Source organism: Microbispora catharanthi, from assembly GCF_006334915.2.
Lineage (GTDB): Bacteria > Actinomycetota > Actinomycetes > Streptosporangiales > Streptosporangiaceae > Microbispora > Microbispora catharanthi.
The window spans coordinates 285,623-342,224 of record NZ_VDMA02000001.1 but is presented as its reverse complement, the minus strand read 5'-3'; the positions used below and the strand labels follow the sequence as shown (position 1 = coordinate 342,224).

General features: G+C 73.3%; 52 protein-coding genes and 3 riboswitches (2 of these 55 cut by a window edge). Of the genes, 27 read left to right on the top strand and 25 right to left on the bottom strand.

The features are described from left to right. A protein-coding gene (gene ispH / locus FH610_RS01510) for a 4-hydroxy-3-methylbut-2-enyl diphosphate reductase (RefSeq protein WP_139572394.1) crosses the window boundary here: on the top strand, positions 1–1,503 show its 3' portion. It extends 24 nt beyond the left edge of the window; 1,503 of the gene's 1,527 nt are visible here — the last part of the coding sequence; its start codon lies off the left edge, out of view; its stop codon occupies positions 1,501–1,503. Then, complete coding sequence (gene hpnH / locus FH610_RS01505; protein ID WP_139572393.1) at positions 1,503–2,507, top strand: adenosyl-hopene transferase HpnH; 1,005 nt, start codon at positions 1,503–1,505, stop codon at positions 2,505–2,507. The genes ispH and hpnH overlap by 1 nt, the downstream gene beginning before the upstream one ends. A gap of 10 nt (positions 2,508–2,517) precedes the next feature. On the opposite strand, the gene FH610_RS45045 is transcribed toward hpnH, so the two are convergent. Then, positions 2,518–2,643, bottom strand: a complete 126-nt coding sequence (locus FH610_RS45045; RefSeq protein WP_276607612.1) for a hypothetical protein — start codon at positions 2,641–2,643, stop codon at positions 2,518–2,520. A gap of 45 nt (positions 2,644–2,688) precedes the next feature. Beyond that, entirely contained in the window at positions 2,689–3,423 is a 735-nt protein-coding gene (locus tag FH610_RS01500) for an SDR family NAD(P)-dependent oxidoreductase (RefSeq protein WP_139572392.1), read from the bottom strand. Positions 3,424–3,828: 405 nt separating this feature from the next. Here FH610_RS01500 and FH610_RS01495 point away from each other — a divergent pair, with 405 nt between their 5' ends. The 3 genes from FH610_RS01495 (at position 3,829) to FH610_RS01485 (ending at position 5,406) form a co-directional block, all read left to right on the top strand. Beyond that, positions 3,829–4,563: a hypothetical protein gene (locus tag FH610_RS01495; protein WP_139572391.1), complete on the top strand. Its 735-nt coding sequence runs from the start codon at positions 3,829–3,831 to the stop codon at positions 4,561–4,563. Positions 4,564–4,726: 163 nt separating this feature from the next. Continuing rightward, positions 4,727–4,960: a ribbon-helix-helix domain-containing protein gene (locus tag FH610_RS01490; RefSeq protein WP_139572390.1), complete on the top strand. Its 234-nt coding sequence runs from the start codon at positions 4,727–4,729 to the stop codon at positions 4,958–4,960. Next, entirely contained in the window at positions 4,957–5,406 is a 450-nt protein-coding gene (locus tag FH610_RS01485; protein WP_139572389.1) for a hypothetical protein, read from the top strand. Before FH610_RS01490 ends, FH610_RS01485 begins: the two co-directional genes overlap by 4 nt. 9 nt (positions 5,407–5,415) lie before the next feature. Here FH610_RS01485 and FH610_RS01480 read toward each other — a convergent pair whose 3' ends face one another. The 8 genes from FH610_RS01480 to FH610_RS01450 all read right to left on the bottom strand — a co-directional run bounded on the left by FH610_RS01480 (position 5,416) and on the right by FH610_RS01450 (position 12,315). Beyond that, a complete protein-coding gene (locus tag FH610_RS01480) occupies positions 5,416–6,012 on the bottom strand; it encodes a response regulator (protein WP_139572388.1) in 597 nt (198 codons plus the stop codon). Then, positions 6,012–7,109, bottom strand: a complete 1,098-nt coding sequence (locus FH610_RS01475; protein WP_139572385.1) for a sensor histidine kinase — start codon at positions 7,107–7,109, stop codon at positions 6,012–6,014. Before FH610_RS01475 ends, FH610_RS01480 begins: the two co-directional genes overlap by 1 nt. A gap of 5 nt (positions 7,110–7,114) precedes the next feature. Then, positions 7,115–7,804 (bottom strand): ABC transporter permease, encoded by a 690-nt coding sequence (locus FH610_RS01470; protein ID WP_139572380.1) that lies wholly within the window; start codon positions 7,802–7,804, stop codon positions 7,115–7,117. Then, a complete protein-coding gene (locus FH610_RS01465; protein ID WP_139572374.1) occupies positions 7,801–8,514 on the bottom strand; it encodes an ABC transporter ATP-binding protein in 714 nt (237 codons plus the stop codon). The genes FH610_RS01470 and FH610_RS01465 overlap by 4 nt, the downstream gene beginning before the upstream one ends. A gap of 143 nt (positions 8,515–8,657) precedes the next feature. Beyond that, positions 8,658–9,434: a CoA transferase gene (locus tag FH610_RS45040; protein WP_276607611.1), complete on the bottom strand. Its 777-nt coding sequence runs from the start codon at positions 9,432–9,434 to the stop codon at positions 8,658–8,660. Next, a complete protein-coding gene (locus FH610_RS45035; RefSeq protein ID WP_205825449.1) occupies positions 9,431–9,895 on the bottom strand; it encodes a CoA transferase in 465 nt (154 codons plus the stop codon). Before FH610_RS45035 ends, FH610_RS45040 begins: the two co-directional genes overlap by 4 nt. A 9-nt stretch (positions 9,896–9,904) precedes the next feature. Next, complete coding sequence (locus FH610_RS01455) at positions 9,905–11,131, bottom strand: acyl-CoA dehydrogenase family protein (RefSeq protein WP_139572369.1); 1,227 nt, start codon at positions 11,129–11,131, stop codon at positions 9,905–9,907. Beyond that, entirely contained in the window at positions 11,128–12,315 is a 1,188-nt protein-coding gene (locus FH610_RS01450) for an acetoacetate decarboxylase (RefSeq protein ID WP_139572364.1), read from the bottom strand. The genes FH610_RS01455 and FH610_RS01450 overlap by 4 nt, the downstream gene beginning before the upstream one ends. Positions 12,316–12,677: 362 nt before the next feature. Here FH610_RS01450 and ligD point away from each other — a divergent pair, with 362 nt between their 5' ends. The 3 genes from ligD to FH610_RS01435 all read left to right on the top strand — a co-directional run bounded on the left by ligD (position 12,678) and on the right by FH610_RS01435 (position 15,339). Further along, the gene (gene ligD, locus FH610_RS01445) at positions 12,678–13,706 is read left to right on the top strand and encodes a non-homologous end-joining DNA ligase (protein ID WP_240808685.1); all 1,029 of its coding nucleotides are present in this window, start codon (positions 12,678–12,680) and stop codon (positions 13,704–13,706) included. 95 nt (positions 13,707–13,801) lie between these two features. Beyond that, positions 13,802–14,542 (top strand): VOC family protein, encoded by a 741-nt coding sequence (locus FH610_RS01440; protein ID WP_139572360.1) that lies wholly within the window; start codon positions 13,802–13,804, stop codon positions 14,540–14,542. 257 nt (positions 14,543–14,799) lie between these two features. Beyond that, positions 14,800–15,339 (top strand): DUF1062 domain-containing protein, encoded by a 540-nt coding sequence (locus FH610_RS01435; RefSeq protein WP_240808684.1) that lies wholly within the window; start codon positions 14,800–14,802, stop codon positions 15,337–15,339. A gap of 50 nt (positions 15,340–15,389) precedes the next feature. Here FH610_RS01435 and FH610_RS01430 read toward each other — a convergent pair whose 3' ends face one another. Both FH610_RS01430 and FH610_RS01425 read right to left on the bottom strand, forming a co-directional pair. Further along, on the bottom strand, positions 15,390–16,436 hold the full coding sequence (locus FH610_RS01430; RefSeq protein WP_139572348.1) for a hypothetical protein: 1,047 nt from the start codon (positions 16,434–16,436) through the stop codon (positions 15,390–15,392). Then, on the bottom strand, positions 16,423–16,656 hold the full coding sequence (locus FH610_RS01425) for a hypothetical protein (RefSeq protein ID WP_139572341.1): 234 nt from the start codon (positions 16,654–16,656) through the stop codon (positions 16,423–16,425). Before FH610_RS01425 ends, FH610_RS01430 begins: the two co-directional genes overlap by 14 nt. A gap of 181 nt (positions 16,657–16,837) precedes the next feature. Here FH610_RS01425 and FH610_RS01420 point away from each other — a divergent pair, with 181 nt between their 5' ends. The 3 genes from FH610_RS01420 (at position 16,838) to FH610_RS01410 (ending at position 19,738) form a co-directional block, all read left to right on the top strand. Continuing rightward, positions 16,838–18,046, top strand: coding sequence for a sensor histidine kinase (locus FH610_RS01420; RefSeq protein WP_139572334.1), 1,209 nt, complete (start codon positions 16,838–16,840; stop codon positions 18,044–18,046). Next, positions 18,043–18,735 carry a response regulator gene (locus FH610_RS01415; protein ID WP_139572326.1) on the top strand — a complete coding sequence of 231 codons (693 nt, stop codon included), beginning with the start codon at positions 18,043–18,045 and terminating at the stop codon, positions 18,733–18,735. Before FH610_RS01420 ends, FH610_RS01415 begins: the two co-directional genes overlap by 4 nt. A gap of 286 nt (positions 18,736–19,021) precedes the next feature. After that, positions 19,022–19,738: a TNT domain-containing protein gene (locus FH610_RS01410; RefSeq protein ID WP_161627878.1), complete on the top strand. Its 717-nt coding sequence runs from the start codon at positions 19,022–19,024 to the stop codon at positions 19,736–19,738. A 169-nt stretch (positions 19,739–19,907) separates the two neighbouring features. Here FH610_RS01410 and FH610_RS01405 read toward each other — a convergent pair whose 3' ends face one another. After that, positions 19,908–20,996, bottom strand: a complete 1,089-nt coding sequence (locus FH610_RS01405) for an enolase C-terminal domain-like protein (RefSeq protein ID WP_240808683.1) — start codon at positions 20,994–20,996, stop codon at positions 19,908–19,910. A gap of 103 nt (positions 20,997–21,099) precedes the next feature. On the opposite strand from FH610_RS01405, the gene FH610_RS01400 reads away from it, so the two are divergent. From FH610_RS01400 to FH610_RS01390, 3 genes are read left to right on the top strand one after another with little or no spacing between them, the layout of a single operon-like run. Further along, positions 21,100–22,878, top strand: coding sequence for a thiamine pyrophosphate-dependent enzyme (locus FH610_RS01400; protein ID WP_139572312.1), 1,779 nt, complete (start codon positions 21,100–21,102; stop codon positions 22,876–22,878). Between the two features lie 4 nt (positions 22,879–22,882). Continuing rightward, a complete protein-coding gene (locus FH610_RS01395; RefSeq protein ID WP_139572310.1) occupies positions 22,883–25,885 on the top strand; it encodes an FAD-binding and (Fe-S)-binding domain-containing protein in 3,003 nt (1,000 codons plus the stop codon). Beyond that, positions 25,882–26,406, top strand: a complete 525-nt coding sequence (locus FH610_RS01390) for a MarR family winged helix-turn-helix transcriptional regulator (RefSeq protein ID WP_139572306.1) — start codon at positions 25,882–25,884, stop codon at positions 26,404–26,406. Before FH610_RS01395 ends, FH610_RS01390 begins: the two co-directional genes overlap by 4 nt. Here the strand turns inward: FH610_RS01390 and FH610_RS01385 are convergent. After that, positions 26,403–27,443, bottom strand: a complete 1,041-nt coding sequence (locus FH610_RS01385; protein ID WP_240808682.1) for a family 2 encapsulin nanocompartment cargo protein polyprenyl transferase — start codon at positions 27,441–27,443, stop codon at positions 26,403–26,405. The two genes, FH610_RS01390 and FH610_RS01385, sit on opposite strands and share 4 nt — an antisense overlap. 184 nt (positions 27,444–27,627) lie before the next feature. On the opposite strand from FH610_RS01385, the gene FH610_RS01380 reads away from it, so the two are divergent. Continuing rightward, positions 27,628–28,563 (top strand): aldo/keto reductase, encoded by a 936-nt coding sequence (locus FH610_RS01380; RefSeq protein ID WP_139572297.1) that lies wholly within the window; start codon positions 27,628–27,630, stop codon positions 28,561–28,563. On the opposite strand, the gene FH610_RS01375 is transcribed toward FH610_RS01380, so the two are convergent. Genes FH610_RS01375 through FH610_RS01360 form a run of 4 tightly spaced genes read right to left on the bottom strand, consistent with a single transcriptional unit; the run spans position 28,564 to position 35,350 of the window. Further along, entirely contained in the window at positions 28,564–29,232 is a 669-nt protein-coding gene (locus FH610_RS01375; RefSeq protein ID WP_139572296.1) for an ABC transporter ATP-binding protein, read from the bottom strand. It abuts the gene before it with no gap. After that, the gene (locus tag FH610_RS01370) at positions 29,225–30,178 is read right to left on the bottom strand and encodes an ABC transporter ATP-binding protein (protein ID WP_205825448.1); all 954 of its coding nucleotides are present in this window, start codon (positions 30,176–30,178) and stop codon (positions 29,225–29,227) included. Before FH610_RS01370 ends, FH610_RS01375 begins: the two co-directional genes overlap by 8 nt. After that, a complete protein-coding gene (locus FH610_RS01365) occupies positions 30,162–32,669 on the bottom strand; it encodes an FtsX-like permease family protein (RefSeq protein ID WP_139572294.1) in 2,508 nt (835 codons plus the stop codon). The genes FH610_RS01370 and FH610_RS01365 overlap by 17 nt, the downstream gene beginning before the upstream one ends. Further along, entirely contained in the window at positions 32,666–35,350 is a 2,685-nt protein-coding gene (locus FH610_RS01360; RefSeq protein ID WP_139572293.1) for an FtsX-like permease family protein, read from the bottom strand. The genes FH610_RS01365 and FH610_RS01360 overlap by 4 nt, the downstream gene beginning before the upstream one ends. 131 nt (positions 35,351–35,481) lie before the next feature. On the opposite strand from FH610_RS01360, the gene FH610_RS01355 reads away from it, so the two are divergent. From FH610_RS01355 to FH610_RS01330, 6 genes are all read left to right on the top strand, one after another. Continuing rightward, on the top strand, positions 35,482–36,948 hold the full coding sequence (locus FH610_RS01355; RefSeq protein ID WP_139572292.1) for a serine/threonine protein kinase: 1,467 nt from the start codon (positions 35,482–35,484) through the stop codon (positions 36,946–36,948). An 11-nt stretch (positions 36,949–36,959) separates the two neighbouring features. Continuing rightward, a riboswitch (cobalamin riboswitch) is annotated at positions 36,960–37,156 on the top strand. 30 nt (positions 37,157–37,186) lie between these two features. Then, positions 37,187–38,707, top strand: a complete 1,521-nt coding sequence (locus tag FH610_RS01350; RefSeq protein ID WP_139572291.1) for a cobyric acid synthase — start codon at positions 37,187–37,189, stop codon at positions 38,705–38,707. Continuing rightward, positions 38,701–39,258 carry a histidine phosphatase family protein gene (locus FH610_RS01345; protein WP_139572290.1) on the top strand — a complete coding sequence of 186 codons (558 nt, stop codon included), beginning with the start codon at positions 38,701–38,703 and terminating at the stop codon, positions 39,256–39,258. The genes FH610_RS01350 and FH610_RS01345 overlap by 7 nt, the downstream gene beginning before the upstream one ends. Then, a complete protein-coding gene (locus tag FH610_RS01340) occupies positions 39,255–41,276 on the top strand; it encodes a VWA domain-containing protein (protein WP_139572289.1) in 2,022 nt (673 codons plus the stop codon). The genes FH610_RS01345 and FH610_RS01340 overlap by 4 nt, the downstream gene beginning before the upstream one ends. Before the next feature lies 1 nt (position 41,277). Continuing rightward, positions 41,278–41,880 carry a cob(I)yrinic acid a,c-diamide adenosyltransferase gene (gene cobO / locus FH610_RS01335; RefSeq protein WP_139572288.1) on the top strand — a complete coding sequence of 201 codons (603 nt, stop codon included), beginning with the start codon at positions 41,278–41,280 and terminating at the stop codon, positions 41,878–41,880. After that, positions 41,877–43,223 carry a cobyrinic acid a,c-diamide synthase CobB gene (locus tag FH610_RS01330; RefSeq protein ID WP_205825504.1) on the top strand — a complete coding sequence of 449 codons (1,347 nt, stop codon included), beginning with the start codon at positions 41,877–41,879 and terminating at the stop codon, positions 43,221–43,223. The genes cobO and FH610_RS01330 overlap by 4 nt, the downstream gene beginning before the upstream one ends. Here the strand turns inward: FH610_RS01330 and cobN are convergent. Continuing rightward, positions 43,181–46,768 carry a cobaltochelatase subunit CobN gene (gene cobN, locus FH610_RS01325; protein WP_139572286.1) on the bottom strand — a complete coding sequence of 1,196 codons (3,588 nt, stop codon included), beginning with the start codon at positions 46,766–46,768 and terminating at the stop codon, positions 43,181–43,183. The two genes, FH610_RS01330 and cobN, sit on opposite strands and share 43 nt — an antisense overlap. A gap of 53 nt (positions 46,769–46,821) precedes the next feature. Next, a riboswitch (cobalamin riboswitch) is annotated at positions 46,822–46,944 on the bottom strand. A gap of 72 nt (positions 46,945–47,016) precedes the next feature. Between cobN and cobG the strand changes: the two genes are divergently transcribed. Genes cobG through FH610_RS01310 form a run of 3 tightly spaced genes read left to right on the top strand, consistent with a single transcriptional unit; the run spans position 47,017 to position 50,302 of the window. Continuing rightward, positions 47,017–48,156 (top strand): precorrin-3B synthase, encoded by a 1,140-nt coding sequence (cobG, locus tag FH610_RS01320; RefSeq protein ID WP_139572285.1) that lies wholly within the window; start codon positions 47,017–47,019, stop codon positions 48,154–48,156. 10 nt (positions 48,157–48,166) lie between these two features. Further along, entirely contained in the window at positions 48,167–48,799 is a 633-nt protein-coding gene (locus tag FH610_RS01315; RefSeq protein WP_139572284.1) for a precorrin-8X methylmutase, read from the top strand. 6 nt (positions 48,800–48,805) lie between these two features. Beyond that, positions 48,806–50,302: a precorrin-2 C(20)-methyltransferase gene (locus FH610_RS01310; protein ID WP_139572283.1), complete on the top strand. Its 1,497-nt coding sequence runs from the start codon at positions 48,806–48,808 to the stop codon at positions 50,300–50,302. Here the strand turns inward: FH610_RS01310 and FH610_RS01305 are convergent. Genes FH610_RS01305 through cobF form a run of 4 tightly spaced genes read right to left on the bottom strand, consistent with a single transcriptional unit; the run spans position 50,290 to position 53,742 of the window. Then, entirely contained in the window at positions 50,290–51,030 is a 741-nt protein-coding gene (locus FH610_RS01305; protein WP_139572282.1) for a cobalt-precorrin-6A reductase, read from the bottom strand. The two genes, FH610_RS01310 and FH610_RS01305, sit on opposite strands and share 13 nt — an antisense overlap. Continuing rightward, a complete protein-coding gene (gene cobM, locus FH610_RS01300; RefSeq protein ID WP_139572281.1) occupies positions 51,018–51,770 on the bottom strand; it encodes a precorrin-4 C(11)-methyltransferase in 753 nt (250 codons plus the stop codon). The genes FH610_RS01305 and cobM overlap by 13 nt, the downstream gene beginning before the upstream one ends. After that, positions 51,770–52,987: a precorrin-6y C5,15-methyltransferase (decarboxylating) subunit CbiE gene (cbiE, locus tag FH610_RS01295; protein WP_139572280.1), complete on the bottom strand. Its 1,218-nt coding sequence runs from the start codon at positions 52,985–52,987 to the stop codon at positions 51,770–51,772. Before cbiE ends, cobM begins: the two co-directional genes overlap by 1 nt. Then, a complete protein-coding gene (cobF, locus tag FH610_RS01290; RefSeq protein WP_139572279.1) occupies positions 52,984–53,742 on the bottom strand; it encodes a precorrin-6A synthase (deacetylating) in 759 nt (252 codons plus the stop codon). Before cobF ends, cbiE begins: the two co-directional genes overlap by 4 nt. A 64-nt stretch (positions 53,743–53,806) precedes the next feature. Beyond that, a riboswitch (cobalamin riboswitch) is annotated at positions 53,807–53,970 on the top strand. Positions 53,971–54,001: 31 nt separating this feature from the next. Between cobF and FH610_RS01285 the strand changes: the two genes are divergently transcribed. Together FH610_RS01285 and FH610_RS01280 are read left to right on the top strand one after the other, a co-directional pair. Further along, positions 54,002–54,214, top strand: a complete 213-nt coding sequence (locus tag FH610_RS01285) for a CbtB domain-containing protein (protein WP_139572278.1) — start codon at positions 54,002–54,004, stop codon at positions 54,212–54,214. Between the two features lie 10 nt (positions 54,215–54,224). Continuing rightward, positions 54,225–54,980 (top strand): CbtA family protein, encoded by a 756-nt coding sequence (locus FH610_RS01280; protein WP_240808681.1) that lies wholly within the window; start codon positions 54,225–54,227, stop codon positions 54,978–54,980. 7 nt (positions 54,981–54,987) lie between these two features. Here the strand turns inward: FH610_RS01280 and FH610_RS01275 are convergent, their stop codons facing one another. Beyond that, positions 54,988–55,791, bottom strand: a complete 804-nt coding sequence (locus FH610_RS01275; protein ID WP_139572744.1) for an NAD-dependent protein deacetylase — start codon at positions 55,789–55,791, stop codon at positions 54,988–54,990. Between the two features lie 72 nt (positions 55,792–55,863). Beyond that, positions 55,864–56,472, bottom strand: coding sequence for a YceI family protein (locus FH610_RS01270; RefSeq protein WP_225897481.1), 609 nt, complete (start codon positions 56,470–56,472; stop codon positions 55,864–55,866). A gap of 33 nt (positions 56,473–56,505) precedes the next feature. Here FH610_RS01270 and tsaA point away from each other — a divergent pair, with 33 nt between their 5' ends. Continuing rightward, a protein-coding gene (tsaA, locus tag FH610_RS01265) for a tRNA (N6-threonylcarbamoyladenosine(37)-N6)-methyltransferase TrmO (protein WP_139572277.1) crosses the window boundary here: on the top strand, positions 56,506–56,602 show its start. The gene runs 335 nt beyond the window's last position; the window shows 97 of its 432 coding nt (coding positions 1–97); it begins with the start codon at positions 56,506–56,508; its stop codon lies beyond the right edge, outside the window.

Genomic DNA, 56,602 nt, shown 5'->3' with positions numbered 1-56,602 from the left:
GCGCTGGGAATGGAGGCCCGGGCCGTCGCCCGCGGCCTGCGGCCCCGGCCGGATCTCGGGAGCGACCATCCGCGTGTCCGGGTCGTGCGGATCGGGATGGGGCCCGACCGGGCGGCGCGCGCGGCGGCCCTGCTCCCGCCCGCCGCCGCCCTCGCCGTCACCGGCTTCGGCGGGGCCCTCCACGACGGGCTGCGCCCAGGGGACGTGCTCGTCGCCACCGAGGTCCGCTCCGGCGACCGGGTGTGGCCGTGCCCGTCGGCCCCGCTGCTCGCCGGAGAACTCGTCCGCGCCGGACTGCCCGCCCGCACCGGCCCGCTCGTCACCTCCCCTCGCATCGTCACGGGCCGGGCCCGTCACGCGCTGGCCCGCGAGGGCGCGTACGCCGTCGACATGGAGAGCGCCCCGCTGGCCGCCGCCGCGGGGGCTCGGCCGTTCGCGGCCGTGCGGGTCATCGTGGACACCCCCGACGCCCCCCTGCTGAACCTCGCCACGATGGGCGGCGCGGTCGCCGCGCGGCGCACGCTCGCCCGGATCGGCCCGGTGCTGGCGCGGTGGGCGGCGGCCACGGGCCCGCGGCGGGTGCTGCTGGCCTCGCCCCGCTCGTTCTGCGCCGGGGTCGAGCGGGCCATCGAGATCGTGGAGCGCGCGCTGGACCGGTTCGGCGCGCCGGTGTACGTGCGCAAGCAGATCGTGCACAACATCCACGTCGTTCGCGACCTGGAGCGGCGCGGCGCGGTGTTCGTCGACGACCTGGCCGAGGTGCCGGAGGGCTCGATCACCGTGTTCTCCGCGCACGGGGTCGCGCCCGCCGTACGGGAGGAGGCGGCGCGGCGCGGGCTGCGCGTCGTCGACGCGACGTGCCCGCTGGTCGCGAAGGTCCACGCGGAGGCCCGCAGGTTCGCTGCGCGGGGCGACCTCGTCGTGCTGATCGGCCACGCCGGGCACGAGGAGGTCGAGGGCGTGCTCGGGGAGGTGCCCGGCGCGGGCGTGCTGGTCGAGGACGAGGCCGGGGTCGCGGGCCTGCGGCCGGGGCGCGGCGTCGCCTACCTGACCCAGACCACGCTGGCGGCCGACGAGGCCGGGCGGGTCTCGGCGGCGATACGGCGGCGCTTCCCGGACGCCGAGGGCCCGCGCGGCGACGACATCTGTTATGCGACGACCAACCGGCAGCACGCGGTGCGGGCCGTCGCCGCGGAGGCCGACCTGGTGCTGGTCGTCGGCTCGGCCAACTCCTCCAACGCCCTGCGCCTCACCGAGGTCGCCGCGCGCTTCGGCCACGATGGGGCGCCGCTCGCCCGCCTGGTCGACGGCCCCGGCGACGTCGCGCTCGACTGGCTGCGCGGCGCGCGGACGGTCGGGCTGACCGCCGGGGCGTCCACCCCCGGCGCGATGGTGGACGCCGTCGTGGCCGCCCTCGGCGGGCTCGGCCCGCTGGAGGTGGAGGAACTGCGGGTGACCGAGGAGAACGTCGAGTTCACATTGCCGAAGGAGGTGCGGCCCTGATGCCGATGCCCGTACGCCAGAGTCTGCGCGTCGGCGCGTACATCCTGGCCCAGCGGCTGCGCCGGCGGGAGAGGTTCCCGCTGCTGCTCGAGCTTGAGCCGTTGTTCGCGTGCAACCTGAAATGCGCGGGCTGCGGGAAGATCCAGCACCCGGCCGGCGTGCTGAAGCAGCGCATGCCGGTCGAGCAGGCGGTGGCCGCCGTCGAGGAGTGCGGCGCCCCGATGGTGTCGATCGCCGGCGGGGAACCGCTCATGCACCCCCAGATCGGGGAGATGGTCGAGGAGCTGGTGGCGCGCAGGAAGTACGTCTTCCTGTGCACCAACGCGCTGCTGATCCCGCGCAAGATCGACCGGTTCAGGCCCTCGCCGTACTTCGCCTGGGCGGTCCACATCGACGGCCTGCGCGAGCGGCACGACGCGTCGGTGTGCAAGGAGGGCGTGTTCGACGAGGCCGTCGCGGCGGTGCGCGAATGCCGGCGGCGCGGCTTCCGCGTCACCACCAACACCACGTTCTTCGCCGGGGACAGCCCGCGCACCGTGATCGAGGTGCTCGACTTCCTCAACGACGACCTGTGCGTCGACCAGATGATGATCTCGCCGGGGTACGCGTACGAGAAGGCGCCCGACCAGGACTGCTTCCTGGGGGTGCGGCAGACGCGGGAGCTGTTCCGCGCCGCGTTCGCGGGCGGCAACCGCAGGCGCTGGCGGTTCAACCACTCGCCGCTGTTCCTCGACTTCCTGGAGGGGAAGACCGATTTCCCCTGCACGGCCTGGGCGATCCCGTCCTACTCGGTGTTCGGCTGGCAGCGGCCCTGCTATCTGATGGCCGACGGGTACGCCACGACCTACCGGGAGCTGGTCGAGGAGACCGACTGGAGCGCCTACGGCCGGGGACGGGACCCGCGCTGCGCCAACTGCATGGCGCACTGCGGTTACGAGCCGACGGCGGTCTTCGCCACCCTCGGTTCGCTGCGCGAGTCCCTGCGCGCGCTTCGCGGCACCTGATCGGTTCGGATCAGCCCGCGGCGACGATGTTCCACTGCTGGTTGGTGCCGCCGCTGTCGCTGTGCTGGGCCAGGCCGGCGCCGTGGAACCACTTCCGACGACGCCGACCGGCCGGGATGTGAGTTTCACGCTGCACGCCACCGCGGTAAGGCCAGACCGGGGGCGCCGCGAGCGGACTCGGTCAGGGGCGGCCGAAGCGGCGGGCGAGGACGCGGAACGCGCCGGGCGCGGCCCCGTGCAGGCGGGCGGGCAGCCGCAGCCAGGCAGGCACGTACACCTCGGCGCGGTCGCGCTCGACGGCGACCGCGATGGCCCGGGCCACCCGCTCGGGCGGGACGGGTGCCGGCCTGCGGCGCGTGTACGGCCTGCCGCGCCGGGCGAAGAACGGCGTGTCCACCACCCCGGGCACCACGGCCGTCACGCCGACCCCGGGCAGCTCATAGCGCAGGCTCTCGGCGAAGGCCAGCAGGCCCGCCTTGGTCGCGGCGTACACCGCCTCCTCCCGCACGCCCACCACCCCGGCGATCGAGGCGACGTACACGAGGTGGCCCCGGCCGCGCTCCAGCATCCCGGGCAGCAGCAGCCGGGTGAGCTGCACGTGCGCCGCCAGGTTGACCGCGATCACGCGTTCGGCCGTGCCGCCGGGCATCCGCGCGAGCGGCCCGCTCCAGCCCTCGCCCGCGCACGCCACCAGCATGTCCACCCGCCCGGCGCGTACGGCGAGGTCGGCCGAGGGATCGGACAGGTCCGCGGGCAGGATCTCACCGCCGGTCCGGGCGGCGACACCCGCGAGCGCCTCCTGGTCGCGCCCGGACAGCACCAGCCGCGCGCCGCGCGCCGAAAGCTCCAGCGCCGTAGCGGCGCCGATGCCCGACGACGCCCCCGTGACGAGCACCCGAGCCCCCGCCAGCCGCATGCGCCCCCTCCCCTTCCTTCCTGGGTTGTACCCGCCCATCGGATACGTGCCGCGAGTGGCGGGTGTGACGTGAGGTGAGGCCGGGCAACCCCAGACTGCTCGCGCGTACAAGCGGCCGCAAACACCCCGGCGAATACTTCAGCAGCACTGCCCCCAGAGGTCAGATCCTCGATGGCCGACAGGAACGCTTGGGTCAAACGCCCTAGACGGCTTCGCGCGGCCCGGCGGAGGATCGAGACAAGGCCGTGAGGCGCGACGCCGCCAGGCGAAACCCACCCCTCGTTCATCACACCGATTCCGTCGTCCGACGGAACAACCCAGAGGTGAGCCGCGGCCGGATCCAGGAGACCGGGAAAACCCCGGTGATCTGCATCTGCCCAGCCCAGTCGGGCTCAAGGAGGCACCATGCACCGGAAATGCAGGCAGCTGGCATTAGCGACCGTCTTCGTCTCGGCGATGACGGCGGGAGGCGCCGCGGTCCTGAGCGGACCCGCCCTCGCCACAGACGGCTATGCCGCAGCCGGTATCGCGCCTCAGAGGAGCGAGCCCGGCGGCTCGACGGAGATCATCTCCTACCCGGAGAGCCCGTCGATGATGACCGCCGAGCAGGCGCGGGCCGAGGTGCAGAGCGTCGTCGATCAGGCGCGGGCCGAACGGGACCGCATCAGGGCCCAGGGCCGGGCCGACCGGGACCGCATCAGAGCCCAGGCCCGCGCCGAGCGGGACCGCATCAGGGCGAGCGAGTGGGAGTCGTCCGGAAGCGCCGGGTCCGACCCGCCCGCCTCGTATCACGACGGCTCGCGCACTCGGTCCGAGTACCGTTCCGAGCGCTACAGGGCACGTTCGGTGAGCTACGGCACGGTCCGTACGGCCCCGGTGCGCTACCGGATGTCGGAGCGCCTGTCCGAGCTGCGCATGCGGGAGTCGGCCCGCACCGCACGGGTGGCCAAGAGGGTCGACGAACGGCGCTCCCGCCTGGTCGAGAGGGTGTCGGGCCGGCGCGAGCGCCTGGTCAAGCGGGTGGAGGCCCGGCGCAGCGAGCGCGTGAGGGAGACGGCGTATCGGAGTCGCGGCCGGTTCGAGCAGCGGCAGTTCAAGAGCGTCCGGTTCGAGCGCCGGTCGTCGTTGCGGACGCGCTGATCGGCCTGGGCCGCATATGGCCCGGCACCACGCCGGTATCGGGCCCGGTATCAAAGACGGCCCCGCACCCTCGGGGGTGCGGGGCCGTCCGTGTGCCGGCGCGGGCCGGAAGTTTCCGCGAACAGGTGGACCACCAACGGTATGACTGGGTAGCCTCCCGAGTATGACCAAGAAGATTACGATCTCTTTGCCGGACGAACTCGCCGACGAGGCGCAGGCGTCCGGCAACGCCTCGGCCTACATCGCCGCGGCGCTGCGGGAGCGGCGCCGCATCCAGGGCGACCTGGCCATCATGGCCGATTTATGGGGGCCGGGCTGGCAGGACGGCATCAGCGATGACGACAGCGCCCGCGCGGCGCGCCTGGTGACCGGCGACGCCAAGGCGGACGCCGCGTGACCGACCCCGTCCCACCGGCCGGTGTCCTGTCCGGCCACGTGCTGGACCTCGACGCCGTCGTCCACCTGATCGAGGGCAAGAGCATGTACGGCAGGGCCGTCGTGCGGCAGTCCTCGGCCCACGGCGTCACCCTCCTCGTCCCCGCGCTCGCCGTCCAGGTGCTGTCGCTGGGCCCCATCCAGCCCCGGCTCGAACGCTTCCTGCGCATGTCGATGGTGGTCACCGGCGCACTCTCCCCCGACGACGCCGTCGAAGGCGGGCCGTACGCGCAGGCGATCATGACGAGCCTGCGCCGTCACCGGCCGTCCGCCGCCGACGCGCTCCTGCCCGACGTCCTGGTGGCCGCCCATGCGGCCGTCCACGCCACCCGCCGCGGCTGGCGGATCATCACCGCCACCCCCTACCTGTACGAGGGCCTCGGCGTCCGCCTGGAGATCCTCCCTTAGACGAGCCCTCTAGATGAGCCCTCGCTCCATGGCCACGACGACGGCCGCGGCCCTGCTGTCGACACCGAGCTTGGCGAAGACGTGCTTGAGATGCGTCTTCACCGTCGTCTCGCTGATCAGCAGGGCCCTGGCGATCTCCTTGTTCGCCGAGCCCCGCGCCACCAGGCGGAGCACCTCCAGCTCGCGTGGGCTCGGCTCCTGGGCCGTGGGCCTGCTCATCAGAGCGGACGCGACCGATGGCGCCAGGACCGCTCCGCCGGCGGCGGCCGTACGGACCGCTCTGTGCAGTTCCTCGCGTGGCGCGTCCTTCAGCAGGTAGCCCGCCACCCCGGCGGCCATGGCCCGCGCCACGTCCGCATCCGTGTCGTACGTGGTCAGCACGACCACCTTGATCTCCGGGTGGTCGGCCCGGAGCCGCTGGATCGCCCCGACACCGTCCAGGCCGGGCATGCGAAGGTCCATCAGCACCACATGCGGCCGCGCCCTCCTGGCCATCGCCAACGCCTCGAACCCGTCGGACGCCTCCGCCACCACCTCGATGTCCGCCACATGGTCGAACATGCCGCGCAGTCCGTCGCGGACCACCGGGTGATCGTCGACGATCATCAATTTGACGGGATCCGCAGGCACAGCGCCGTCCCCTCCCCCGGAGCGGACTCCACGGTCAGCGTTCCCCCGACGCCACCGGCCCGCTCCCGCATGGCCGCCAGCCCGTAACCCGCGCCACGCACGTCCGGATCGAAACCCGCCCCGTCGTCGAACACGTCGAGCATCACCTCATCGTCCATGTAGGTCAGGGTGATCGCGACCCTGCCCGCCCGGGCGTGCTTGGCCGCGTTCGACAGCCCTTCCTGCGCCGCCCGCAGCAGCGTCGTTCCCACCTCACCGGACAGCGGCCGGGGCGTCCCCTCCACCGACACGGTCGCCGCCACCCCCGACGTCCGCGACCACCGGGCGGCCACCTCCGCCAGCCCCGCCTCGAGGCCCGCGCCGGCGAGAGGACCCGGCCGCAGCGCGTCGACCGAGCGCCGCGCCTCCTGCAGGTTGTCGCGCGCCAGCTCCTTGGCCAGCGCGATCCTCTTCTGCACGGCGCGCAGGTCGGGCATCGCCTGCTCGGCCGCCTCCAGCTGGGTGACGATCCCGCTCAACCCCTGCGCGAGGGTGTCGTGGATCTCCCTGGCCAGCCTCGCCCGCTCCTCCAGCACCCCGACCGTCCGGTTCTGCGCGCTCTGCCGGGACACGTAGTCGACGAACAATCCGATCGCCACGACGAGACCGGAACTCCCGACGAGCCGCCACAGGACGTTGGGATCGTCCAGATAACCTCTGGCAGCGAACGTGCTGAGGACCGTCGCCACCGCCCCCACGTAGGACCAGGGGCGCGCCAGCATCAGATACGGCTGGGGCATCAGCCCGAAGACGACCACGTCGAAGGACCGGTCCCGCATTACCAGCGCGATGTAGAGCGCGCAGACGACCGCCAGGTGGAACGCCATCGGGTTCGGCCGCCCGAGCAGATGCGGCCGCCGTGCGACGAAGAAGCCGTGCCAGCCTGCCATCAGCGCGACGATTCCCAGCGTCAGCGGGCCGGGAGCCGTGCCCTCACCCGCGCTCTCGCCTGACGAGAGGATCAGCCCGAGCGCCAGGCAGGCGTAGTACAACATGTGGAAGGCGCGCAACCAGCGCGCCTCCCAGATATTCACCGTCCTCACTCCCATCGGAACAGCGCGGCGCCGGCGGCCGTGGCCGCCACGATTATCCCGGCCAGGATGAGCAGGGGGAAGACCGCGGCGGTGCCGGACCAGGCGTCGCCCAGGGCCTCCACAGCCGGAGTCAGGGGCAGGAAGTCGCCGATCTGACGCAGCGAGCCGGGCAGGGCCTTCCTGGGCACGGCCGCGCCCGACAGAAAGATCATGGGGAACATGACCAGCATGCCGATCAGGCTCGCGCCCCTGGTGTTGCGCACGACCGCGGCGACCACGAAGCCCAACGCGCAGGCCATCACCGAGCAGAGCAGGAACGCGGCGGCCAGCATGAGGACGTCGCCGGGCGCCTGCGCGCCGAACACCGCGATCGTCACGACCACCAGCAGCACGGAACCCGCGAGGCCCGCGGCGACCTGTGCCACCAGCTGGGCCCCGAGCAACATGACGGGGGAGATCGGCGTGGTGGCCAGCCGCTTGAGCACCTTGCGCTCGCGGTATGAGGCCAACAGGCCCGGCAGCGCGCCCATCCCGCCGATGGCGGCGATCATCGCGAGGTAGCCGGGGACCGCGCCGCTGTCGCCGCGTTTGAGCACCAGCAGCATGAGAGGGAAGGCCACCATGAAGAACAGCGAGGCGGGGTCGCGCGACAGCAGCCTGAGCTCGGCGGCCGTCAGAGCCGTGAACGCCTTCATCGGTCTGCTCCCTCCAGGGCGAGGTAGGCCTCTTCCAGCGAGGCGGTTCCGGTCCGGGCGATGAGCTCGCCCGTGGTGCCCGTCGCCTCCGCACGGCCGCGGGCGAAGACCGCGACCCTGTCGCAGAGCGCCTCTATCTCGTCGAAGTAGTGGCTGACCAGCACCACGGTGGTGCCCGCCGTCTTCAGGTCGCCGATGAGCCGCCAGGTCTCGCGGCGCGCGATCGGGTCCAGGCCCGTGGTCAGCTCGTCGAGCACGACCACCTCGGGGTTGCCCACCAGGGCGAGCGCGAGCATCAGCCGCTGCTTCTGCCCGCCCGACAGGTCGCCGAAGGCCTTCCTCGCCAGCGGCCGCAGGCCCCACCGCTCCATCACCCGCCGCCAGTCGGCCGCGTCCCGGTAGAAGGAGCCGAACATGCGCAGCGCCTCGGCCACTTTGATCCGCTCGGGCAGGGAGCTGTCCTGCAATTGCACGCCGAGGCGGTGGGCCAGGGCTCGCCGCCTGCGCGCCGGATCCTCGCCGAGCACGCGGACCGTGCCCGCGTCGGCTCGCCTGAGCCCGATCAGGCACTCGACGGTCGTGGTCTTCCCGGCGCCGTTGTGGCCGATGATCCCGAAGGTCTCACCGGCCCGGACCGTGAACGTCACCCCGTCCACGGCGCGGGTGTCCCCGTACGACTTGCGGAGGTCTGTCACCTCGATAGCTTCCATGCCTCAAGGTTCGCGTCGGCGCCGATCACGCGGCATCACCCGACACGGCGCCCGGCATCACCCGTTCGGAGGATGACGGTGCGCGTCCCGGACAACGGCGTGCAGCGCGTCAGCCGGCGCCTTCGCCGCGCCGGAGGGCGCGTTTACCCGGCCGCGTACGGTCGTTGCGGCTCCTGTTCCGCGGGCGAAGGGATGACCCCCTCCGAACGGAAGTCGTCTATCTCACCCGGGCTGAACCCGAGCTCGGCCAGGACTTCGTCGTTGTGCTCGCCGAGCCGGGGAGCACGCCTGGGCGGCACCTTGGGGCTGGCGAGCATGGTGATGGGGCTGTTGACGGTGGAGTCGAGATCGTCCACACCCTCGATCGGGACGACGATGTCGGTGGCCCTCAGCTGGGGGTCGCCTGCCGCCTCTTCCGGTGTCTGGATGATCCCGTAGGAGACCCGCGCCCGGCCGAGTGCCTGTTTCCAGTACGCCAGCGGCCGGCCGGCGAACGCACGATCGAGGATGTCCGTCAGCGCATGCACGTTTTGAGCGATCGCACGCGGATCGGTGAAGCGCGGGTCTTTGAGCAACTCCGGGTGGCCGATCGCGTTCGCGAGCCGGGGCCAGTGCGGCAGGAACACGACGAGCATCAGCCAGCGGCCATCGGCAGTCGTATAGGTGTTGATAAGCGGGTTCGACGGGTTTTCCCGGTCGTGGAGGCCGTAGAACTGTCCACCGGCCAGCGCCCCGGACACCAGCATGCCTGTTGCCCAGACGCCCTGCGCGAGCAGGGATGTCCCGACACACGTCCCCCGGCCCGTCCGCTCACGGAAATACAGGCCGGTCACGATCGCCGAGTACAGGCCCATGGCCGACGCGTAATCACCGCTGCCCGCAACGGGCAGCGTCGGCGGCGCGCCGGCGTCACGGGTCATCGCCAGCAGGCCGCTGCGCGCCCAGTAGGCGGTGATGTCGAAGCGCGGAAGCGCCGCACGTTGCCGAAGCCGGTGAAGTCCGCGTAGATGATCAGCGGATTCCACTCGGCGACCTCGTCGTAGGTGAGGTGCAGCCTCTCGCGCACCGCGTGCGGGTAGTTGGTGATCAGCACGTCCGCCCACTTGACGAGCCGCTCGAGGATCCGTGCACCGGCGGGGGACTTCAGGTCCACCGCTATCCCGCGCTTGTTGCGGTTCGTCTGATGCCAGGCGTAGTTCGCGTGGGCCCGCGGATTCGGCGGCACGAGCGCCAGGCGGCGCTGGGGGTCGCCGGCACCCGGCGGCTCGACCTTGATCACGTCGGCCCCGAAGTCGGAGAGCACGGTGGCGGCGGCAGGGCCGGCGATGAAGCTGGCGACGTCGAGCACCTTGACGCCCGTGAACACCGCGTCGTTCGTCATGGTCATCACCTAACGAGCGAACGCGGACAGCCCGGTTACCGCACGTCCCACGATGAGGGTGTTTATCTCTCTTGTGCCCTCGTAGGAGTAGATGGCCTCGGCGTCGGCGACGAAGCGGCCGATGTTGTAGTCGAGGACGATTCCGTTGCCCGCGAGCAACTCGCGGGCCCATCCGACAGTCTCGCGCATGCGTTCCGTGCACATCGCCTTCGCCAGCGAGGACTGCTCGTCGCGATAGACGCCCGCGTCCTGCAGTTGAGCCAGCCGGCAGCACAACGTGAGCGACGCGGTGACGTTCCCCAGCATCCTCACCAGCAGATCCTGCATCATCTGGAACGAGGCGATCGGCCTGCCGAACTGTTCTCGCTCCTTCGCGTACGCGAGCGCGATCTCGTAGGCGGCGAGCATGAGACCCGTCGCCTCCCAGGCCACGCCGGCGCGCGTCGCCCGCAACACCTCCGCGGTGTCGCGGAAGGAATTCGCATTCTGCAGCCGGTTCGCCTCTGGGACGCGACATTTGTCGAGCAGGATGTCCGCGTTCTGCACGATGCGCAGCGCCATCTTCCTTTCAATCTTTGTCGCGTGGAAGCCGGGCATGTCCTTTTCGACGACGAACCCGAGCACATGCCCGGTCTCCACGTCACGGGCCCAGACGACGACGAGATCGGCGAAGGTCGCGTTCCCGATCCAGCGCTTCGCGCCGTCGAGAATCCAGGTGCCGCCCTGGCGGCGCGCTGTCGTCCCCATTCTCCTCGAAACGTCCGAGCCCCCACTGGGCTCGGTCAGCGCGAACGCTCCGATCTGCTCGAAGCGGCTCATCGGCGGCAGCCAGCGCAGCCGCTGTTCCTCCGACCCGAGCTTCCTGATACTGCCCATGGCGAGCCCGCTGTGCACGGCGAAGAACGTCGCGATCGACGCGTCGGCATGCGCGATCTCCATCGCGGAGAAGCCCGTCAGCAGGTTACTCGGCCGTTTCTCGGGCGAACGCGGATCAGCCCAGGCGAGCGGGTCGAGCTCACGGAAGCGGTCGATGATCTCGAACGGGAACTCCGCGCGCGCCCAGTAGTCGTTGACGATCGGCGCTATCGCGATGCGCGCGAACTCCCGGACGCGCTCGACCTTGGTCCGCTCTTCGCCGGACAGCAATTCCTGACAGGCGTAGAAGTCCCCCGGAAGCAGCCCCGGTTCGAGCCAAGGGCCGGTTGGAGCATCCAGCGCAGGCTTGGTCACGCTCATCGGAACCTCTCTTTCTCCCCTTCGCGGGCAGGCCCGGGAAGCTCGCCGAGCACGCGCATGACCGCGATCTGCGCGGCGTCGCGTTCCGCGGCGAGCTCTGCGACGCCGCCCCCGAAGTTCTGCGCCTGCTCGTTCAGCAGAGCCACGGTCGGCCCGTCGAGGTGCGGCGTGCCCAACTGCCCCCACCATTCCTCCAGAGCCCCGCCGAGATGCCGGAAGAAGGCCGGCAGGCCGCCCGGCCCGCCGCCGAGGTGAAATGTGCGGAAGGGACCGGCGGCCGCCCAGCGCATCCCGATCGAGCCGGTCACGATGTCGTCGAGTTCCTGCTCCGTCACGACACCCTCGGTGACCAGATGGATCGCTTCGCGGAAGAGCGCGGCCTGAAGGCGATTGGCCACAAAGCCGGGAACCTCCTTCGCCAGCACCTGCGGTCGCTTCCCGAGACCTCGGTAGAATCGGCTGGCCCGCTCCACGACGGCCGGATCGGTATGCCCGCCCGGCACGATCTCGACAAGCGGCACCAGATGCGGCGGGTTGAACGGGTGACGATCAAAAGCCGCTCCGGCTCTCGCATGTGTTCCGCCATCGCGGTGGCCGGAATCCCCGAGCTCGAGCTGAGCAGTAGCGCATGGGGTGGCGCCGCCTCCTCGATCGCCGCCCACAACCCTTGCTTGATGCCGAGGAGTTCGGGACCGTTCTCCTGCACCGCGTCCGCACCCGCGACCGCTGTGGCCAGGCGAGGTTCGCAGCGTTCCGTAGTCGAGCGTGGCCACGAGCGTGTCGGAGTCGAGATACAGCCTCGGCGTGCCGCCTGTCTTCGGATAGCCGCCGAGCTCACGACCGCCGACGATCGCGCTGACGCTGTCGACGTAGAGCCCGATGTTGAAATCGGCCTGCCGTCCATCATGATCGACGATGGCTATCTGGCCACACTCGTGATAGGAGCCGAAGCCGGTGCTGTCAGGCATCCTGATCACTTCGAACCGGACAACAGGATCGACCACCGTCAGCGGTTGGGGCACGACACCGCGAACAGCGTCGAGATCAGTGCGGTGAACGATCCTGAAGTACTCCCTGTCTGTGAACTTGTACGGAGGCGGCGCGTACGCCGGCGCGTGCACCGGCGTGCTGAACGCCGTGAGCGGATCGCACGTGGCACGCCGCCCGCCCACGCCGCCGCTCATGGGAGCGCCTCCCCGGTGACGGAGGCGCTCGTGGGAGCGCACGAAAGACGTGCGCCACCGTGGTGATCCGCTGGAGCGTGCGGCGTGAGCGTGACCATACTCGTCTGATCCTTCTTGTCGCGTCCTCCGCCACCGCAGGTGCGGCGGAGCGGTGACGGTTGAGGCATCCCTGGGCCGACGGGGCCGGGCAACCCAGGCGACCCCGTGTCAGCGACCAGCCGTTTCAGCTATGTACGCCCATTGGCGGGCCCCGTCCTCCTACAGAGGACAGTGCCCAGTGACAGCAGCGCACTCACATATGGCGCCGCACCACTCACCAGGGCGCCGGTCCGCCGCCGGCTGTGCCTCTTGGCACAGCCGACATGGACCGGAACCAGCAGGTCAAGCGGTACGCGTCGGGCTCGCCGGGGTACCAGCAGGGCATGGCCGCCCTTCCGGCGTACGCGCCGATGATGGCCCGGCTCGGGCGGCTGCCCGAGCCCGAGGGCGACTACGCGCACGAGATGAAGTGGGACGGCGTCCGCGCACTCGGCTACGTCGAGGACGGCACGCTGCGGCTGGTCTCCCGGAACGGCAAGGACATCACCGCCGCCTATCCCGAACTCGCCGGCCTGGCCGGTGCCACGGCCGGGCACGCGGTGGTGCTCGACGGGGAGATCGTCGCCTTCGACCAGCGGGGCAGGCCGTCGTTCGAGGCGCTGCAGCCGCGCATGCACCAGCGAAACCCGCTCAAGATCAGGCAACTCCTGGTCACCACGCCTGTGACGTACCTGCTGTTCGACGTGCTGCACGTCGATGCCGCGACCGCGACCACGTTGACCTACACCGAGCGGCGGCGGCGCCTGGAGGACCTCGTCCACGCCGGCCGCCACTGGGCCATCCCGCCCTACTACGCCGACGGCGGCGAGCACGCGCTGGCCGACTCCCGGCGCCTGGGGCTGGAGGGCGTCGTGGCCAAGCGGCTCGCCTCGCCCTACCGGCCCGGCCGCCGCTCCCCCGACTGGGTGAAGGTCAAGAACGTCCGTACGCAGGAGGTCGTCGTCGGCGGCTGGCGGGCCGGAGAGGGCCGCCGCGCGAACACCGTCGGCTCGCTGCTCGTGGGCGTCAACGACGACAGCGGGCGCCTGCGGTACGCCGGCAGCGTCGGCACCGGCTTCACCGACGAGGCGCTGCGGCGGCTGGGCGAGCGCCTGGCGCCGCTGCGGCGGGACACGCCCCCCTTCGACGGCATCACCCGGGAGGAGGCCAGGGGCGGCCGGTGGGTGGACCCGGTCCTGGTCGGCGAGGTGCAGTACGCCGAATGGACGGGCGAGGGGCGGCTGCGTCACCCCTCCTGGCGGGGCCTGCGCGACGACAAGGACCCCGGCGAGGTCGTCCGCGAGGAAGAATGAACGCCCGAGCTCCGGCACCTCGCCGAGCTGCCGTCGCCCTCCTCCGGCGCCCGTCCGAAGCCGCACAGATTCACCTGGGCATAGGGTTGGGCGGCATGGCGCTGCGACTTGTTCAGGTGAATTTCAAGGCCCGGGATGACTCGGCGCTCGGCCGGTTCTGGGCGGATGTGCTCGGCTGGGGTGTCTCCAGCGAGGGACCCGGTGTGACAAACGTCGAACCCTTGGGTTTCGCCTGGCCGGACCCCGTCGCCGTCTGCGTCGACGTCGTCGCCGTCCCGGACCCCGAGACGGTGAAGTATCGCGTGCACCTCGATCTCGCCACGACCTCCGCGGCCCATCAGACGGAGTTGGTCGCGCGCCTGAAGGAGCTCGGTGCGACGCCCGCCGATGTGGGCCAGGGCGATGTCCCGTGGACGGTTCTGGCCGACCCGGAGGGCAACGTGTTCTGCGTGCTGGAGCCTCGGGAGATCTACCGGGACACCGGGCCGATCGCCCGGGTGGTGGTCGACTGCGCGGACCCGCGGGCCATGGCCCGGTTCTGGGGTGAGGCGATGGACTGGACCCTGCACGAGGTGACCGACGATCACGCGGTGCTGCGTTCGGCCAAGGGTGTCGGGCCATATCTGGAGTTCCTCCGCACAACGCCCGGCGTGAAGACCGTGTGGAACCGCGTCCATCTCGACCTGATGCCGTACCGCGGTGACGATCAAGCGGCGGAGGTCGCCCGGCTGCGGACCCTCGGCGCGACGCTCGCCGACGTCGGCCAGGGCGATGTGTCGTGGATCGTCCTCGCCGACCCCGAGGGCAACGAGTTCTGCGTCCTCACCCCGGGCTGACGCGCCCTGAAAACCGTTTGAGCCTTCCTTCCAGGTTCCCGTAGGTTGCCTGCAGCCCGTCGCAGTGAGGACAGAGGACAAAACCGCGTGACCCCGCCTGCTCTTCAGACCTGACACCTTCTTCCGCTCACCTGTAGCCGACGCTCCCGTCGGTTCTGCCGGGCTGCCCTTGCGCGCCCGGTCATACAGCGTTTGAGGTCGCGCGCAATCGGCCTCATGTCAGGTCTAGAGAGATCATGTCTTCACAACCTCATACCGTGCTGCCCTGGGTCGTTCGCCGGACCAGGCTGCCTCTGCTGTCGTTGCGGTGCGTGGACTGCGGGTCGGAGTCGGCCACCACCGGCGAGGGCAGGTTCCGCGTCAACGCCAACGGCAAGCTGCTGGACGTGTGGCTGCTGGTCCGCTGCGTATCCTGCGATCGGACGGGCAAGCTCACCGTGCACGAGCGAGCACCGGTCAGATCCTTCGATCCGGCCGAGCTCCACGGCTACCGCGTCAACGATCCGGAACTGGTGGCGGCGAGGCTGTTGGATCCGCTGCTCGCCCGGCGCAACCGCTTCACCCTCGACTGGACGGGGGCCTGGCGGCTGGACACCCCGTCGGCACGGCTCGACGAGGCGTGGCCGGTCCAGGTGGAGGTCGTCTTCGAGGATCCGGTACCGGTGCGCCCTGAACGGCTCATCGCGCAAGGGCTCGGCCTCAGCAGGAACGAGGTACTGCGCCGGATCAAGTGCGACATTCCGCTGCGCCGTCCGACGAGCGCCGGATTCACCTTCACCGTGATGGCCGGCGACTAGAGGGAATGTAGCCGGGCGGGCCACCCGGCCCGCCCGGCTTCACCCCAGGCTTACCGCCGGTTTCCGTTCCGATGTTCCTCAACCCCCTTGTCGTGCGAGCCCGCGGTGCCTCGACGCCGCGTCGCCAGGACGCCGAGCAGCACCGCGCCCGCGAGGAACGCGACGTTGTGCGCGTACTTCGCGACCGGCGCGACATCGCCCAGCGGGACCACGAGGAACCCGACCGCCACGCGCGCGGTCAGGGCTCCGGCGGCGAGCGCGGCGACGTGGCGGCCGGTCCACCCCGCCGAGCGGGACAGACGGCCGGCGACCGCGGCGCACAGGGCGATCACCGCGAGCCCGGCCGCGACCCCGGCCCAGGTCGAGGGCAGGAAGTTGAAGGCCAGGCCCGCCACCAGGCCGCCCGCCGCCACGACGACCGGCCGCGGCGGGGTGCCTCCAGACGGTGCCGGGGGTTCGGGCCGTCGCCGTCTTCTCGCGGCGGAGGTCAGCGCGACGAGCACGAGCAGGGCGACGACCGCAAGCGATCCCCCGATCTGCGCGGCCGTAGCGTGGTCGTGCTCGGTCCGCAGGTGGTCGCGCAGCACGATCGCCGCCGCCGCGAAGTACAGCGCCGCAGCCGTGACCAGGCCGGGCGTCCGCAGCCAGGGCGTACGCGACAGCCGGGGGCTCAGCGCCTCCGTCAGCGCGATCGGCACGCCGAAACTCCAGATCGCGTGACCGGCGACGAAGGACAGCGTGGTGTAGGCCGCCAGTCCCAGTGGCGCGACGTACGTCGGGCGGACCATCTCCTCCCAGTACGGGATGTCCCGATAGCCCTCGCTGAACATGGACTGGTCGATGACGCCGGCCTGCAGCACGCCGAAGGCCGCCGCGAGGGCGAGGATGCCCGGCCAGCGCACGTCCAGGCGGCGGGCCGTCTCGCGGATGAGCAGCGCGGGCGCGCCGTACAACGGGCTGAAGACGAGCAGGCTGACGGCGAGCACGAACGGGTCGCCCGTGCTGTCGTCGTAACCCGTGACGTACTCGGCGCACACCGGCGCCAGGACCAGGAGCCCGGCCGCCATGGCGAGCCGCCGCACATCAGGCGTCTTCATTTCGCCTCCATGCGGCGGCGAGGACGACGGCGCCGACGACCGCGACGAGAAGGTTGGCGTAGACCTCGTAGCCGGTCAGGAAGGACAGTCGCGGGATGACCTGCCGGTTGAAGACGTTGAGTATCGCGCCCCAGAACGGCTGCACGGCCAGGTGGTCGATGGTCCCGCTGATGCCCGCGACGACCAGGAACGCCCCGGCGAGTTGGATGGCGTTGCGCATGACGCCGACGCTAGGGACCGGCCCGTCCGGCGGGGATCGGGCATCGGCATCCTCCCCGCCGGCGAAGGTCGCCGGCGTTCGGCATGCCGCCCGACCGAAGTCGGACGCCACCCGACTTCGGTATGGTCTTCGCCGCTCAGCCGTGGGCGGGCCTCCTGCGAGGTCGTACGCTGCGGGGGATATGGATTCCCCCGCCGCCCCCCGGCACCGGCGAAGCCGACGCGACTGGCTCGTGGACTCGGCGATGTTCGTGCTCGTCGTGGCCTTCACCTTCTTCATGTCGGTGGACCGCCTCGGCACCGCGCCGCTGCCGCCGGCGTGGCTGTTCCCCCTCGACCAGTTCGTGGGCGCGCTCGGCTGCGCCGCGTTGTGGCTGCGCCGCCGGTGGCCGGTCGAGCTCGCGGTGACGCTCGTCGCGCTGTCGGCGGCCTTCGAGATGGTCGCCGGCCCGATGCTGGCCGCGCTCTTCTCGGTCGCGGTCCACCGCCGCCCGCGGACCTCCGGCACGGTGTTCGGCCTCAGCGTGCCGGCCGCGATCGTCTTCACGTGGCTGCGCCCGGAACCGGCGGAGCCGCCGCTCGCGATGTTCACGCTGGGCCTGGCCCTGCAGGGCGCGGCGACCGGCTGGGGGCTGTTCGTCCACCACCGGCGGCGGCTGGTGCTGGCGCAGCGCGACCGCGCGGCCCGGATGGAGACCGAGGCGAGGCTGCGGGCCGAGCAGGCGCAGCACCAGGTCCGCGACGCCATCGCCAGGGAGATCCACGACGTGCTCGGCCACCGGCTGTCCCTGCTGAGCGTGCACGCGGGAGCGCTGGAGTTCAATCCCGGCGCCGACCCCGCCGACGTCGCCCGGGCGGCGCGGGTGATCAGGGAGAGCGCCCACCAGGCCCTGCAGGATCTGCGCGAGGTGATCGGCGTGCTGCGCGCCCCGGCCGGTGAACCGTCCGCGCCCACGCGGCCCGGCCTGCCCACCCTCGCCGACCTGCGGGAGCTCGTCGCGGAGTCCGGCCGGGCCGGCATGCGGGTGGAGCTGTGCGACGACCTCGGCTCGAGGGAGACGGTCCCGGGCCGGACGGGCCACACCGCCTACCGGGTCGTGCAGGAGGCCCTCACCAACGCGCGCAAGCACGCGCCGGGAGCCGGGGTCCGCGTACGGGTCGCGGGCGCGCCCGGCGAGGGCCTGACGGTCGAGGTGGTCGACGACGCCCCTGCGCCCATCGCAAGGGATGCCGGGAGCGGAGGCGGCCACGGCCTCGCCGGCCTGGCCGAGCGCGTCACGCTGGCCGGGGGACGGCTGGAGCACGGCCCCGTGGACGAACCGGTGAACGAGGGCGGCGACGGGGACCCGGGTGGCTGGCGCGTGCGGGTCTGGCTACCGTGGCCGGCATGACCATGCCCGACTCCGCCATCGGCGTGCTCATCGCCGACGACGACCCCCTGGTCAGGGCCGGCCTGGTGATGATGCTCGGCGGCGCCCCGGACATCCGCGTGCTCGCCCAGGCCGGGGACGGCGCCGAGGTGCTGCCGCTGGCCGGCCGGCACCGCCCCGACGTGGTGCTGATGGACATCCGGATGCCGGTGATGGACGGCCTGGCCGCCACCGAGGCGCTGCGCGCCGGTGACGGTGCGCCCGAGGTGATCGTGCTGACCACGTTCGACGCCGACGAGCACGTGCTGCGCGCCCTGCGCGCGGGGGCCGCCGGATTCCTGCTGAAGGACACCCCGCCGGACGAGATCGTGGCCGCGATCCGCCGGGTGGCCGCCGGCCATCCGGTCCTGTCCCCGGCGGTCACCCGGCGGCTCATCGCCCGAGTCGCCGAGGGCGGCCAGGACCGGCGCCGGGCCCGCGCCCGGGAGCGCCTGGCACGGCTGAACGACCGGGAACGGGAGGTCGCGGTGGCGGTCGGCCAGGGCAGGCCGAACGCCGAGATCGGCGCCCTGCTGCACCTCAGCGTTCCCACCGTCAAGACGCACGTGTCGAGCATCCTCGCCAAGCTCGGCCTCAACAACCGCGTCCAGATCGCCCTGCTCGTCCACGACGCCGGACTGCTCGACGACCCACTCGACACGGACGGCTGAAAAGGGCGGTCGCCTCTTTCGCGCAATTCCGGAAGACCCCGCCGCCGCGAATTAGATTCCTTATATCGCCTCATGTCGGCTTTGTTTCGCCCGACCGTCCGAGGTTTTGATCGCTACGGCGATCTCCTTGCGATGCCCCTGAACAAGGGGCGGGTACGCACGAATTCAACGTGTCAGAGCGATCATGGCTATTTCTCGACACCCTTCGCCGAGCAATTCCCAAGGAAATCGACCTGATGCGCATATGTCCAGATCGCATGCTGTGTGCGCAATCTCAGGAGAATTCGTGCGCGTTCATTCACCCAAGCTGTTCGTGGCCGCCTGCACCCTCGCCACGGCGGCCCTGACCGGTGTCCCGGCCCAGGCCGCGACCGCGCCCGCCGGGCAGGGCCCGGCGACCTCCGGCCCCCAGACGCTGGGCGCGAAGACGGGCCAGGTCTGCGGGCCGCCGTTCGTCAACGGCGACCCGAACCTCGGCCCGGTGGTCCTGCCGCGCACCGGACTGGTCGCCAAGATCCTGGACGGCTACGTGCGCTATGGCGGCCTCTCCCCCGAGCGGTTCCTGGAGCGCTACTTCATCCCGTCGGCCAATTCCTACCGCTTCCCCCAGGACTCCGGGTTCGCCCACTCCGGCGGGTACACCAACGGCCGCCCGCTCATCAGGACGGCGAAACTGCCGCTCGGCTACAAGGTGGACCGCTTCGGCGGAGAGAGCGGCGCGTTCCTCGCTCCGTTCGGCACGCCGTTCCCCGAGCGATCGCTGCGGCCGAACAATCTCAACAACGTCCCGGGCGACCCGCACCTGTGCAACTACCACGCCTACCGGGTGATCCGGTCGTTCCTCGTGGACGCGGGGCCGGCCGCCTCGGCGTTCCAGATGCCCGGCCAGGGCGAGCAGTTCCACACGCTCGCCAAGTACATCCCCGGCGCTCCGGCGAACCCGGACGGCGAGGTGTCGATCGGCTGGCTCGCCGACAACGGCTACCTCGAACGCCTCAACTGAGCCCCTCGCGGTGACCGGGCGGGCAGGCCGCGCCCGCCCGGTTCGGGCAGGATGATCACAGGTCAGCGGAGAACGGCACGCGGTGGAACCACAACATCCACTACCACCCCCGCATCCTGCGCGCTCCGCTACAGCGTCGTCCGGCGCGAACCCGAGGACTGAACGGGCCCTAAGCGACCCGGTACGGCTCGGCGGCGTCAGCGCGCAGCGTCAGGCCGTGGCCCGGCGCGCCCGGCGGGCGCACGGCGCCGCCCCGGGGATCGGCCGCGCCGTCGAACAGGTCGCCCTCGATACGCACATGATCGTGGAACCACTCCACGTGGCGCAGGTTCGGGGTCGCCGCGGCGACCGGCGCGTGCAGGTTGGGCGCGCAGTGGGCCGACACCTCCAGCCCGTGCCCGGCGGCGATCGCGGCCGCGCCCGACCAGCCCGTGTAGCCGCCGCAGCGGGTCGCGTCGATCTGCAGGCAGTCGACCGCGCCCGCCGCGCACATGCGGGTGAAGTAGATGAGATCGCCGCCGTACTCCCCGGCCGCGACGTCGGCGTCGGCCCGCTCGCGCACCAGGCGCAGCCCGGCCAGGTCGTCGGAGGACACCGGCTCCTCGAACCATCGCACATCGTGGTCGCGCATCCGGCGCTCCATCCGCACGGCCTGCTTCGCGCTGTAGCCGCCGTTGGCGTCCACGTACAGTTCGGCGGCGTCCCCGAGGACGCGGCGGGCGAGCGCGACGCGGTGCAGATCGCGTGCGGGCGCGGTGCCCGCGGACTCTCCGATCTTGATCTTGACGCGGGGAATGCCCTGCTCGTGGGCCCAGTGCGCGAGCTGGGCCGTCGTGACGTCGTCGTCGTACGTGGTGAACCCGCCCGAGCCGTACACGGGCACGGACTGCCTGGCGAGGCCGAACAGGCGGGCGAGCGGCACGCCGAGCAGCCGGGCCTTGAGGTCCCAGAGCGCGACGTCGACCGCGGAGATCGCATACCCCGCGACGCCCGTGCGGCCCGCGTTGCGCACCCGGCGGACCATCGCGGTCCACAGGCCCGGCACGTCCAACGGATCGCCCCCGCGCACCACGGGCGCGAGCAGGTCCGTGACGACCGCCGCGGCGGCGGCCGGGGCATAGGTCCAGCCGAGCCCGGTCGCCTCGCCGGCGTCCGCGCGGACCACCACCATCGTGGTCGCGTCCCAGCTCAGCGTGCCGTCGGCCTCCGGGCGGTCGGTCGGCACGCGGTAGGCCGACACGTGGAGGTCTCTGATCACGGGCGTCCCCCTACCCGGGCGTGCCCCCAGGACTCTGGATTGGAGGAAAGATTTTCCATGCGGTGAGTGTTCGGCTTCCCATTCCAGGGGCAGCGCGGCACGTATGACGGAAATCGCCTCCGAAGTACTCATCAGACGGCTCGCCGACTGGGGTGTCGACACCGTCTTCGGGCTTCCCGGTGACGGCATCAACGGCATCATGGAAGGGCTGCGCCGCCAATCCGACCGGGTCCGGTTCGTGCTGGTGCATCACGAGGAGGCGGCCGCGTTCATGGCGGCCGCGCACGCGAAGGCCACCGGCCGCATCGGGGTGTGCCTGGCCACCTCGGGCCCCGGCGGGATCCACCTGCTCAACGGCCTGTACGACGCCAAGCTCGACCACCAGCCGGTGCTGGCCATCACGGGCATGCAGGAGACCAGCGTGCTGGGCACCGGCTACCAGCAGGAGGTCCACCTCGACCGGCTGTACGAGGACGTCGCGGAATACAACCTCGTGGTGGACAACCCGGCCCAGCTGCCGGGAGTGGTGGACATCGCGATCCGCACGGCGTACGCGCGGCGCGGGGTGGCCCACCTGTGCCTGCCCAACGACGTCCAGGTCGCACCCGCCGACGCCGACCCCTACCAGCACGTCGCCCCCGCGCGGCCCCCCGCGACCGCCCCCGTCTACCTGTCCCCGCCCGGCGTGCCGCGTCAGGAGGACCTGCGGGCCGCCGCCGAGGTGCTCAACGCGGCCCGGCGGCCCGCGATCCTGGCCGGGGCCGGCGCCCTGCACGCCCGTGAGGAGGTGCTCGCCGTCGCCGAGGCGCTGGGCGCCCCCGTGATCAAGACGCTGCCCGGCAAGGCGGTCATCCCCGACGACTCGCCGTACGCGGTGGGCGGCATCGGCCTGCTCGGCACGAAGCCGGGCGAGGAACTGGTCGAGGACTGCGACACCCTGCTGATGGTCGGCACCAACTTCCCCTACACCAAGCACCTGCCGGAGCCCGGCAAGGTCCGCGTCGTGCAGATCGACGCCGACCCCGCCCGGGCGGGCGTGCGCATGCCGACCGAGGTGCCGATGATCGGGGACGCCAAGGAGGGGCTGGCCGCGCTGCTGCCGCTGCTGCGCGGTGACGACAACCGCGGTGAGAAGCGGGCGCACCTGGAGAAGTACCAGAAGGCCATGGCCGAATGGCGGGAGAACATGGCCGCTCTGGAGAATCCGGAGCGCGCCCCGATCGCCCCGCAGTATCTGATCGGCTGCGTGGACCGGGCCGCCTCCGACGACGCCATCCTCACCTGCGACTCCGGCACGATCGCGACCTGGGCGGCCCGGCACTGGACCATCCGCGGCGACCGGGAGTTCTACCTGTCGGGCAACCTCGCCACGATGGCCCCCGGCCTGCCGTACGCGATCGCCGCGCAGCTCGCCCACCCCGACCGGCAGGTGATCGCGTTCATCGGCGACGGCGGCTTCGCGATGCTCATGGCCGAGTTCCTCACCGCGGCCCGTCTGGGCCTGCCGATCACGGTGGTGGTGAACAACAACGGCTCGCTCGGCCAGATCCTGTGGGAGCAGATGGTGCTGGGGTATCCCGAGCACGGGGTCAGGTTCGGCGAGCCGTCCTCCGACTTCTCCGCCTGGGCCCGCTCCTGCGGCGGGTACGGCCGCAAGGTCACCGACCCCGCCGAAGTGGACGAGGCGGTACGGCAGGCCCTCGCCCATCCGGGGCCGGCGCTGGTGGACGTGGACGTCGACCCGAACGAGCCGCCCATGCCGGGCAAGGTCGCCCGCGACCAGGCGGTCAAGTTCGCCGAGGCGTTCCTGAAGGGGCAGCCGCACAAGGCGGCCATCGCGACGACGCTGTTCAAGGACAAGATCTCTCAACTGGGGCGGTGACGCCATGACGGACCAGGTGCTCGTTCCCCCGCCCGTGACGACCCGGCCGCGACGCCCGTACGTGCGGGTGCGCGACCTGGAGCGGGACCTCGCCGCCCGGGTGGACGGCGAGGTCAGGTTCGACCCGGGCAGCCGGGGGGCCTACTCCACCGACGGATCGAACTACCGGCAGGTGCCGCTCGGGGTGGTGGTGCCGCGCACGGTGGACGCGGCGGCCGAGGCGATCGCGGTCTGCCGGGAGCACGGCGCGCCCATCACCTCGCGGGGCGGCGGGACGAGCCTGGGCGGTCAGACCTGCAACACCGCCGTCGTCATCGACTGGTCCAAGTACTGCCACCGGCTGGTGTCGGTGGACGCCGCGGCGCGCACCTGCGTCGTCGAGCCCGGCATCGTGCTCGACGTGCTGAACCGGCTGCTGGCCGACACCGGCCTGATGTTCGGGCCGCGCCCGTCCACGCACTCCCAGTGCACGCTCGGCGGGATGATCGGCAACAACTCGTGCGGCTCGACCGCCCAGGCGTACGGCAAGACCGCCGACAACATCGCGCGGCTGGAGATCCTCACCTACGACGGCCAGCGGATATGGGTGGGGCCGACCGGCGGCGAGGAGTTCGACCGGATCGTCGCCGAGGGCGGGCCGAGGGCGCGGATCTACCGCGAGCTGCGCGCGATCGTGGACGAGCACGCCGACGAGATCCGCCGCCGCTTCCCCGACATCCCCCGCCGGGTGTCGGGCTACAACCTCGACCAGCTCCTGCCCGAGGCCGGGTTCGACCTGGCCAGGGCGCTGGTCGGGTCGGAGGGCACGCTGGTCACCGTGCTGCGGGCCGAGCTGCGCCTGGTGCCCGCGCCCAAGGCCGAGTGCCTCCTCCTGCTCGGCTACCACGACATCAACGTGGCCGCCGACGCCGTGCCGCGCATCGCCCGCTACGGCCCGCTCCAGCTGGAGGGGGTGGACGACAAGCTCGTGGACTTCGAGCGGCGCAAGCACATGCATCCCGACGCCCTCAAGCGGCTGCCGGAGGGCGGCGGCTGGCTCATGGTCTCCTTCGGCGCCGACTCCCAGAAGGAGGCGGACGCCAAGGCATGTGACCTGCTGCAAGAGCTGGAGGGCGGCGAGCACGCGCCGCACATCTCCTTCGTCGACGACGCGAAGATCGAGAAGAAGCTGTGGGAGGTCCGCGAGTCCGGGCTCGGCGCCACCGCCCGCGTGCCCGGCATGCGCGAGACGTGGGAGGGCTTCGAGGACTCGGCCGTACCGCCGGACAGGCTCGGCGGCTACCTGCGTGACCTGCGCGGCCTGTTCGACGAGTTCGGCTACGGCGACGCCTCCCTGTACGGGCACTTCGGGCAGGGCTGCGTGCACACCCGCATCCCGTTCGACCTGGTGACGGCCGACGGGGTGGCGGCCTTCCGGGCCTTCGTCGAACGGGCCGCCGATCTCGTCATCTCCTACGGCGGCTCGCTGTCGGGCGAGCACGGCGACGGGCAGGCCAGGGGCGAGCTGCTGCCCAAGATGTTCGGGCCCGCGGTCATGACCGCCTTCGAACAGGTCAAGGCCGTCTTCGATCCCGGCGACCGGATGAACCCGGGCAAGGTCGTCGCGCCGTACGGGCTGGACGAGAACCTGCGGCTCGGCCCCGAGTGGACGCCCGCCGACCCGCCCGTGCACTTCGGCTACCCCGACGACGAGGGCAGCTTCCAGCGGGCCGTCATGCGGTGCGTGGGGGTCGGCAAGTGCCGCGAGCACGTCGGCGGTGTCATGTGCCCGTCCTACCGGGCCACGGGCGAGGAGGAGCACTCCACTCGCGGACGCTCCCGGCTGCTGTTCGAGATGCTGAACGGCCACGCCGACTCCGCGGTGCGGGACGGCTGGCGCTCCACCGCCGTGCACGACGCCCTCGACCTGTGCCTGGCCTGCAAGGGCTGCAAGCACGACTGCCCGATGCAGGTCGACATGGCGACGTACAAGGCCGAGTTCCTCGCCCACCACTACGCCCGCAGGATCAGGCCGATGGACCACTACGCGATGGGGTGGCTGCCGGTGTGGGCCCGCGTGGCCGCGCTCGCTCCGGGCGTGGTCAACGCGCTGGCGCACGCGCCCGTGCTGTCCGGGCTCGCCAAGCGCCTGGCGGGGCTCGAACCGGCCCGGCCGGTGCCGGACTTCGCGCGGGTCCGCTTCAGCGACTGGTATCGGCGGCGCGGGACGCGCGGCGGGGGCGAGCGGGGCCCCGTGGTGCTGTGGCCGGACACCTTCACCGACAACCTTCACCCCCACATCGGCAGTGCCGCCGTCGAGGTGCTGGAGTCGGCCGGCTATCGCGTGCTGATCCCGCCGCGCACGCTGTGCTGCGGCCTGACGTGGATATCGACCGGCCAGCTCGGCGTGGCGCGGCGGGTGCTGCGCCGCACCGTGCGGACGCTCGCCCCGGCACTGCGCCGCGGCATCCCGATCGTCGGGCTGGAGCCGAGCTGCACGGCGGTGTTCCGCGCCGACGCGCCCGAGATGTTCGCGCACGACCGGGACTTCGCCCGGCTGCGCGAGCAGACCAGGACCCTCGCCGAGCTGCTGAGCGCGACCGACGGATGGGATCCGCCCCGGATCGACCGGGACGCCGTCGCCCAGCCGCACTGCCACCACCACTCGGTGCTCGGCTTCGAGACCGATCAGGCCCTGCTGTCCCGCGCCGGCGTCCGGGTGGAGGCGGTGGGCGGCTGCTGCGGCCTCGCCGGGAACTTCGGCTTCACCGCCGGCCACCTGGAGGTGTCGATGACCTGCGCGGAGCACGAGATCCTGCCGGCCATCCGCGCCGCCGACGCCCGCACGGTCGTCCTCGCCGACGGCTTCAGCTGCCGTACGCAGATCGAGCAGGCGGGGGTGGGACGCCAGGCGATCCACCTCGCGGAGTTGCTGGCGGCCGGGGTGCGGGGCACGCCGCTGGGCGACCACCCGGAGTGGCGCGCCTCGCGCAGGCCCGGCCCGGCGCGGGTGCTGGGGACGCGATGAGCACCGGAGCCCTGCAGTCCGGAGCCCTGGATTTCGGAGCTTCGGAAGAGACGGACCCCGCGCTGGAGGAGGACGCGTGGTCGGTCGAGGACGCCTCGCTCGCCCTGGTGGAGATGACCCTCAACGCGGTGGTCCGCGGCACCGACCTGTCGGTCACCCAGTTGCGGGTGCTGCTCGCGGTCGACCGGCACGGCCCGCTGAACCTGAGCGGGCTCGCCGCCCTGCTGGGCATGTCGGTCTCGGCCACGGGCCGCCTGGTGACCCGCCTGCACACCGCCGGGCTGCTGACGCGCCTGCTGTCCCCGCACAGCCGCCGTGAGGTCAGCATCGACGTCACCGACACCGGCAGGAGGTCGCTCGAACGGATCCGCGCGGCCCGCCGCGGGCACATCGCCGCCGCGCTGCGCCATCTGCCGCCGGACAGCCGCCGTACGCTCGCGCGGACGCTGCGCGAGCTCACCGCGGCGGCCGGGGCGGACGAGGTGAACGGGGTGGACGCGGTGGACGCGGTGGACGGTTAGCGGTCGCGGTCGGCGGCCAGGCGGGCCAGGGCCTCCAGACCCGCCGCCGGCCCCGGCGCCAGCTCCGCCGACCGCAGCGCCTCCAGCGCCTCGGACAACAGGTCGTCCACCCTGGCGAGGCTCCACGCGCGCCCGCCCGCCTCGTCCACCAGCCGCGCCGCCCGTGCGAGGTCGGCCTGCGCGAGCGGGCGGCGGTACAGCATGGCGAGCGCGCCGCCGGCCGGCGTGCCCGACGTCAGCGCGGCGACGACCGGCAGGGACTTCTTCCGGTTGCGCAGGTCGGAGTGGACGGGTTTGCCGGTGACGGCCGGGTCGCCCCAGATGCCCAGCAGGTCGTCGACGATCTGGAACGCCAGCCCCACGCGCTCGCCGAACACCCGCAGGAAGGCCACCTGCTCGGTGGTGGCTCCCCCCGGGAATGCGGCAGCCTGCAGCGCGCCGAGGGCGCAGGCGCAGCCGAACAGCGCGCCCGTCTTGCCCTCCGCCATGCGTACGCACTCCCCCAGGCTCACGTCCGCGCGCTCCTCGAAGCCGAGGTCGGCGCTCTGGCCGTCCAGCAGCGACTGGACGCACCGGGCCAGCGTGCGCGTGCTGTCGGCGGGCCGGCCTCCCCCGGCGAGCACGGCGAAGGCCAGCGCCAGCAGGGAGTCGCCGGCCAGGATCGCGTCGGAGCGCCCGAAGACGTTCCACACCGTGGGGCGGTGGCGGCGGACCGCGTCGCCGTCCATCACGTCGTCGTGGACGAGGGAGAAGTTGTGCACCAGCTCGACCGCGACCGCGGCCGGCAGTGCCGTGTCCATGTCTCCCCCGGCGCCCTCGGCCGCCAGGAGCGTGAACGCGGGCCGAAGGGCCTTGCCGCCGCCCGCCCGCACCGGCCGCTCCCGCGCGTCCCACCATCCGAAGTGGTATCCCGCCATCCGTCGCATCGACGGAGGCAGGGTGTCTACCGCACGACGCAGGGCGGGCTCCACCAGGTCGCGCGTCCGGGCGAGCACGTCCGCCGCGGTCCGCACTCCCTCTGCAACCGGTTCCGTCACGCTCCCACCACCTCGGGCTCGAGTGGACCCCACAGGCCGGCTGGAGTTGTCGGCATACCCCGGCCGCCTCCTCGCCACACGTGCTTCCCGCTCACCATCGGGGCGCTCACTCCCCACTCGCTCCTCAGCCCAGACCGGCGGCGCGTCCCGCCGGATCGCTCGATATCTCCTAACGTGGTGCCCCATGCGGAAATGGGTGCAGGAAATGGGTCTCGGGCTCGCCGCGATCGGCCGCCCCGCGTACATCACACTCGGCCGGGACGAGGACCTCGGCGGTGACCGCGATGTGGCGGCGATGCGGGCGCGCACCTGGGAGGTGCTGGACGCCGCCCGGGCGGCGGGCGTGCGCTACTACGACGTGGCCCGCTCCTACGGCCTGGCGGAGGAGTTCCTCGCGGGCTGGCTGGCCAACCGGGGCATCCGGCCCGGCGAGGTCGAGGTCGGGTCGAAGTGGGGGTACGAGTACGTCGGCGGCTGGCGCATGGACGCCGACCGCCACGAGGAGAAGGACCTGTCGGCCGCGCGGCTGCGCCGCCAGCTCGGCGAGACCCGGGAACTGCTCGGCGAGCATCTGTCGCTCTACCAGATCCATTCCGCCACGGTCGAGAGCGGGGTGCTCGACGACGAGGAGGTGCTCGGCGCGCTGCGCGCTCTGCGCGCCGAGGGCGTCGCCGTGGGCCTGTCCACCACCGGTCCCCGCCAGGCCGCGACGATCGACAGGGCGGTCGCGACCGGGATCTTCGACACGGTCCAGTCGACGTGGAACCTGCTGGAGCGCTCGGCGGGTGAGGCCCTGGCCCGGGCGCACGCGGCCGGCCTTAGCGTGATCGTCAAGGAGGGCGTGGCCAACGGCAGGCTGACCGCCCGCGGCGCGCCGCCGGCCCTGGCGCTCGCCGCACGCGAACGCGGCGTCACCCCCGACGCCCTGGCACTCGCCGCCGTGCTCGCCCGCCCGTGGGCGGGGGTCGTGCTGAGCGGCGCGGCCACGACCACTCAGCTCGCCGAGAACCTGGCGGCACTCGCCGTCACCTGGGACGACGCGACCGAGGAGGCGCTCGCCGATCTGGCGGAGGACGCCGAGACCTACTGGGCCCGCCGCGCCGCCCTCCCCTGGACATGACTAGGTGAGGAACTCGCCGTCCTTGAGCTCAAGGACGCGGTCGGCCAGGCCGACGATGCCCGCGTCGTGCGTGGCCACCAGCGCGGTCACTCCCTCGCCCCGGACGAGCACCCGGAGCAGTTCCATGATCTGGCGGGCGGTCTGGGAGTCGAGCTGACCGGTCGGCTCGTCGGCGAGCAGCAGGCGGGGCCGGTTGGCCAGAGCCCTGGCGATGGCCACGCGCTGCTGCTGGCCGCCCGACAGCTCGTAGGGCCGCTGCTCGGCCTGATCGGACAGCCCGACCAGGGACAGCAGCACCTTGACCCGCTCCTCCCTGTCCTTGGCGGGAACCCGCGCCAGCCGCAGCGGCACGCCCACGTTCTCGGCGGCCGACAGCACCGGGATCAGCCGGAACGACTGGAAGACGAACCCGACGACGTCGCGGCGCAGCCGCAGCAGGCCCTCCTCGGGCAGCTCCGGCACCGGCTGCCCGGCCACCCGCACCCGCCCCTCGTCGGGCCGGTCCAGGCCGCCGACCAGGTTGAGCAGCGTCGTCTTGCCCGCGCCGGAACGCCCGCGGATCGCGACCAGCTCGCCGGGGTGAGCCTCGAAGGAGACCCCTCTCAGGGCGCGCACGCCCTTGGGATAGGTCTTGCGCAGGCCCTCGACGACGACCAGCGGCTCACTCATTCGTCTCTTCCTCTGTGTCGTCGCCGGTGGCCGACGGCCAGACCCCGATGTGGTCGCGTTCGAGCTCCAGGCGCACCCGGTGCTCCATCGACAGGGCGTTGATGAACTCCCTCGGCAGTTGCAGGCGCCCGGCCCGGTCCAGCACGGCGTACTCCTCGGCGACCACCCTCCCGTCTGAGGAGGTGCGGCGGAACGTCTCGCTGGAGGTGCGGCCGTCCCGGATGCCGATGGTCCGGTCGACCTGCTCCGACACCATCGGGTCGTGCGTCACGACGACGGTCGTGACGCCGAGCTCGCGGTTGGCGTGGCGCAGCACGCCGAAGACCGTCTCGGCGCTCTCGCTGTCCAGCTCGCCGGTGGGCTCGTCGGCGAGCACCACCTCGGGCGCGTTGGCCAGGGCGACGGCGACGGCCACCCGCTGCTGCTCGCCGCCGGACATCTCCCCGGGCCGCCGGTCCGCGCGGTCCGCCATCCCCGTCAGCTCCAGCAGCTCGTCCGTACGGGACGACCTGGCCCGGCGGGACGCGCCGCCCGCCAGCCGCATGGGGAGCATGACGTTCTCCCGCGCGGTGAGGTACGGCAGCAGGTTGCGGGTGGTCTGCTGCCAGACGAAGCCCACGACCGACCGCCGGTAGCGGAGACGGTCGCGCGGAGTCATGGACAGCAGGTCGGTCCCGGCGACCCGGGCCAGCCCGGCCGTGGGCACGTCGAGCCCCGACAGGATGTTGAGCAGCGTCGACTTGCCCGATCCCGAGGCCCCGACGATCGCCACCAGCTCACCCCGGCCGATGAGCAGGTCGAGACCCTGCAGGGCGACCACCTCGACCGCGGCGGAGCCCTCGGTCTTGTAGATCCGCACGAGGTTGTCGCACAGGATGTGGGCGTCCGCGCCGAACGCGGGACCGCCCCGCGTGGCCCGGGCCTCCAGGTCAGCCAGCGTGTCCACGGCTTCCTCCCAGGTAGGCGCCCGCGAGGGCGACGGCGGCGACCCCGGCGGCCAGAGCACCGGCCACGACACAGGGCAGGACGGGCAGGAGCGCGGCGGTCGCCAGGGCGCCGTGGCGCCCGCCCGCGTACGCCGACAGGTCGATTCCCGGCCCGAGCAGCGCGGGCATGGCGAGACCGGCCGCCAGCCCGGCGACGGCGGTCAGGACGAGCAGCGGGGCCGCCTCCAGGACGGTGATCAGGCCGGCCTGCCTGCGGGTGAGGCCGAGGGCGCGCAGCAGGGCGAGGTCCTCCGCCCGCCGGGCCGCGCCTCCGGTCAGGGCGATCGCGACGGCCGCCAGCGCGTACGCGGCCAGCGCCGCGGCGGCGACCCGCAGCGCGGCGGTCAGCGCCGCCGTCAGCGGCGTGCCGGTGATGTCGGCGAGCGCGCCCGCCACGGTGGACATGCGCGCGCCGGACGGCAGCAGCGGCCTGACCGCGCCGGCGTCTCCCGCGATCAGCAGCGTGTTGACGTGCTCGGGAGCCGCGGGGAGGACGATGAGAGCGCCGTCGCCCGCCCGCACCCCCGGCATCGCGTCGACGGTCCCCGCCGGGGTGACCGTCATCTGCGCGGGCCAGCCGATCTCGAAGCTCCGCATGGCGGACAGGTCGGGCGAGACCAGCGCACCGGTCCCCGGCGCAGGCAGGTGGAGCGGGCTGCCCGCGGCCAGCCGGCGGTAGGCGCCGAGGTCGACCGCGACGACCGTGGCCGGCCGCCCGCCGAAGCCAACCTCGGCGACCGTCGTCCCGACCGCGGCCGGGACGACGGCCCGGACGCCAGGCGCGTGCGTGATCTGCTCCAGCGTCTCCGGGGGGATGCCCTGCTCACGCTCCACCCTGATCTCGGCGCCGGTCCGCTCCCACGCCGCCTGCCGCTGGGCCTCCTCCAGCCCTCCGGCGGTGACCATTCCGTACGCCGCCAGTGCGACGGCCGGCAGCAGCGTGAGCACCGGCAGCGCGGCGCCCGGCACGGCCCGGGCGGCGGCGAGCCCGAGGAACGGCACGGCGGCGGTGCGCCGGGCGGCGGCCCGGAAGGCCAGGTGGATCAGAGCAGGGCCGGCGCGCAGCACCGCCAGCGCGGCGGCCAGCGCCAGCAGCACGGGCGCCGGCGCGAGGAACGCGTCGCCGGTGCCGAGACCGTGGGTGCGCAGGAGATGGAGGCTCGCCACGGCGACCACGAGCACCAGGATCTCCATCACGATCCGGCGGGCCGCGCTCCCTGTCAGTCGTCCTTGGGTCAGCCGTCCTTGCCCCCGCCGTCGTGCAGACTGCCGCCCTGGGGACTGGCGCAGCGCGACGGCGACGCAGGCGATCGCGACGGTCCCCGCCGCCAGCGCGGCCGGTCCCAGCCGCGCGACCGCCGTCGGGGCGCCAGGCACGAGGCCCGCGGCCACCTGGCCCGCCGCGGCCGCCGGCACCGCCGCGAGCGCGACCGCTCCCCCGCAGGCGCCCACGACCTGGACCAGGGACGCGCCTCGGGCGCGCATCAGCAGCAGGTCGCCGTGCACCCGCTGGACGAGCAGCAGCACGGCCAGGGCCGTGGTGCCCAGGCAGACGACGGCCAGCCCGCTCAGGAACATCGTGATCAGCGCGCGCGTGACGGCCAGCCGGTCCAGGTACTCCTGCAACATGCGGTCGAACCCGGTCGACAGGGCCACTTCGAGGTCCTGCCTGCCCAGGCGGCGGCCGAACTCCTCCGTCGCGGCGAGCACGGCCGCCGCGTTGCCCGCGGTGACGCGGTCCGGCGCCGGGGTGACGAGCCATCGGAAGACCATCGGCAGTTCGGCGCCCGCGAGGCTGTCGCCGTCGGTGAGCGCGGTGACGATCAGATCGTCCTCGATGGCGAGCGGCACGCGCTGGTGGATGACGTACGTGAGTTCCGGCTCGAGTGCCCAGAACCGGTCGGCGGGACGCGCCGGCTCGAACAGGCCGGTGACCTTCGCGGTCAACTCGCCGAGGCGGACCGTGTCGCCCGTTCTGATCGACATCTCCGTGGCGGCGACCGCGGGCACGGCCACCTCGAAGCGGGTGCCCGAGCGGGGGCCCGGGGGGCCGCCCTCGACGTACCGCACCCGCCGGTCCGCCCCGGACACCCACTTCAACGTGAGATACCGGTGCGCCCGCTCGTTGATGAGCATCGGCGGGGCTGTGATCTCGATGAGCGGGGCGGGGTCGGCGACCTCCCGCAGCGCCGGGGGGAGCAGCGCGCGCCAGGCGGTGTCCGCCCTGGCCGCCTCGGCCGTCGTCCGCATGGGCGTCAGGTCGAAGCGCCGGGTGAACTGGACCGCCAGTGAGGCCGTGGCGGGCGGGGCGGAGCCGATGACCGACCTGGCCGCCGCGTCGAGGGAGGACTCGACCATCCGAGGCAGGGCCGAGACGACCAGGGCGGCGCCGAACACCAGCGTGGCAAGCAGTGCCGCCACTCCCCTGTGCACACCCAGAAGGCGGATCACGACGCCTCCCCCGCACGAAGCACGGCGGCCGGCTCACGGCGGTGCAGCGACCGCGCGAGCCCCGCCACGATCACGAGAAGCACCACGAGGACCGCGACGGCCAGCGCCGCCACCTGAGGCCAAGGAACGTGGAGCAGCACCGGCAGCCCGCCCCCGGTCGCGTATCCGGCGGTCACCATCGGCGGCACCACCGCGGCGGAGACGGCCACGGCGAGCGCCACTCCGCCGGCCAGCGACAGCCCGACCACGAACGACTGCTCGACGGCGAGCAGGCCGAGCGTCTGCCGGAAGCTCACGCTGAGCGCGCCGAGCACGGCGAACTCGCCTCTGCGCTCGCGCGCCGAGACCGCCGCGTTGACCAGGAAGCCCAGCACGGCGAACGCCAGCGCCGCCGCGAAACCGAGCAGCAGCGCGCCCTGCAGGCCTGCCGCCGTGGGGTCGTCCCGATAACCGGCGGTGAGCGCGGCCACGTCGACGACGTCCCCGCGGCCTCGCCAGGAGGCGGCCAGTACGGCGGCCCGCGTGGTGTCGTGCCCGTCGGCGGCCAGCCACCACTCCGTCACCGGCCACTCCGCTCCCTTCGCGCCCGCCGCCCGCAGCGCCGACAGGTCGGCGAGCAGGGCCGGGGTGCCTTCCGGCGTGCCGGGCATCGCCGCGACGACGCCCACCACTTTGATCGGGATGGCCGCCGTGCCGGCCGTGATCCGTACGGTGTCCGCCAGGCCGGGGGTCACCACGACCGGAAGCGGCTGTCCGCCGGACCCGGCGATCCGGGACGCCAGCGTGGCCGGCGACAGCTCCGACAGGTCGGGGCGCAGCAGCAGGACACGGCCCAGGTGCGCCGCGTCCGCGGCGATCAGGGTGGCGTCCGCGCCGTCCGCGACGACCCTGGCGCGGTGCGCGGGCACGGCGGCCGCGACCCCTGGCAGCGTGGTGAAGGTCCCCGCGTCGTCCCCCGGAAGGGCGGGGACGCGCAGGCCGGCGCCGGCGAGATGCCGGGCCCGGTCCTCCTGGGCGCCGCGCCAGGTCGCGGCGGTGGTCAGGGACAGCACGCCGATCGCCGTCGCCATCGTCAGCAGCAGCGCCGGGCCCGAATAGCGAGCCGGGCGCCGGCTCACCTGCCGGGCGGCGAGGGCCGGCCCGAACCCGGGGCGGCGCCGCGTCGCCCGCTCGGCGACCCTGGCGACGGCGGGCACCAGCCGCAGGGCGGCCATCCCGCCGCAGAGCAGGGCGAGCGCCGGTCCCGCCCCGACGAGCGGGTCGAGCCCGAGCTCGCCGCCGAGACGCGTCGTCTCCGGCGCGTCCTGGCCGCGCAGGCGCCAGACGGCGAGCGCCGCCAGGACGAGCAGCGCCACGTCGGCCCCGGCCCGCTGGACCAGGCCCGGCCGGTCGGCGCGCCCGCGCGCCGCCTGCTCCTCGACGTACGTGCGGCGGGCGGCGAGCAGGGGCGGAGCGGCCAGCATGGCGGCGCAGGCGAGCGCGACCGCCGCCGCGACCGCGAACGTGGATCCGTCAGGCGCCCGGGGTGGCTCCACGCCGGTCGCCTCGATCCAGGGGAACGCGCTCACCAGCCGCAGGAGGACGGGCGCGAGGAACGGCGCCGCGGGCGCGCAGGGCAGCGCGATCAGCAGCGCCTCCCCCGCCGCCATGGCGGCGAGCCGCGGCGACCCGCCGCCCCTCGATCGCAGCAGGGCCGTCTCCATCCGGCGGTGCTCGGCGAGCAGCCGCGCGGTCAGCGCCAGCGCGTACGCGCTCAGCACCAGCAGTTGGAGCACCGGCACCAGCATGGTCGAGCGGGCGACCAGGGCGCCGCGGTCGAGCCGCAGCAGCGTGCCGGACAGCGTCTCGGTGACCGTGCACCGGGGGCAGCCGGCGCGCACGGCACCCGAGGTCCCGGCGACCGACGCCGAGAACGGCCGCAGCCGGTCGGGGGAAAGCCGGCGCAGGTCGGGTTCGGCGAGCCAGCGGGCCGAGACGCCGGTCGCGAAGCGGTCGAGGAAGGTGCCGGTGGGCACGACCAGGGGTCCGCGGGAGGTGAAGTCGCCGGTTCGCGTGCCGAAGCGCAGCAGTTCCTCCCCCTTCCAGCGCGGATCGTCGGGGTCGCGCAGCCGGAAGACGCCGGTGACGCGCACGCGGGCCGGTTTTCCGTCCAGGCGTCCGACGACGGTGAACTCGTCGCCGGCCGCGACTCCCATCGCCCGCGCGGCCGGCTCGGACAGCGCCACTTCCACCAGCGCCGTCTTCGTCTCGGCGGGCCAGCTCCCGCTCACCAGGTCCGCCTGGCCGTCCAGTCCCTCGTACGCGGCGAACCGGGTCAAGACGGGCTGAACGTCGCCGCGATCCTGTCCCTTCAGCGCGTAGGAGGCGGACTCGACGCGCACGGTGACCCGTACGGGCACCTCCCCGTGGGCGTGGGCGATCCCCGCGCGGACGGCCCGGTCGGCCGCGGCGAAGTCCCCGGCGGTGACCGAGGAGGTGACGACGGTGGCGGTGGCGGCGAGCGGCGCCGTCTCCAGGGCCCGCCGCACGCCCGCCTGGGTCGCCGACCCCGCGTGCAGCAGGAGAGCCGAGATCGCCGTGGTGGCGAGCAGGATGGAGCCGAACGCGGCGGCCAGCAGCAGTGGCTCGGCCAGCGCGCGCCGGACCACCAGAGGCAGCCGCGCGCGCACCATCCTCAGCATCCGGGCCTCAGCATCCGGGCCTCAGCATCCGGGCCACACCACGTTCATCCCGGCATCATGACAAGCATGATCGAGAAGCACCAGCGTTCCGTTCATCTAAGGTGAGGGGAAAACGGGCCGAGGAGGGCTGCATGCCTGCGGTGGGGCCGTTGCTCACGGGAGATCCGGCCGAGATCGGCGGCTATCGGCTGGAGGGCCGCCTCGGCGCGGGCGGCCAGGGGGTGGTCTACCTCGGCCGTACGGCCGAGGGCGCGCCGGTGGCGGTCAAGCTGCTGCACGAACCGGCGTACGGGGGCCGGCCGGGGGACGAGGACGCCCGCCGCCGCTTCGCGCGGGAGATCGCCGCCGCGCGGCGGGTCGCGCCGTTCTGCGTGGCTCGGGTGCTCGACTTCGACCTGGACGGCCCGCGGCCCTACGTCGTGAGCGAGTACGTGGAGGGCCCCACGCTGCAGCATGCGGGACGGCGTTCCGGGCCCGCCCTGCACCGGCTGGCCGTCGCGACCGCGACCGCACTCGCCGCCGTGCACCAGGCCGGGATCGTCCACCGCGACTTCAAACCCGCCAACGTGCTGCTGGGGCCCGACGGTCCGAGGGTCGTCGACTTCGGGGTCGCCCGCCGTCTCGGCGCGACCACGGCGACCGGTGGCACCGTCGGCACGCCCGCCTACATGGCGCCCGAGCAGGTCGCCGGCGAGCCGCCCGCGCCCGCCTGGGACGTGTTCGCGTGGGGCGGCGTGATGGTGTTCGCCGCCACCGGCAGGCCGCCGTTCGGCGACGACGCGCTACCGGCCGTGCTGAACCGCGTGCTCACCAAGGAGCCCGACCTCGGCGACCTGGAAGAGCCGTTGCGCTCCATCGTCGCACTGGCCCTGCGCAAGAACCCCGCCGAGCGCCCGGGCATCCTCGACATCACGATGCGACTGCTCGCCGCGGTGCCGGAGGGGACCGCCGGGGACATCCCGGGCGTGCTCATCACCGCGAGGCATCCCGTTCATCCGGAACAGGACACCCTCCCCTCACGGCGGGGCTCCGGCCGCCGCCGGGGGCTGCTCGCGGGGGCGGCGGTCACACTCGCGGCCGCGACGACGGGGGCCGTGCTGCTGTCCGTGCTCCCGTCCGAGGGCGTCGCCGGCGGTGACACGCGGCACACGGCTGCCGCCGTCACGCCGGCCCCCTCACCCACCACGACACTCGAAGGAACACCCACACGGACACCCGCGCCCACGCCGACGCCGACGCCCGCCGCGCGCGTGCCCCTGCGCTTCACGGCACGCTTCTCGGGCGTGTGGCGCGGCAGGGTGGACTACGAGCCCGGCGCGTACGACACGCTCGTGCTGACCGTGCCGAAGGGCGGCGACACCGTCACCGAGCAGTTCGTCGACTACCGGTGCGTGGGCAGGTCCAAGCTCCAGGTGGTCAGCGGGACGACCGTGCGGCTGAAGCGGGTGTCGATGCGGGGCAACTGCGTGCGCAACGGCACGATCTACCTCACCGTCCACGACAACGGGACGATGACCTTCGACTACAACGGGCACGGCGAGAACACGGTGACGAAGAACGAGCCGTTCTACATGATCGCCACTCTGAAACGCACATAGCGGCACACTTGCCGGACATCCGGCACGAAGGTGTATGTTGACCACCGCAAGCGACGGACGCGGAGGAAGCCGGTGTGAATCCGGCGCGGTCCCGCCACTGTCACCGGGGAGCGACCCTCACCCACGCCACTGCCCCGCATGGGCGGGAAGGCTGAGGGAAGCGCCGATCCGGGAGCCAGGATACTCCGGCCGTCGGACCTTTTACCGGGGGCGCGGACACCCCCAGGGGGGACGTCCCATGGACGTGGCGCCCGGCGGCGGCCTGCTTGTCGCGGGCACCACCTCCGATGCCGGGAAGAGCGTGCTGGTGACCGGGCTGTGCCGGTGGCTGGCCCGCCGCGGCGTGCGGGTCGCGCCGTTCAAGGCGCAGAACATGTCACTGAACTCCTACGTCACGGCCGACGGCGCGGAGATCGGGCGGGCACAGGCCGTGCAGGCGGCCGCCTGCGGGCTGGAGCCGACGGCCGACATGAACCCGATCCTGCTCAAGCCGGGCAGCGACCGCCGCAGCCAGGTCGTCGTGCGCGGACGGCCGGTCGCGGACGTGGACGCACTGGAATACGGCGCGCGCCGCGACGAGCTGCGCGCGATCGCCGTGGAGTCCTACCGGCGGCTGGCCGACGAGTTCGACGTGGTGATCTGCGAGGGGGCGGGGTCCCCGGCCGAGATCAACCTCCGGGCGGGGGACATCGCGAACATGGGGCTGGCCAGAGCCGTCGGGCTGCCTGTGATCATCGTGGGCGACATCGACCGCGGCGGCGTCTTCGCGCACCTGTACGGCACGGTCGCCCTGCTCGACGCCGCCGACCAAGCGCACATTTCCGGATTCATCGTGAACAAGTTCCGGGGCGCGCGGGAGCTGCTCGCGCCGGGGCTCGACATGATCGAAGGGCTGACCGGGCGCCGGGTCTACGGGGTCGTGCCGTGGCTCGACGGGCTGTGGATGGATGTCGAGGACTCGCTGTCGCTCGACAACAGGCCCGCGAACACGGGGAGCGCGGCGGCGGACGGCGCGTTGCGCGTGGCCGTCGTGCGGTATCCGCGCATCTCCAACTTCACCGACGTGGACGCGCTGGCCGCCGAGCCGGGGGTCACGGTCGGCTTCGTCACCTCACCCGCCGCATGCGCCGACGCCGACCTGCTGGTTCTGCCGGGCTCGCGGGCCACGGTGCACGATCTGGCCTGGCTGCGCGACACCGGCATCGCCGACCTCGTCGTCCGCAGGACGGGTCCGGTGCTCGGGATCTGCGGCGGATACCAGATGCTCGCCCGCACCATCACCGACCACGTGGAGTCCGGCGCGGGCACGGTGCCCGGCCTGGGGCTGCTCCCCGCCGACGTCGCGTTCGCGAGGGAGAAGACGCTCGGGCGACCGGCCGGCGAGGGCTACGGGCATCCGGTACGCGCGTACGAGATCCACCACGGGGTCGTCACCCGCGACGGCGGTGAACCGTTCCTCGACGGGTGCCGCGTCGGAAACGTGTGGGGCACGACCTGGCACGGGGCGCTGGAGAACGACGGGTTCCGGCGAGCCTTCCTCGGGGAGGTGGCGCGGGCGGCGGGGCGGGAGTTCCGGGGCGATCCGACGCTGTCGTTCGCGGGGCTGCGGGAGGCGCGGCTGGACGCGCTCGGGGACCTGGTCGAGCGGAACGTCGACACCGGCGCGCTGATCTCGCTCATCGGGAGCGGGCCCACGCCCGGCCTGCGGACCCTGCCGCCCGGTGAGAGCGGTGCGAGCGGCCCGGCCGGCCCATGCTGATCATCCGCCAGGCGGGGACGCCGGGCACGCGGCGCGCCTGTTTCCCCGCGCCCGAGGACGCCGATCCGTCGGGGCTGGCGCGGGCCGCCACGCTGACCCTTCCCGATGACGCGGTGGTCTTCGCCGCGCCCTGGCCCGCGGCTGTGGCGACCGCGCGGGCCGCGGCCGGGCGGGAGCCCGTCGTGGTCGGGGCGCTCGCCGAGGCCGATTACGGCACGTGGGCGGGACGGCCGTTCGCGGAGATCGCGGAGACCGATCCCGAGGGCCTCGGCGCCTGGCTGACCGACCCCGACGCCGCCCCGCACGGCGGGGAGAGTCTCGCCAAGCTGGGCGCGCGGGTGGCCGCGTGGCTGGAGTCGGTGCACGTGGACGCCGCCCGCGTGGTCGCCGTCTGCGACGCCGGGCCCGTCCGGGCCGCACTCGCGCACGCGCTCGGCCTGACCGCGACGCGGGCCGCATTGTTCGACATCGCCCCGCTGTCCCGCACCGAGCTGGCCGCCCGGCATGGCGGCTGGCGGATCGCTCACGTCAACAGGAAGGCCGCCCTGTGAACCCCGCCTATCCGTTCAGCGCCGTCGTCGGGCTCGCCGATCTGAAGCTGGCCCTGGTGCTCAACGCGGTCTCGTCCCGGGTCGGCGGCGTTCTCGTCCGCGGAGAGAAGGGGACCGCGAAGTCCACGATCGTGCGTGCGCTGGCGGCGCAGCTGCCGCAGGTCGCGGTGGTGGCGGGGTGCCGGTTCCACTGCGATCCCGAGGCACCGGACCCCGGCTGCCCCGACGGGCCGCACGAGCCCGACGCGGCCGGGGCGCTGCGGGCGGCGTCCCTCGTCGAGCTTCCGGTGGGGGCCTCCGAGGATCGGCTGGTCGGTTCGCTCGATCTGGAACGGGCGCTGACCGAGGGCGTGAAGGCGTTCGAGCCGGGGCTGCTCGCGGCGGCCCATCGCGGCGTGCTCTACGTGGACGAGGTCAACCTCCTGCACGACCACCTCGTGGACCTGCTGCTCGACGCGGCCGCGCTCGGGGTCTGCTACGTCGAGCGGGAGACCGTCTCGATACGGCATGCCGCGCGGTTTCTGCTCGTGGGGACCATGAATCCGGAGGAGGGCGAACTCCGGCCGCAGTTGCTCGACCGGTTCGGACTGACCGTGGAGGTGCGCGCGACGCGGGAGCCGGACGAGCGGGCCGAGGTCGTGCGGCGGCGCTTCGCGTTCGACGCCGATCCGGAGGGGTTCGCCGCGCGCTGGGCCGCGGAGGAGGCCGCCCTGGCCGCACGGATCGCGCGTGCCCGTGCCGTCCTCGGGTCGGTGCGGCTGCCCGACTCGCGACTGCGGCAGATCACCGCTGTCTGCGCGGGGTTCGAGGTGGACGGGCTGCGGGCCGATCTCGTCACGGCGCACGCGGCGGTCGCGCACGCGGCCTGGCAGGGCCGGGACGTGGTGACCCGGGAGGACGTCCGGGTGGCGGCCCGGCTGGCGCTGCCCCACCGGCGTCGCCGGGACCCGTTCGACGCGCCCGGCTTGGACGAGCGTCTTCTCGACGAGCTCCTGGACCAGACCGAGCCCGCCGCGCCTGAGCATCCCGAGGATCCCGAGGATCCCGAGGATCCCGAGGATCCCGATGACTCCGGCGGGCCGGGCTCCGGCCCCGGCCGGCCCGAGGCGCCGGACGGCTCCGGCGACTCGGGCGCCGGCGACGGCACCACCGAAGGCGCCCCCGGAGGCACTACGGGCGCCCCCGAAGGGTCCGGCTCCGCCACCGGCTCCGGCGACCGCCCCCAAGGCGTGGCTGCGGCCGGTGTTCCCTTCCGCGTTCCCGTTCTCAAAGTCACCGGAGTCGGAGCGGGCGTCGCGGGGCGGCGGTCGAGTGGCCGGGGACGGCACGGCCGGACGATCGGAACCCGTGTCCCGACCGGCGCCGGCCCCGCCGCCATCGACCTCCCCGCGACCCTCCTCGCCGCCGCCCCGCACCAACTCCGCCGCGGCAGGCGCGGCCCCGGCCTGGTCCTCAAGCGGGACGACCTGCGCGAGCCCGTCCGCGAAGGCCGCGAAGGCAACCTCGTCCTGTTCGTCGTGGACGCCAGCGGCTCGATGGGCGCGCGCAGGCGGATGACGGCCGTCAAGACGGCGGTGCTGAGCCTGCTGCTGGACGCGTATCAGCGCAGGGACAAGGTCGGCCTCATCGTCTTCCGGGGAGCGGGCGCGACGGTCGCACTCCCCCCGACCTCGTCGGTCGAAGCCGGCGCGGCCCGCCTCCGAGCGCTCCCGACGGGTGGCCGCACCCCGCTCGCCGAGGGCCTGGCCACCGCCGCCGACGTGCTCCGCGTGGAACGACTCCGCGACCCCGACCGCCGCCCCCTGCTGGTCGTCGTGACCGACGGCCGCGCGACCTCCGGCGGCGACGTGACCCGCGCGGCCGCCGCGCTCGCCGGTGTGACCTCGGTGGTCGTCGACTGCGAGGGCGGCCCGGTCCGCCTGGGCATGGCGCACGCGCTCGCCCTGCGACTGGGCGCGCGCGTGCTTCCGCTGGAGTCGCTCGGTGACCTCGTACGCGATAGAAGGAAGGCGAGCTGACATGCCGCAGGGCAAGCCGGAGAACGTACCGGACGACGGCCTGACGACCCGGCAGCGCCGGACGAGGCCGCTGCTCATGGTCCACACGGGTCCGGGGAAGGGCAAGTCGACGGCCGCGTTCGGGATGGCGCTGCGCGCCTGGAACCAGGGCTGGCCGATCGGCGTGTTCCAGTTCGTGAAGTCGGCCAAATGGCGGGTCGGCGAGGAGCGCGCGCTGACCGTGCTGGGCGCGAGCGGCGAGGGCGGCACGGTCGCCTGGCACAAGATGGGCGAGGGCTGGTCGTGGATCCAGCGGCCGGGCACCGAGGCCGACCACGCGGCCGACGCGCGCGAGGGCTGGGAGCAGATCAAGCGCGACCTCGCGGCGGAGACCTACCGGTTCTACGTGCTGGACGAGTTCACCTACCCGCTCAAGTGGGGATGGATCGACCTCGACGACGTGATCTCGGCGCTCGCCGGTCGACCGGGTTCGCAGCATGTCGTCATCACCGGCCGCGACGCCCCGGCCGGGCTCGTCGAGGCCGCGGACCTCGTCACGGAGATGGGCAAGGTCCGCCATCCCATGGACGCCGGGCAGAAGGGTCAGAAGGGCATCGAGTGGTGACGGGCGTCCCGCGTCTCGTGGTCGCGGCCCCGGCCTCGGGAAGCGGCAAGACGACCGTGGCCACCGGGCTGATGGCGGCCCTGGCGGCGCGCGGGCTACGCGTCGCGCCGTTCAAGGTGGGACCCGACTACATCGATCCGGGTTATCACACACTGGCCGCCGGGCGTCCCGGCCGCAACCTCGATCCCTGGCTGACCGGCGAGGACCGGGTGACGCCGCTGTTCCTGCACGGTTCCGCGGGCTGTGACATCGCGGTCGTCGAGGGCGTGATGGGACTGTTCGACGGGCGCGGCGAGGACGACTTCGCCTCGACCGCACACGTGGCGCGGCTGCTCGGCGCACCCGTGATACTCGTGGTGGACGCCGGGAAGCAGAGCAGGTCGGTGGCGGCGCTGGTGCACGGGTTCGCGACGTTCGACTCGCGGGTGCGGGTGGCGGGCGTGGTGCTGAACCGTCTCGGGTCGGCCCGCCACGAGGAGCTGTGCCGGGCCGCGCTGGAGGAGACCGGGGTCCCGGTGCTGGGGGCGGTCCACCGCGACGACGACGTGATGACGCCGTCGCGGCACCTCGGGCTGGTCCCGGCGGCCGAGCGGCTGCCCGCCGCCGTGTCGGCGGTGGACCGGCTCGGCGCGCTCGTGGCGGGGTCGTGCGATCTGGACGGTCTCGTACGCCTCGCCGCGACGGCGTCCCCGCTCACCGGACAGCCGTGGGACCCGTCGGACGGACACGAACCCGGCGAACGCCGGGTGGTGGCGGTCGCGGGCGGCGCGGCGTTCACGTTCGGCTACGCCGAGCACGTCGAGATGCTGGCCGCCGCCGGGGCCGAGGTCGCCGTGTTCGATCCGGTACGCGACGAGTCCCTCCCCGAGGGCGCGTCCGCACTGGTCGTGGGCGGCGGTTTCCCCGAGGTGTACGCGGCGGAGCTGTCGGCCAACGAGCGGCTGCGCGCCGAAGTGGCCGCCTTCCCCGGCTCGGTGGCGGCCGAGTGTGCGGGACTGCTCTACCTCTGCGAGGAGCTGGACGGCCGTCCGATGTGCGGCCGGGTGCCGGGCGTGGGGCGGATGACCGACCGGCTGACGTTGGGCTACCGCGACGCCGTGGCCGTACGCGACACGCTGCTGACCCGGCAGGGCGAGCGGCTCCGCGGCCACGAGTTCCACCGGACCATGGTCACCGGCGGCGAACAGCCCGTCTTCCGGTGGCGGGGCGGCGCCGACGGGGCCGGCGACGCCCGGCTCACCGCGTCTTACCTGCACCTGCACTGGGCGGGCGCGCCACAGCTCGCCCGGCGACTGCTGGCCTACGCCGAACCCTCCTCGAGGTCGCCCTCGATCGCGAGGTAGGCGTCGCGCAGCCCGGCGAGCACCTCGGGGTCGGGGTGCTCCCACATGCGCCGCTCGGCGGCCTCGAGCAGGCGCTGCGCGATGCCGTGCAGCGCCCAGGGATTGGACGTGGCCATGAAGTCGCGGTTGACCGGGTCGAGCACGTACGTCGAGGCGAGCGTGTCGTACATCCAGTCGGCCACGACGCCGGTGGTGGCGTCGTAGCCGAACAGATAGTCCACGGTCGCGGCCAGCTCGAACGCGCCCTTGTAGCCGTGGCGGCGCATCGCGGCGAGCCAGTTGGGGTTGACGACCCGGGCGCGAAAGATCCGCGCGGTCTCCTCCGACAGGGTCCGGGTGCGGACGGCGTCGGGGCGGGTGCTGTCGCCCACGTACGCGGCGGGCGCGCGGCCCGTCAGCGCGCGGACGGTCGCGATCATGCCGCCGTGGTACTGGAAGTAGTCGTCGGAGTCGGCGATGTCGTGTTCGCGGGTGTCCACGTTCTTGGCGGCCACGGCGATGCGGCGGTAGGCGTTCTCCATGTCCTCACGGGCGGGCGCGCCGTCGAGGTCGCGCCCGTAGGCGTAGCCGCCCCAGACGGCGTACACCTCGGCGAGGTCGGCGTCGTCGCGCCAGTTGCCGCTGTCGATGAGCGGCAGCAGGCCCGCCCCGTACGCCCCCGGACGCGACCCGAACACGCGCAGCGTCGCACGCCTGGCATCGCCGTGCGCGGCCCGGTCGGCGTCCACGTGGGCGCGCACGTAGTTGTCCTCGGGACTCTCGCCGAGCCCCGCGACGAGCCGGACGGCGTCGTCGAGCATCGCCACCACGTGCGGGAACGCGTCCCTGAAGAACCCGCTGATGCGCACCGTCACATCCACGCGAGGGCGGCCCAGCTCGTCCAGTGGCACCGGTTCGAGCGTGGTGACCCGCCGCGACGCCTCGTCCCAGACGGGCCGTACGCCGAGCAGCGCGAGCACCTCGGCGATGTCGTCACCGGCGGTGCGCATCGCGCTGGTCCCCCACACCGACAGCCCGACCGAGCGCGGCCAGTCGCCGGTCTCCGCGCGGTAGCGGGCCAGCAGGGAGTCCGCCATGGCCTGCCCGGTCTCCCAGGCGAGGCGGCTCGGCACGGCGCGCGGGTCGACGGAGTAGAAGTTGCGGCCGGTCGGCAGCACGTTGATCAGCCCGCGCAACGGCGACCCCGACGGCCCGGCGGGCACATATCCCCCGGCGAGCGCGTGCAGCACGTGGTCGAGTTCGTCGGTGGTACGCGCGAGCCGCGGCACCACCTCGGTCGCCGCGAACCTCAGCACCCGCGCGACCGCCGGGTCGTCCGCGACGTCGGCGACGGCGGCCGGATCCCAGCCGCGTTCCTCCATGGCGGTGACGAGCGCGCGGGCCTCGGCCTCGACGCGGTCCACGACGCCGGTCGCGGCGCTGCCGTCCTCGGTCAGGCCGAGTGCCTCGCGCAGGCCGGGCAGAGTCTCGCGGCCGGCCCACATCTGGCGGGCGCGCAGCATGGCCAGCACGAGGTTCACGCGGGCCTCGCCGGTCGGGGCCGCACCGAGGACGTGCAGGCCGTCGCGGATCTGGGCGTCCTTGACCTCGCAGAGCCAGCCGTCCACGTGCAGGATGAACTCGTCGAACTCGGCGTCGTGCGGGCGCTCGCTCAGGCCGAGGTCGTGGTCGAGGCGGGCGGCCTGGATGAGGGTCCAGATCTGGGCGCGGATCGCGGGCAGCTTCGCCGGGTCCATCGCCGCGATCGTCGCGTGCTCGTCGAGGAGCTGCTCCAGGCGGGCGATGTCGCCGTAGGTCTCGGCCCTGGCCATCGGTGGCACCAGGTGGTCCACGAGCACGGCGTGCGCCCGTCGCTTGGCCTGGGTGCCCTCGCCGGGGTCGTTCACCAGGAACGGGTAGACGAGCGGGAGGTCGCCGATCGCCGCGTCGGTGGCGCAGGACGCCGACAGGCCCGCCGACTTGCCGGGCAGCCACTCCAGGTTGCCGTGCTTGCCGACGTGGACCATGGCGTGCGCACCGAATTCCGCCGACAGCCACCGGTAGGCCGCCAGGTAGTGATGGCTCGGCGGCAGGTCGGGGTCATGGTAGATCGCGATCGGGTTCTCCCCGAAGCCGCGCGGGGGCTGGACCATCACCACGACGTTCCCGCTGCGCAGCGCCGCGAGCACGATGTCGCCCTCGTGGACGAACAGCTCGCCGGGCGGGGCGCCCCAGTGGCGTTCCACATCAGCGCGCAGGTCGCCGGGCAGGGTGTCGTACCAGGCGCGGTAGGTCTCGGCGGGGATGCGCACGGGGTTGGCGGCGAGCTGCTCCTCGGTGAGCCAGTCCTGGTCCTGGCCACCCGCGGCGATGAGCGCGTGGATCAGGGCGTCGCCGTCCTGCGCGGCCTGGCCGGGGAACCCGTCGCCGAGGTCGTAGCCCTCCTCGGCCAGGCGGGCCAGCAGTCCGACCGTGCTGGCCGGGGTGTCCAGGCCGACGGCGTTGCCGACCCGCGAGTTCTTCGTCGGGTACGCCGACAGCATCACGACGAGCTTCTTGTCCGGCGGGGGCACGTGACGCAGCAGGCCGTGCCGGACGGCGATGCCCGCGACCCGGGCCGCGCGTTCGGGGTCGGCGACGTAGACGGTCAGGCCGTCGTCGTCGATCTCCTTGAACGAGAACGGCACCGTGATGATCCGCCCGTCGAACTCGGGGATCGCGACCTGCGAGGCGGCGTCCAGCGGGGACAGGCCGTCGTCGTCGGCCTCCCAGTCGGCGCGGCCGGTCGTCAGGCACAGGCCCTGCAGTATGGGCACGTCGAGGCCGGCGAGCGCGCCGACGTCCCAGGCCGCGTCGTCCCCGCCCGCCGACGCGGTCGCGGGCCGTGAGCCGCCCGCCGCGAGCACGGTCACGACGAGGGCGTCCGCGCGGCGCAGCACGTCGAGCAGCTCGGGCTCGGCGGTGCGCAGCGAGGAGCAGAAGACCGGCAGCGCCCGGCCGCCCGCAACCTCGATCGCGTCGCACAGCGCGGTGACGAAGCCGGTGTTGCCCGCCATGTGGTGCGCCCGGTAGTAGAGCACGCCGATCACCGGGCCGTCGCCCGACCGGGCGTCGCGTTCGAGGACGCCCCAGTTCGGAGTTGCGGCCGGGGCCGCGAAGCCGCGACCGGTCAGCAGGACCGTGTCCGACAGGAACGCGTGCAGCTCGGCGAGGTTGGCGGGGCCGCCGTGCGCGAGATAGGCGTGCGCCTCGGCGCACACGCCCCCGCTCACACCGCCGCTCACCGTGGACAGCTCCATCAGCTCCGCGTCCGGGGCCTGCTCGCCGCCGAGGACGACCACCGGGCGCGGGCCCGCGAGCAGGGCGTCCAGCCCGTCCTCCCAGGCGCGCCGCCCGCCGAGCAGCCGGACGACCACGAGGCCGGCCCCCTCGACCAGCACGGGCAGGTCGTCCACGGCGACCCGGGCCGGGTTCCCCAGGCGGAACGCCGCCCCGCTGGCGCGCGCGCTCAGCAGATCGGTGTCCGACGTGGACAACAGCACGATGAGTGGCTCGTCCGCGCGCATGGCACAGTCCTCCCTCGGGGTCCTCGCCCCGGGTCGTGGCGGCACGACGGCAGGAGTCTCCTGGCTCCCGGATCGACGCTCACCCCGGCCTTCCCGTCTTCCGACAGTGGCCGTGTGGTGGGGTTCGCTCCCCGGTCACAGTGGCGGGACCGCGCCGGATTCACACCGGCTTCCTCCGCTTGCCATCGCTCACCGCAGACCCTACGGGACGGAGGCCCTATCGAAAAACTGGCGTTAGCATCCTGCTTGTGGTCATAGGTGGCATTTCCGGACGCGCGGCTCGGGACGCCTGCCCCGGCGCGCTCCAGGTGCACGCCGCCGCGGACGGGGCGCTGGCCCGCGTCCGCGTGCCCGGCGGCGCCCTGACCACCGACGCGCTGCGCGAGCTGGCCGCCTGCGCCGGGGAACTGGGCAACGGGATCATCGAGCTCACGTCACGCGCCAACGTCCAGGTGCGCGGGCTGGCGGACCCGGCCGCGTTCGCCGCGCGGATGGCCGCCGCCGGGCTGCTGCCGTCGGCGACCCACGAACGCGTGCGCAACATCGTCGCCTCGCCCCTCAGCGGCCGGTCGGCTACGGGCGTCCTCGACGTCCGGCCGCTGGTGCCGGCGCTGGACGCGGGCCTGTGCGGGCGTCCAGCGCTGGCCGGCCTGCCCGGCCGATTCCTGTTCGCGCTCGACGACGGCACCGGCGACGTCCTCGGGCTCGGCGCGGACGTGACGCTCGCCGCGCACGCCTGCGGGGATCTGACGCTCCTGCTCGCGGGCGAACCGGTCAGCTCGGTGACCGCCGACGCCGCCGTCGCCGTCGCTCTCGCCGCCGCGGAGGCGTTCCAGTCGATACGCGGGGACGCCTGGCGCATGGCCGAGCTCCCCGACGGCCCCGCGACGATCGCCGCCCGCCTTCCCGGTGCCGCGCCCGTGGCCGTGGCGGCTGCCGAGCCGCGTAAGGGCGGGGTGTTTCCGCAGGCGGACGGGCGGGTCGCGGTCGACGTGATCGTGCCGCTCGGCAGGCTCACCACCGCGCAGGCGGGCCTGCTCGCCGACCTGCCCCCCGCCGAGGTGCGGCTGACGCCGTGGCGTACCGTCGTGCTGCCCGATCTGGTCCCCGAGGCGGCCGCCCCGGTGACCGCCGCGCTCACCGGAGCGGGGCTGGTGACCGATCCCGCCTCCCCGTACGCCAGACTGTCGGCCTGCACCGGGCGACCCGGCTGCGCCAAGGCCCTGGCCGACGTCCAGGCCGACGCGCTGCGCTGGGCGGAGTCCGGCTCGCCTGTCCTGCCCGGTGGGGCTATGCACTGGGCCGGGTGCGAGCGCCGCTGCGGGCGTCCGCGCGGGCGGGTCACCGACGTGGTCGCCACGCCCGGCGGCTACCGCGTGAGCCATTGAACGAACAGGGGTGTCCGTGCCCGAGCACGACTACGTCCGCGACGGAGCGGAGATCTACCGGCGGTCGTTCGCGACCATCAGGGCCGAGGCCGACCTGACGGGCCTGGCCGACGACGTGGCCAGGGTCGTGGTCCGCATGATCCACGCCTGCGGCATGACCGACCTGGTCGCCGACCTCGACTACTCCCCCGGCGTGGTCGCGAAGGCGCGCGCCGCGCTGCTGGCGGGCGCGCCCGTGCTGTGCGACGCGCAGATGGTCGCCTCCGGGGTCACCAGGAAGCGCCTGCCGGCGGCCAACGAGATCATCTGCACACTCGGCGACCCCCGTGTGCCCGCCCTCGCCGAGCGGCTCGGCACCACGCGCAGCGCCGCCGCCCTCGACTTGTGGCTCGACCGTCTCGACGGCGCGGTCGTGGCCGTCGGCAATGCCCCGACCGCGCTGTTCCGGCTGCTCGAACTGGTCGCGGAGGGCGCGGGACGGCCCGCCGCCGTGCTGGGCGTCCCGGTCGGCTTCATCGGCGCGGCCGAGTCCAAGCGCGCCCTCGCGGCGTCCGGCCTGGAGTTTCTGGTTGTCCACGGCCGCCGGGGCGGCAGTGCCATGACGGCGGCGGCGATCAACGCCATCGCCAGCGAGCAGGAGTGACGTGACGTGACAGGTACCCTCTACGGCGTCGGCCTCGGCCCCGGCGACCCCGAACTGATGACGGTGAAGGCCGCCCGCCTGATCGGCGCGGCCGACGTGATCGCCTACCACGCCGCCCGGCACGGCCGCAGCATCGCGCGCTCGATCGCCGCCCACCACATGCGCGACGGCCAGGTGGAGGAGCTGCTCCAGTATCCCCTGACGACCGAGACGACCGACCATCCCGGCGGCTACCAGGGCGCGCTCGACGACTTCTACGCCGACTGCGCGGCCCGGCTGGCCGCCCACCTGGACGCCGGGCGCGACGTCGTCGTCTTGTGTGAGGGCGACCCGCTCTTCTACGGCTCCTACATGCACATGCACAAGCGGCTGGCGCACCGCTACCCGGCCGAGGTAGTCCCCGGCGTCACGTCGATCGCGGGCGCGTCGGCCGTGCTCGGCCGCCCGCTGGTCGAACGCGACGAGACGCTGACGGTCCTGCCCGGGACCCTGCCCGCCGACGTGCTGGCCGAGAAGCTGCGCGGCACGGATTCCGCGGCGGTGCTCAAGCTGGGCCGCACGTTCGAGAAGGTGCGCGACGCCCTCGCCGAGGCGGGCCGTCTCGACGAGGCCTGGTACGTCGAACGCGCCACCACCGACGCCCAGCGCGTCGCCCCGCTCAAGGACGTGGACCCCGGCCACGTGCCGTACTTCTCGCTGGCGCTGATCCCGAGCCCGGCCCAGCTCACGTTCGTGCCGGAGACCGCGGAACGCACCGGCCCCGGCGAGGTCGCGGTCGTCGGCCTCGGCCCCGCCGGACGGCCCTGGCTGACCCCCGAGGCGCAGGAGGTCCTCGCCGGGGCCACCGATCTGGTCGGATACGGCCCCTACGTGGACCGCGTCGCACCCAACCCGCGCCAGACCCGGCACCGTACCGACAACCGCGTCGAGGCCGAACGCGCGCGCCACGCGCTCGACCTCGCCCTCGCCGGGGCGCGGGTGGCGGTCGTGTCGTCGGGCGACCCGGGCGTGTTCGCGATGGCCAGCGCGGTGCTGGAGGCCGCCGCCGACCCGCGTTACGCGGACGTCCCGGTGCGGGTGGTGCCCGGCCTGACCGCCGCGCAGGCCGTGGCCAGCCGCGCCGGCGCGCCGCTCGGCCACGACTACTGCGTGCTGTCGCTGTCGGACCAGCTCAAGCCGTGGGAGGTGGTCGCGGGCCGGATCTCCGCCGCGGCCCGCGCCGACCTCGTGCTTGCGATCTACAACCCGGCGTCGAAGACCCGCACCTGGCAGGTCGCCGCGGCCCGTGACCTGCTGCTCGAACACCGCGACCCGGCCACGCCCGTGGTCGTCGGCCGCGACGTCGGCGGCACGCAGGAGTCGGTCACGGTCACCACGCTCGGCGACCTCGACCCGGCCACGATCGACATGCGCTGCCTGCTGATCATCGGCTCGTCCACCACCCGCGTCGTCGAACGCGCAGACCGGGCGACCGTCTACACCCCGCGCCGCTATCCCGCGTGATCGCGAACCCAGGTGACGGCGTCGGCGACGTCCGCCACCTGGGTCACGCCGCCCGGTGCCGGGGGCCGGTCCACCATGACGACCGGCAGCCCGAGCTCGCGCGCCGCGACCAGTTTGGCCCGGGTCAGCTCCCCGCCGCTGTCCTTGGTGACCAGCACGTCGAGCCGGTGCTCGCCGATCAGGGCGCGCTCCCCCGCCACCGTGTAAGGCCCCCGATCGAGGATCACGTGGACGTTCGCGGGCACCGGCGGCTCCGGCGGGTCCACCGACCTGGCCAGGAACCACAGCCCGGTCAGCGGCGCGAAGACCGGCAGGCTGCGGCGGCCCGTCGTGAGGAACACCCGGCTGCCGAGGGCGGGCAGCGCGTCCGCCGCGGCCTTCAGTGACGGCACCCGCAGCCACGCGTCCCCCGGCCCCTCGGGCCAGCCGGGACGCCGCAGCCCGAGCAGCGGCACGCCGGTCGCCGCGCACGCGCGCGCCGCCGATTCGCTCATCGTGCGCGCGAACGGATGCGTGGCGTCCACCACGGCGCCGGGGCCGTGCTCGGCGATCCACCGGGTGAGCCCCTCCGGGCCGCCGAAGCCGCCCGATATGACCTCGCCCACCGGCAGCCGGGGGTCGGCGACCCGCCCGGCGAGCGACGACACCACCCGGAGACCGGGCAGGGCGACCAGCCCGGCCGCCAGTGCCCGCGCCTCCGCGGTGCCGCCGAGGATCAGGACGAGCACGCCCGGTCTCGCTCGGCCGAGTAGAGGTGGCTGTCGGGGAACTCGTGCGCCGCCAGCGCCCGGCCCACCACGATGACGGCGGTGCGCTTGATCCCCGCCGCGACCACCCGGTCGGCGATGTCGTCCAGGGTGCCCCTGATGATCTCCTCGTCGTCCCGGCTTGCCCGCGCGACGACCGCCACCGGGCAGTCCGCCCCGTACGCGGGCAGCAGCTCGGTCACGACGGCGCCGATCCGCTGGACGGCCAGGTGCAGCACCATCGTGGCGCGGCTGGCCGACAGCGTCGCGAGGTCCTCGCCGGCCGGCATCGGGGTGGCCCGCGCCGACGTCCTGGTCAGGATGATGGTCTGGCTCACCTCGGGCACCGTGAGCTCCCGCCCCAGCGCCGCGGCGGCGGCCGCGAAGGCGGGCACGCCGGGGATCACCTCGTACGGCACACCGTGCGCGTCGAGCCTGCGCATCTGCTCGGCGACCGCGCTGAACAGCGAGGGATCGCCCGAGTGCAGCCGCGCCACGTCGAGCCCGGCGGCGTGCGCCGCCGTCATCTCGGCGATGATCTCGTCCAGGGTGAGGTTGGCGGTGTCGACGAGCCGCGCGCCGGGCGGGCAGTCGGCGAGCAGCTCACGTGGCACGAGCGAACCCGCGTACAGGCAGACCGGGGCCGCCTGCAGGGCGCGCAGCCCGCGCACCGTGATGAGGTCGGCCGCGCCGGGCCCCGCGCCGATGAATCGAACCGTCACTACTCGCGCTCCTTCCGAGCCGTCCAAATGGTCACCGGCATCAGGGGACGCCACCCGGTGAAGCCGCCCACCGGCGAGGCGCGCTGCACCGACAACCGCACGAGGTCCCCGCCGAGCCGCGCGTGCCACGTGGCGAGAACCGCCTCCGACTCCACGGTGACCGCGTTGGCAACCAGCCTTCCGCCCGGGGCGAGGGCGGCCCAGCAGGTCTCGACCACGCCGGCCCCCGTCACACCGCCGCCCACGAAGACGGCCGCCGGGGCCGGCAGCCCGTGCAGCGCGTCCGGCGCGGAACCGATGACGACCCGCAGGCGCGGCACGCCCAGCGCGTCCGCGTTGTGCCTGACGCGGTCCGCCCGTACGGGGTCGCGCTCGACGGCGACGGCCCGGCACGAGGGGTGGACGCGCAGCCACTCGATGGCCACGCTTCCCGAACCCGCCCCCACATCCCACAGCAACTCGCCCGGCAGGGGCGCCAGCTTGGCCAGGGTGACCGCCCGCACCTCCTGCTTGGTCAGCTGCCCGTCCGACTCGTACGCGTCGTCCGGAAGCCCGCTAACCCACCCCAGTGGCTCGGCGTCCGGGACGTCGGCACAGGTCACCGCCACGATGTTCAGGGCCGGCATCGGCTCGGCGCCCGGCCAGCCGGCGGCCGTGCCGTCCCGGCGCGATTCGGTCGCCGCGCCGAGATCGCCGAGGACGGTGACGCGGCTCGCCCCGTATCCCCGTTCGGTCAGCAAGGCGGCGACCCGCGCGGGCGTGCCCGCGTCAGCGCTGAGGACGAGGACGCGACGGCCAGGCGCGAGCGCGGCGGTCAGCGCGGCGAGCGGACGCCCGACCAGGCTGACGGTCTCGACGCCCTCGGCGGGCCAGCCGAGCCGCGCACAGGCCAGCGTCACCGACGACACGTGCGGCAACACCCGCAGCCGCTCGGGTCCGAGCAGCCGGGCCAGCGTCGCGCCGACCCCGAAGAACATGGGATCGCCGCTCGCCAGCACCACGACCGCGCGCCCCGCGTGCGTGTCGAGCAGCCCCGGCAACCCCGCGACCAGCGGCGACGGATACGGCACCCGCTCGGGGGCCACCGACGCGGGCAGCAGCGCGAGTTGCCTGGCCGACCCGACCGCGACGTCCGCGGCGATCAGCTCGGCGCGCGCCGCGTCGGTGAGACCGGCCCAGCCGTCCGCGCCGATCCCGACGACCGACACCGGTCTCATCGAGCGGGCTTCCTGAGCAGGTAGGTGTCCATGACCCAGCCGTGCGCCTCGCGCGCCTGCGCCCTGAGCCGCCGGATCTCGCCGGCGACCTCGCGCACCGGCCCGGCGAGGAGGATCTCGTCCTCGGTCCCGACGTACGCGCCCCAGTAGACGTCCGCGCCGGCGGCCTCCGGCAGGTCGGCGAACGCGCATCCCGCGTCGAGCATCACCACGATGTCGTCGGCGGCCTCGACGTCGGCGGGCAGCCGGCGGCCGGTCGTGATGTGCAGCGGCTTGGCGACCCGGGTCAGGCTGACGCGGTGGCGCGCGGCCAGCGCCGACACGCTGCTGATCCCCGGGATCACCTCGTAGTCGAACGGTTCCCCGCCCTTGGCCAGGACGTCCTCGACGATGGCGATCGTGCTGTCGTACAGGGCGGGGTCGCCCCAGACGAGGAACGCGCCGACGCCGTCCTCGGGCACCTCCTCGGCGATGAGCCGCGCGTAGACGTCGGCCCGGCGGGCCCGCCAGTCGGCCACCGCCTCCACGTAGGCGCCGCTCGTCCGGTCCCGTTCCGGGTCGCGTGCCTCCACCGTCCGGTACGGCTCCCGCGCGTGGGCCGCGATCAGCTCGCGCCGCAGCCGCACCAGGCCGTCCTTCTCTGCGCCCTTGTCGAGCAGGAAGAACACGTCCGCCGACGCGATCGCCGCGGCGGCCTGGAAGGTGAGATGGGCTGGGTCCCCGGCGCCGATGCCGATGATGAGGACGCGCTTCATAGGTCACGAGTATGGACCACGGCTTGACGTACTTATGCAGACGGTGCACGCTCTAGAGGACAAATACAGACAGAGGCGACGGTGCGCAGGAACCTGGTGCGAATCCAGGACGGTCCCGCCACTGTGACCGGTGAGTGTCCCCGCTTGTGACCACGGCCGAGACGGCTGGAAGGTCGGGCGACACGATGAACCGGGAGTCAGGACACTGACCCGTTGTCCTCCATCACCGGGGCGAGCGACCCCGTGAGGAGAAATTCACATGGCTCAGCCGGCCATTCCCGTATCCCGGCCCCTGCCGGTCACCATCCCCGTACGCGAGATCCTGCCTTGGGCGATCTTCGCCGCCGTGGTCGGGCTCATCCTGGTCTACTTCGTCGGCGCGGAGCAGGGCGCCACCCACCTCATCAGCGGGCACACCGTGCACGAGTTCGTGCACGACGGCCGCCACCTCCTCGGCTTCCCCTGCCACTGAGGCCCGCCGGATGCCCACCATGCGCTCCCTGCTGGTGCGCGGCATGCTCGTCGGCCTCGCGGCCGCGCTGCTCGCGTACGTCGTGGCCTGGTTCGCCGGCGAACCCCAGGTGGCCGCGGCCATCTCCATCGAGGAGACCAAGGCCGCCGCGACCGGGGAGGCAGCCGAGCCCGAACTCGTCAGCCGGACCGTCCAGGAGACCATCGGCCTGTTGACCGCCCTGCTCGTCTACGGCGCCGCGCTCGGCGGTTTCTTCTCCATCGCGTACGCCTTCGCCCACGGTCGCCTCGGCGCCCTCGGCGCCCGCGCCACGGCCCTCGTCGTCGCGTCCGCCGGATTCGCCGTCGTGTACGTGACCCCCATCCTGAAGTACCCGCCCAATCCCCCGGCCGTCGGCAACCCCGACACCATCGGCCGCCGGACCGCGCTGTACTTCACAATGATCCTGATCGCGCTGCTGGCCGTCGCGGTCGCGACGTACGCGGGCCGCGCCCTGTCGCCCCGGTTGGGCGGCTGGAACGCGACCCTCGCGGGCATCGTCGTCTACGCCGTCCTCGTAGGCGTCTCGTACGCCCTGCTGCCCCGGGTCAACGAGGTTTCCGGCGACTTCCCCGCCGACACCCTCTGGTGGTTCAGGGTGTCGGCGTTCGGCGTGCAGTTCGTCCTGTGGGCCGCCATCGGACTGCTGTTCGGCGGCCTCACCGAGCGTTCCCTGCGCCGGCATGTCCGCACCGAGGCGCGACCCCATCCGGCCGGAACAGCCTGACTCCCCGCTAGCGGAGGGCCTCCAGGAGAGAGGTGAGGGCCGGTCCGAGCGGGACGTCGAAGGTCATCAGCGCCTCGCCGTCGCCCCGGGTCGGCCCCTGGTTGATGATCGCGACGGGGATCGAGCGGGCGGCGGCGCGCCGGACGAACCGGTATCCGGACATGACGGTCAGCGAGGATCCCAGGACAAGCAGCAGACCGGCCCGCTCGGTCAGCGCGTAGCACTCCTCGACCCGTGACGGCGGCACGTTCTCGCCGAAGAACACCACGTCGGGCTTGAGCACCCCGCCGCAGCCCTCGCAGTCCACCGTGCGGAACGTCTCGATCTCGTCCGCGGCCAGGACGGCGTCGCCGTCCGGGTTGATCATCGCCGAGCGGGCCCGCCAACCGGAGTTGGCCGCGCGCAGGCGCCGGTCCAGCGCGTGCCGCGAGGTGCGATGGCCGCAGGCCAGGCAGCGCACCCGATGCAGGCTGCCGTGCAGTTCGACGACCTCGTGCGCGCCGGCCGCCTGGTGCAGGCCGTCCACGTTCTGGGTGATGATCCCGGCGACCAGGCCACGGCGCTGCAGCTCGGCGACCGCGCGATGCCCGGCGTTGGGCGCGGCGTCCACGATGTGACGCCATCCCAGGTGGCTGCGCGCCCAGTAGCGCCTGCGAGCGGCGGCGCTGCTCACGAAGGTCTGGTAGGTCATCGGCTCGGCCCTGCGCCTGCGACCGGTCTCCCCTCGGTAGTCCGGGATCCCCGACTCGGTCGACAGGCCGGCCCCGCTCAGGACCACCACCTCGCCGTCGGTCACGAGATCGGCCAGCATGCCCCACCGCTCGGCAATCGCCGCGTCGCGCACCACAGTCACGCATCCATGGTGCCCGAAGCATCGCCCATGTCAGCCCCGCCCCTCCCCCAGCCGTACGTCGAAGATGACCTCGACCTCGTCACGCAGCTTGAGCGCCCCGAAGAACGCGGAATAGGGGCGGATGCCCCACTCGGACTGCACGACGGTCGCCCGGCCACGGGCCCGCCCGTCCGCCAGCGCACCGTCCACCGTGACCGGCCGCGTGACGCCCACGATCGTCAGGTCGCCCTCGACGCGGAACGCCTCGGGATCGCCCTCGACCCGGGTCGACCGGAACGTGACCAGAGGGTGCTGATCCGCTTTGAGGACCTTGTCACGCATGTTCTTCTCGATCTCGACGCGGTCGGAGTCGGTGAGCGGCTTGACTCCGCCCGTGCCCTCCCGGACCCGCATCGAGGCCACCTCGGCCTCCACCGTCACCCGGCAGCCCGCCGGATCGTCCGGCGTCACCACCGCCTCGCCCCGCCACCGGGTGACCTCGATCGTCAGATCATGCCCGGCCTTGGCGCCCAGCCCGGCGCGCCCGGTGAGGACCAGGAGCCGGCCGGACCTCGGCCCCAACGCGTACGTGCCCGCCTCGACGTCCATTTCGTGGGCATTCCCGCGGAACGGGCCGGAGATGTCGGCACCAGATGACATCGTGGTGATCCAATCGTCCCAAGGAGACGGATCATGAGTGAGTCTGAGACATTCACCGAGACATTCACCGTGCGGCCCGTCGGCGTCGTGCGGTCCGTGCTGACCGACCGAGCCGAGGCGCCGCGGCAGG

Bases quoted from the DNA above. Each gene is read 5' to 3' on its own strand.
- FH610_RS01350 (WP_139572291.1), top strand. From the start codon at position 37,187: ATGGACGTGGCGCCCGGCGGCGGCCTGCTTGTCGCGGGCACCACCTCC.
- FH610_RS01440 (WP_139572360.1), top strand. From the start codon at position 13,802: ATGGCGCTGCGACTTGTTCAGGTGAATTTCAAGGCCCGGGATGACTCG.
- FH610_RS01425 (WP_139572341.1), bottom strand. From the start codon at position 16,656: ATGCGCAACGCCATCCAACTCGCCGGGGCGTTCCTGGTCGTCGCGGGC.
- FH610_RS01390 (WP_139572306.1), top strand. From the start codon at position 25,882: ATGAGCACCGGAGCCCTGCAGTCCGGAGCCCTGGATTTCGGAGCTTCG.
- FH610_RS01380 (WP_139572297.1), top strand. From the start codon at position 27,628: ATGCGGAAATGGGTGCAGGAAATGGGTCTCGGGCTCGCCGCGATCGGC.
- FH610_RS45035 (WP_205825449.1), bottom strand. From the start codon at position 9,895: ATGACGAACGACGCGGTGTTCACGGGCGTCAAGGTGCTCGACGTCGCC.
- FH610_RS45040 (WP_276607611.1), bottom strand. From the start codon at position 9,434: ATGACCCGTGACGCCGGCGCGCCGCCGACGCTGCCCGTTGCGGGCAGC.
- FH610_RS01395 (WP_139572310.1), top strand. From the start codon at position 22,883: ATGACGGACCAGGTGCTCGTTCCCCCGCCCGTGACGACCCGGCCGCGA.
- FH610_RS01420 (WP_139572334.1), top strand. From the start codon at position 16,838: ATGGATTCCCCCGCCGCCCCCCGGCACCGGCGAAGCCGACGCGACTGG.
- FH610_RS01490 (WP_139572390.1), top strand. From the start codon at position 4,727: ATGACCAAGAAGATTACGATCTCTTTGCCGGACGAACTCGCCGACGAG.
- FH610_RS01500 (WP_139572392.1), bottom strand. From the start codon at position 3,423: ATGCGGCTGGCGGGGGCTCGGGTGCTCGTCACGGGGGCGTCGTCGGGC.
- FH610_RS01495 (WP_139572391.1), top strand. From the start codon at position 3,829: ATGCACCGGAAATGCAGGCAGCTGGCATTAGCGACCGTCTTCGTCTCG.
- cobF (WP_139572279.1), bottom strand. From the start codon at position 53,742: ATGAAGCGCGTCCTCATCATCGGCATCGGCGCCGGGGACCCAGCCCAT.
- FH610_RS01480 (WP_139572388.1), bottom strand. From the start codon at position 6,012: ATGATCGTCGACGATCACCCGGTGGTCCGCGACGGACTGCGCGGCATG.
- FH610_RS01360 (WP_139572293.1), bottom strand. From the start codon at position 35,350: ATGCTGAGGATGGTGCGCGCGCGGCTGCCTCTGGTGGTCCGGCGCGCG.
- FH610_RS01270 (WP_225897481.1), bottom strand. From the start codon at position 56,472: ATGTCATCTGGTGCCGACATCTCCGGCCCGTTCCGCGGGAATGCCCAC.
- FH610_RS01470 (WP_139572380.1), bottom strand. From the start codon at position 7,804: ATGAAGGCGTTCACGGCTCTGACGGCCGCCGAGCTCAGGCTGCTGTCG.
- ligD (WP_240808685.1), top strand. From the start codon at position 12,678: ATGGACCGGAACCAGCAGGTCAAGCGGTACGCGTCGGGCTCGCCGGGG.
- FH610_RS01280 (WP_240808681.1), top strand. From the start codon at position 54,225: ATGCCCACCATGCGCTCCCTGCTGGTGCGCGGCATGCTCGTCGGCCTC.
- FH610_RS01345 (WP_139572290.1), top strand. From the start codon at position 38,701: ATGCTGATCATCCGCCAGGCGGGGACGCCGGGCACGCGGCGCGCCTGT.
- FH610_RS01430 (WP_139572348.1), bottom strand. From the start codon at position 16,436: ATGAAGACGCCTGATGTGCGGCGGCTCGCCATGGCGGCCGGGCTCCTG.
- hpnH (WP_139572393.1), top strand. From the start codon at position 1,503: ATGCCGATGCCCGTACGCCAGAGTCTGCGCGTCGGCGCGTACATCCTG.
- FH610_RS01285 (WP_139572278.1), top strand. From the start codon at position 54,002: ATGGCTCAGCCGGCCATTCCCGTATCCCGGCCCCTGCCGGTCACCATC.
- FH610_RS01465 (WP_139572374.1), bottom strand. From the start codon at position 8,514: ATGGAAGCTATCGAGGTGACAGACCTCCGCAAGTCGTACGGGGACACC.
- cbiE (WP_139572280.1), bottom strand. From the start codon at position 52,987: ATGAGACCGGTGTCGGTCGTCGGGATCGGCGCGGACGGCTGGGCCGGT.
- FH610_RS01355 (WP_139572292.1), top strand. From the start codon at position 35,482: ATGCCTGCGGTGGGGCCGTTGCTCACGGGAGATCCGGCCGAGATCGGC.
- FH610_RS01415 (WP_139572326.1), top strand. From the start codon at position 18,043: ATGACCATGCCCGACTCCGCCATCGGCGTGCTCATCGCCGACGACGAC.
- FH610_RS01455 (WP_139572369.1), bottom strand. From the start codon at position 11,131: ATGAGCGTGACCAAGCCTGCGCTGGATGCTCCAACCGGCCCTTGGCTC.
- cobN (WP_139572286.1), bottom strand. From the start codon at position 46,768: ATGCGCGCGGACGAGCCACTCATCGTGCTGTTGTCCACGTCGGACACC.
- FH610_RS01450 (WP_139572364.1), bottom strand. From the start codon at position 12,315: ATGAGCGGCGGCGTGGGCGGGCGGCGTGCCACGTGCGATCCGCTCACG.
- FH610_RS01275 (WP_139572744.1), bottom strand. From the start codon at position 55,791: ATGCTGGCCGATCTCGTGACCGACGGCGAGGTGGTGGTCCTGAGCGGG.
- FH610_RS01400 (WP_139572312.1), top strand. From the start codon at position 21,100: ATGACGGAAATCGCCTCCGAAGTACTCATCAGACGGCTCGCCGACTGG.
- FH610_RS01375 (WP_139572296.1), bottom strand. From the start codon at position 29,232: ATGAGTGAGCCGCTGGTCGTCGTCGAGGGCCTGCGCAAGACCTATCCC.
- cobO (WP_139572288.1), top strand. From the start codon at position 41,278: ATGCCGCAGGGCAAGCCGGAGAACGTACCGGACGACGGCCTGACGACC.